This window comes from Microbacterium tenebrionis (assembly GCF_903645325.1).
GTDB lineage: Bacteria > Actinomycetota > Actinomycetes > Actinomycetales > Microbacteriaceae > Microbacterium > Microbacterium tenebrionis.
In genome coordinates, this window is record NZ_CAHJXQ010000006.1 from 56,002 (window position 1) to 107,966 (window position 51,965).

General features: G+C 68.3%; 65 protein-coding genes, 1 tRNA gene and 1 pseudogene (2 of these 67 only partly in view). 21 read left to right on the plus strand and 46 right to left on the minus strand.

Annotation, left to right across the window (positions count from 1 at the left end; genetic code table 11):
* From HWX58_RS10000 to HWX58_RS10020, 5 genes are all read left to right on the plus strand, one after another.
* Positions 1-763, plus strand: the 3' portion of a protein-coding gene (locus HWX58_RS10000) for a pseudouridine synthase (RefSeq protein WP_175987502.1). 47 nt of this gene lie to the left of the window's left edge; the window shows 763 of its 810 coding nt (coding positions 48-810); its start codon lies beyond the left edge, outside the window; the stop codon is at positions 761-763.
* A complete protein-coding gene (locus HWX58_RS10005) occupies positions 760-1,884 on the plus strand; it encodes a prephenate dehydrogenase (RefSeq protein WP_175987504.1) in 1,125 nt (374 codons plus the stop codon). Before HWX58_RS10000 ends, HWX58_RS10005 begins: the two co-directional genes overlap by 4 nt.
* Positions 1,877-2,659, plus strand: coding sequence for a (d)CMP kinase (cmk, locus tag HWX58_RS10010; protein ID WP_175987506.1), 783 nt, complete (start codon positions 1,877-1,879; stop codon positions 2,657-2,659). Before HWX58_RS10005 ends, cmk begins: the two co-directional genes overlap by 8 nt.
* Complete coding sequence (der, locus tag HWX58_RS10015) at positions 2,649-4,172, plus strand: ribosome biogenesis GTPase Der (protein WP_175987508.1); 1,524 nt, start codon at positions 2,649-2,651, stop codon at positions 4,170-4,172. Before cmk ends, der begins: the two co-directional genes overlap by 11 nt.
* A gap of 119 nt (positions 4,173-4,291) precedes the next feature.
* Positions 4,292-5,362, plus strand: a complete 1,071-nt coding sequence (locus HWX58_RS10020) for a Glu/Leu/Phe/Val dehydrogenase family protein (protein WP_175987510.1) — start codon at positions 4,292-4,294, stop codon at positions 5,360-5,362.
* Here HWX58_RS10020 and HWX58_RS10025 read toward each other — a convergent pair.
* Positions 5,359-5,916, minus strand: coding sequence for a phosphorylase family protein (locus HWX58_RS10025; protein ID WP_175987512.1), 558 nt, complete (start codon positions 5,914-5,916; stop codon positions 5,359-5,361). The genes HWX58_RS10020 and HWX58_RS10025 overlap by 4 nt on opposite strands.
* Positions 5,917-6,006: 90 nt before the next feature.
* On the opposite strand from HWX58_RS10025, the pseudogene HWX58_RS10030 reads away from it, so the two are divergent.
* A pseudogene (locus HWX58_RS10030) lies at positions 6,007-6,498 on the plus strand (NUDIX domain-containing protein); the annotation flags it as partial.
* A gap of 5 nt (positions 6,499-6,503) precedes the next feature.
* On the opposite strand, the gene HWX58_RS10035 reads toward HWX58_RS10030, so the two are convergent.
* The 3 genes from HWX58_RS10035 to HWX58_RS10045 all read right to left on the minus strand — a co-directional run bounded on the left by HWX58_RS10035 (position 6,504) and on the right by HWX58_RS10045 (position 8,152).
* The gene (locus HWX58_RS10035) at positions 6,504-6,863 is read right to left on the minus strand and encodes an RNA-binding S4 domain-containing protein (RefSeq protein ID WP_175987557.1); all 360 of its coding nucleotides are present in this window, start codon (positions 6,861-6,863) and stop codon (positions 6,504-6,506) included.
* A gap of 17 nt (positions 6,864-6,880) precedes the next feature.
* The gene (locus HWX58_RS10040) at positions 6,881-7,552 is read right to left on the minus strand and encodes a lysoplasmalogenase family protein (protein ID WP_175987516.1); all 672 of its coding nucleotides are present in this window, start codon (positions 7,550-7,552) and stop codon (positions 6,881-6,883) included.
* 126 nt (positions 7,553-7,678) lie between these two features.
* Positions 7,679-8,152, minus strand: coding sequence for a GNAT family N-acetyltransferase (locus HWX58_RS10045; protein ID WP_368356423.1), 474 nt, complete (start codon positions 8,150-8,152; stop codon positions 7,679-7,681).
* A gap of 198 nt (positions 8,153-8,350) precedes the next feature.
* Here HWX58_RS10045 and HWX58_RS10050 point away from each other — a divergent pair.
* Positions 8,351-8,424, plus strand: a tRNA-Pro gene (locus HWX58_RS10050).
* Positions 8,425-8,633: 209 nt separating this feature from the next.
* Here HWX58_RS10050 and HWX58_RS10055 read toward each other — a convergent pair.
* The 9 genes from HWX58_RS10055 to cmtR all read right to left on the minus strand — a co-directional run bounded on the left by HWX58_RS10055 (position 8,634) and on the right by cmtR (position 15,076).
* Positions 8,634-9,860: a tyrosine-type recombinase/integrase gene (locus tag HWX58_RS10055; protein WP_175987518.1), complete on the minus strand. Its 1,227-nt coding sequence runs from the start codon at positions 9,858-9,860 to the stop codon at positions 8,634-8,636.
* Positions 9,844-10,059, minus strand: a complete 216-nt coding sequence (locus tag HWX58_RS10060) for a helix-turn-helix transcriptional regulator (protein WP_020628096.1) — start codon at positions 10,057-10,059, stop codon at positions 9,844-9,846. Before HWX58_RS10060 ends, HWX58_RS10055 begins: the two co-directional genes overlap by 17 nt.
* Positions 10,056-10,628 (minus strand): hypothetical protein, encoded by a 573-nt coding sequence (locus tag HWX58_RS10065; RefSeq protein WP_175987559.1) that lies wholly within the window; start codon positions 10,626-10,628, stop codon positions 10,056-10,058. The genes HWX58_RS10060 and HWX58_RS10065 overlap by 4 nt, the downstream gene beginning before the upstream one ends.
* 15 nt (positions 10,629-10,643) lie before the next feature.
* Entirely contained in the window at positions 10,644-11,099 is a 456-nt protein-coding gene (locus HWX58_RS10070; RefSeq protein WP_020624341.1) for a single-stranded DNA-binding protein, read from the minus strand.
* Between the two features lie 53 nt (positions 11,100-11,152).
* On the minus strand, positions 11,153-12,949 hold the full coding sequence (locus HWX58_RS10075) for a type IV secretory system conjugative DNA transfer family protein (protein WP_175987520.1): 1,797 nt from the start codon (positions 12,947-12,949) through the stop codon (positions 11,153-11,155).
* Positions 12,946-13,503 (minus strand): hypothetical protein, encoded by a 558-nt coding sequence (locus HWX58_RS10080; RefSeq protein WP_051050192.1) that lies wholly within the window; start codon positions 13,501-13,503, stop codon positions 12,946-12,948. Before HWX58_RS10080 ends, HWX58_RS10075 begins: the two co-directional genes overlap by 4 nt.
* 240 nt (positions 13,504-13,743) lie before the next feature.
* Positions 13,744-14,052 (minus strand): hypothetical protein, encoded by a 309-nt coding sequence (locus tag HWX58_RS10085; protein ID WP_020624338.1) that lies wholly within the window; start codon positions 14,050-14,052, stop codon positions 13,744-13,746.
* Positions 14,049-14,720, minus strand: coding sequence for a cation diffusion facilitator family transporter (locus tag HWX58_RS10090; RefSeq protein ID WP_371204940.1), 672 nt, complete (start codon positions 14,718-14,720; stop codon positions 14,049-14,051). The genes HWX58_RS10085 and HWX58_RS10090 overlap by 4 nt, the downstream gene beginning before the upstream one ends.
* Positions 14,717-15,076, minus strand: a complete 360-nt coding sequence (cmtR, locus tag HWX58_RS10095; protein WP_043278786.1) for a Cd(II)/Pb(II)-sensing metalloregulatory transcriptional regulator CmtR — start codon at positions 15,074-15,076, stop codon at positions 14,717-14,719. The genes HWX58_RS10090 and cmtR overlap by 4 nt, the downstream gene beginning before the upstream one ends.
* 54 nt (positions 15,077-15,130) lie before the next feature.
* Between cmtR and HWX58_RS10100 the strand changes: the two genes are divergently transcribed.
* Positions 15,131-16,126, plus strand: coding sequence for an arsenic resistance protein (locus tag HWX58_RS10100; protein ID WP_175987522.1), 996 nt, complete (start codon positions 15,131-15,133; stop codon positions 16,124-16,126).
* A gap of 54 nt (positions 16,127-16,180) precedes the next feature.
* Here the strand turns inward: HWX58_RS10100 and HWX58_RS10105 are convergent, their stop codons facing one another.
* The 19 genes from HWX58_RS10105 to msrA (HWX58_RS10195) form a co-directional block, all read right to left on the minus strand.
* Positions 16,181-17,674: a putative type IV secretion/conjugal transfer ATPase gene (locus HWX58_RS10105; protein ID WP_070708981.1), complete on the minus strand. Its 1,494-nt coding sequence runs from the start codon at positions 17,672-17,674 to the stop codon at positions 16,181-16,183.
* Positions 17,671-18,507 (minus strand): hypothetical protein, encoded by an 837-nt coding sequence (locus HWX58_RS10110; protein WP_070708980.1) that lies wholly within the window; start codon positions 18,505-18,507, stop codon positions 17,671-17,673. The genes HWX58_RS10105 and HWX58_RS10110 overlap by 4 nt, the downstream gene beginning before the upstream one ends.
* Positions 18,508-18,559: 52 nt before the next feature.
* Positions 18,560-20,020, minus strand: a complete 1,461-nt coding sequence (locus HWX58_RS10115; RefSeq protein ID WP_020627606.1) for an SCO6880 family protein — start codon at positions 20,018-20,020, stop codon at positions 18,560-18,562.
* Positions 20,021-20,023: 3 nt separating this feature from the next.
* The gene (locus HWX58_RS10120; protein WP_043281858.1) at positions 20,024-21,517 is read right to left on the minus strand and encodes a TrbL/VirB6 family protein; all 1,494 of its coding nucleotides are present in this window, start codon (positions 21,515-21,517) and stop codon (positions 20,024-20,026) included.
* Between the two features lie 40 nt (positions 21,518-21,557).
* The gene (locus HWX58_RS10125) at positions 21,558-21,827 is read right to left on the minus strand and encodes a DUF6112 family protein (RefSeq protein WP_020627604.1); all 270 of its coding nucleotides are present in this window, start codon (positions 21,825-21,827) and stop codon (positions 21,558-21,560) included.
* Between the two features lie 81 nt (positions 21,828-21,908).
* Positions 21,909-22,175: a DUF6112 family protein gene (locus tag HWX58_RS10130; protein ID WP_043281856.1), complete on the minus strand. Its 267-nt coding sequence runs from the start codon at positions 22,173-22,175 to the stop codon at positions 21,909-21,911.
* Positions 22,175-23,350 (minus strand): M23 family metallopeptidase, encoded by a 1,176-nt coding sequence (locus HWX58_RS10135; RefSeq protein WP_020627602.1) that lies wholly within the window; start codon positions 23,348-23,350, stop codon positions 22,175-22,177. Before HWX58_RS10135 ends, HWX58_RS10130 begins: the two co-directional genes overlap by 1 nt.
* Before the next feature lie 14 nt (positions 23,351-23,364).
* Positions 23,365-24,063, minus strand: a complete 699-nt coding sequence (locus HWX58_RS10140; RefSeq protein ID WP_020627601.1) for a hypothetical protein — start codon at positions 24,061-24,063, stop codon at positions 23,365-23,367.
* Positions 24,064-24,139: 76 nt separating this feature from the next.
* The gene (locus HWX58_RS10145) at positions 24,140-25,213 is read right to left on the minus strand and encodes a ParB N-terminal domain-containing protein (protein ID WP_175987524.1); all 1,074 of its coding nucleotides are present in this window, start codon (positions 25,211-25,213) and stop codon (positions 24,140-24,142) included.
* Complete coding sequence (locus tag HWX58_RS10150; protein ID WP_043281843.1) at positions 25,210-26,070, minus strand: serine/threonine-protein kinase; 861 nt, start codon at positions 26,068-26,070, stop codon at positions 25,210-25,212. Before HWX58_RS10150 ends, HWX58_RS10145 begins: the two co-directional genes overlap by 4 nt.
* A gap of 80 nt (positions 26,071-26,150) precedes the next feature.
* Positions 26,151-26,582 (minus strand): hypothetical protein, encoded by a 432-nt coding sequence (locus HWX58_RS10155; protein WP_020627598.1) that lies wholly within the window; start codon positions 26,580-26,582, stop codon positions 26,151-26,153.
* Positions 26,579-27,235 carry a DUF2637 domain-containing protein gene (locus HWX58_RS10160; RefSeq protein WP_175987526.1) on the minus strand — a complete coding sequence of 219 codons (657 nt, stop codon included), beginning with the start codon at positions 27,233-27,235 and terminating at the stop codon, positions 26,579-26,581. Before HWX58_RS10160 ends, HWX58_RS10155 begins: the two co-directional genes overlap by 4 nt.
* Positions 27,232-28,146 carry a bifunctional DNA primase/polymerase gene (locus HWX58_RS10165; protein WP_020627596.1) on the minus strand — a complete coding sequence of 305 codons (915 nt, stop codon included), beginning with the start codon at positions 28,144-28,146 and terminating at the stop codon, positions 27,232-27,234. Before HWX58_RS10165 ends, HWX58_RS10160 begins: the two co-directional genes overlap by 4 nt.
* Positions 28,146-29,234, minus strand: coding sequence for an ImmA/IrrE family metallo-endopeptidase (locus HWX58_RS10170; protein ID WP_070708795.1), 1,089 nt, complete (start codon positions 29,232-29,234; stop codon positions 28,146-28,148). Before HWX58_RS10170 ends, HWX58_RS10165 begins: the two co-directional genes overlap by 1 nt.
* 240 nt (positions 29,235-29,474) lie before the next feature.
* The gene (locus HWX58_RS10175; protein ID WP_168167988.1) at positions 29,475-30,248 is read right to left on the minus strand and encodes an AraC family transcriptional regulator; all 774 of its coding nucleotides are present in this window, start codon (positions 30,246-30,248) and stop codon (positions 29,475-29,477) included.
* A 255-nt stretch (positions 30,249-30,503) separates the two neighbouring features.
* Entirely contained in the window at positions 30,504-30,992 is a 489-nt protein-coding gene (locus HWX58_RS10180) for a carboxymuconolactone decarboxylase family protein (protein WP_020627594.1), read from the minus strand.
* On the minus strand, positions 30,992-31,372 hold the full coding sequence (trxA, locus tag HWX58_RS10185) for a thioredoxin (protein ID WP_020627593.1): 381 nt from the start codon (positions 31,370-31,372) through the stop codon (positions 30,992-30,994). Before trxA ends, HWX58_RS10180 begins: the two co-directional genes overlap by 1 nt.
* A 28-nt stretch (positions 31,373-31,400) precedes the next feature.
* Positions 31,401-31,796: a GNAT family N-acetyltransferase gene (locus tag HWX58_RS10190; RefSeq protein WP_083325287.1), complete on the minus strand. Its 396-nt coding sequence runs from the start codon at positions 31,794-31,796 to the stop codon at positions 31,401-31,403.
* A gap of 24 nt (positions 31,797-31,820) precedes the next feature.
* Positions 31,821-32,321, minus strand: coding sequence for a peptide-methionine (S)-S-oxide reductase MsrA (gene msrA, locus HWX58_RS10195; RefSeq protein ID WP_043281847.1), 501 nt, complete (start codon positions 32,319-32,321; stop codon positions 31,821-31,823).
* Between the two features lie 253 nt (positions 32,322-32,574).
* Here msrA (HWX58_RS10195) and HWX58_RS10200 point away from each other — a divergent pair, with 253 nt between their 5' ends.
* From HWX58_RS10200 to HWX58_RS10215, 4 genes are read left to right on the plus strand one after another with little or no spacing between them, the layout of a single operon-like run.
* Positions 32,575-33,111, plus strand: coding sequence for a carboxymuconolactone decarboxylase family protein (locus HWX58_RS10200; protein WP_020627590.1), 537 nt, complete (start codon positions 32,575-32,577; stop codon positions 33,109-33,111).
* Entirely contained in the window at positions 33,108-33,566 is a 459-nt protein-coding gene (locus HWX58_RS10205) for a DUF5709 domain-containing protein (protein WP_020627589.1), read from the plus strand. Before HWX58_RS10200 ends, HWX58_RS10205 begins: the two co-directional genes overlap by 4 nt.
* A 45-nt stretch (positions 33,567-33,611) precedes the next feature.
* Positions 33,612-34,637, plus strand: a complete 1,026-nt coding sequence (locus tag HWX58_RS10210; protein ID WP_101966225.1) for a helix-turn-helix domain-containing protein — start codon at positions 33,612-33,614, stop codon at positions 34,635-34,637.
* Positions 34,634-34,987 carry a hypothetical protein gene (locus HWX58_RS10215; protein WP_070708719.1) on the plus strand — a complete coding sequence of 118 codons (354 nt, stop codon included), beginning with the start codon at positions 34,634-34,636 and terminating at the stop codon, positions 34,985-34,987. The genes HWX58_RS10210 and HWX58_RS10215 overlap by 4 nt, the downstream gene beginning before the upstream one ends.
* On the opposite strand, the gene HWX58_RS10220 is transcribed toward HWX58_RS10215, so the two are convergent.
* A complete protein-coding gene (locus HWX58_RS10220; protein WP_020621643.1) occupies positions 34,977-35,414 on the minus strand; it encodes a MarR family winged helix-turn-helix transcriptional regulator in 438 nt (145 codons plus the stop codon). The two genes, HWX58_RS10215 and HWX58_RS10220, sit on opposite strands and share 11 nt — an antisense overlap.
* A 77-nt stretch (positions 35,415-35,491) precedes the next feature.
* Here HWX58_RS10220 and HWX58_RS10225 point away from each other — a divergent pair, with 77 nt between their 5' ends.
* From HWX58_RS10225 to HWX58_RS10250, 6 genes are all read left to right on the plus strand, one after another.
* Positions 35,492-35,866 (plus strand): VOC family protein, encoded by a 375-nt coding sequence (locus HWX58_RS10225; RefSeq protein ID WP_175987528.1) that lies wholly within the window; start codon positions 35,492-35,494, stop codon positions 35,864-35,866.
* Positions 35,867-35,873: 7 nt separating this feature from the next.
* Positions 35,874-36,737 carry a DNA-3-methyladenine glycosylase family protein gene (locus HWX58_RS10230; protein ID WP_070708718.1) on the plus strand — a complete coding sequence of 288 codons (864 nt, stop codon included), beginning with the start codon at positions 35,874-35,876 and terminating at the stop codon, positions 36,735-36,737.
* A 3-nt stretch (positions 36,738-36,740) separates the two neighbouring features.
* Positions 36,741-38,189 carry a cysteine--tRNA ligase gene (cysS, locus tag HWX58_RS10235; RefSeq protein ID WP_070708717.1) on the plus strand — a complete coding sequence of 483 codons (1,449 nt, stop codon included), beginning with the start codon at positions 36,741-36,743 and terminating at the stop codon, positions 38,187-38,189.
* A 126-nt stretch (positions 38,190-38,315) separates the two neighbouring features.
* The gene (msrB, locus tag HWX58_RS10240) at positions 38,316-38,792 is read left to right on the plus strand and encodes a peptide-methionine (R)-S-oxide reductase MsrB (protein ID WP_020625393.1); all 477 of its coding nucleotides are present in this window, start codon (positions 38,316-38,318) and stop codon (positions 38,790-38,792) included.
* Positions 38,789-39,352, plus strand: coding sequence for a peptide-methionine (S)-S-oxide reductase MsrA (msrA, locus tag HWX58_RS10245; RefSeq protein ID WP_020625394.1), 564 nt, complete (start codon positions 38,789-38,791; stop codon positions 39,350-39,352). Before msrB ends, msrA (HWX58_RS10245) begins: the two co-directional genes overlap by 4 nt.
* Before the next feature lie 84 nt (positions 39,353-39,436).
* Positions 39,437-40,123 carry an RraA family protein gene (locus HWX58_RS10250; RefSeq protein WP_240739669.1) on the plus strand — a complete coding sequence of 229 codons (687 nt, stop codon included), beginning with the start codon at positions 39,437-39,439 and terminating at the stop codon, positions 40,121-40,123.
* 2 nt (positions 40,124-40,125) lie between these two features.
* Here the strand turns inward: HWX58_RS10250 and HWX58_RS10255 are convergent, their stop codons facing one another.
* The 4 genes from HWX58_RS10255 to istA form a co-directional block, all read right to left on the minus strand.
* A complete protein-coding gene (locus tag HWX58_RS10255) occupies positions 40,126-40,881 on the minus strand; it encodes a helix-turn-helix domain-containing protein (protein WP_175987530.1) in 756 nt (251 codons plus the stop codon).
* On the minus strand, positions 40,878-41,369 hold the full coding sequence (locus HWX58_RS10260; protein ID WP_020625383.1) for a hypothetical protein: 492 nt from the start codon (positions 41,367-41,369) through the stop codon (positions 40,878-40,880). The genes HWX58_RS10255 and HWX58_RS10260 overlap by 4 nt, the downstream gene beginning before the upstream one ends.
* Positions 41,370-41,616: 247 nt before the next feature.
* Entirely contained in the window at positions 41,617-42,411 is a 795-nt protein-coding gene (istB, locus tag HWX58_RS10265; protein ID WP_071644253.1) for an IS21-like element helper ATPase IstB, read from the minus strand.
* On the minus strand, positions 42,411-43,616 hold the full coding sequence (gene istA, locus HWX58_RS10270; RefSeq protein WP_071644251.1) for an IS21 family transposase: 1,206 nt from the start codon (positions 43,614-43,616) through the stop codon (positions 42,411-42,413). Before istA ends, istB begins: the two co-directional genes overlap by 1 nt.
* Before the next feature lie 285 nt (positions 43,617-43,901).
* Here istA and HWX58_RS10275 point away from each other — a divergent pair, with 285 nt between their 5' ends.
* Positions 43,902-44,540 carry a TetR/AcrR family transcriptional regulator gene (locus HWX58_RS10275; RefSeq protein ID WP_043279902.1) on the plus strand — a complete coding sequence of 213 codons (639 nt, stop codon included), beginning with the start codon at positions 43,902-43,904 and terminating at the stop codon, positions 44,538-44,540.
* Here HWX58_RS10275 and HWX58_RS10280 read toward each other — a convergent pair.
* Genes HWX58_RS10280 through HWX58_RS10290 form a run of 3 tightly spaced genes read right to left on the minus strand, consistent with a single transcriptional unit; the run spans position 44,510 to position 46,148 of the window.
* Complete coding sequence (locus tag HWX58_RS10280; protein ID WP_043279909.1) at positions 44,510-44,797, minus strand: DUF6510 family protein; 288 nt, start codon at positions 44,795-44,797, stop codon at positions 44,510-44,512. The genes HWX58_RS10275 and HWX58_RS10280 overlap by 31 nt on opposite strands.
* Positions 44,797-45,555, minus strand: coding sequence for a ferredoxin reductase (locus tag HWX58_RS10285; protein WP_043279907.1), 759 nt, complete (start codon positions 45,553-45,555; stop codon positions 44,797-44,799). The genes HWX58_RS10280 and HWX58_RS10285 overlap by 1 nt, the downstream gene beginning before the upstream one ends.
* On the minus strand, positions 45,555-46,148 hold the full coding sequence (locus tag HWX58_RS10290; protein ID WP_067115756.1) for a molybdopterin-dependent oxidoreductase: 594 nt from the start codon (positions 46,146-46,148) through the stop codon (positions 45,555-45,557). Before HWX58_RS10290 ends, HWX58_RS10285 begins: the two co-directional genes overlap by 1 nt.
* Before the next feature lie 214 nt (positions 46,149-46,362).
* Here HWX58_RS10290 and moaA point away from each other — a divergent pair, with 214 nt between their 5' ends.
* Together moaA and HWX58_RS10300 are read left to right on the plus strand one after the other, a co-directional pair.
* Positions 46,363-47,421, plus strand: a complete 1,059-nt coding sequence (gene moaA, locus HWX58_RS10295; protein WP_175987561.1) for a GTP 3',8-cyclase MoaA — start codon at positions 46,363-46,365, stop codon at positions 47,419-47,421.
* A 2-nt stretch (positions 47,422-47,423) separates the two neighbouring features.
* Entirely contained in the window at positions 47,424-47,660 is a 237-nt protein-coding gene (locus tag HWX58_RS10300) for a MoaD/ThiS family protein (protein WP_020625377.1), read from the plus strand.
* A gap of 122 nt (positions 47,661-47,782) precedes the next feature.
* Here the strand turns inward: HWX58_RS10300 and HWX58_RS10305 are convergent, their stop codons facing one another.
* The 6 genes from HWX58_RS10305 to HWX58_RS10330 form a co-directional block, all read right to left on the minus strand.
* A complete protein-coding gene (locus HWX58_RS10305) occupies positions 47,783-48,052 on the minus strand; it encodes a nucleoside/nucleotide kinase family protein (RefSeq protein WP_136940210.1) in 270 nt (89 codons plus the stop codon).
* Between the two features lie 367 nt (positions 48,053-48,419).
* Positions 48,420-48,923 carry a redoxin domain-containing protein gene (locus tag HWX58_RS10310; protein WP_175987532.1) on the minus strand — a complete coding sequence of 168 codons (504 nt, stop codon included), beginning with the start codon at positions 48,921-48,923 and terminating at the stop codon, positions 48,420-48,422.
* 184 nt (positions 48,924-49,107) lie between these two features.
* Positions 49,108-49,521 carry a molybdenum cofactor biosynthesis protein MoaE gene (locus tag HWX58_RS10315; protein ID WP_020628091.1) on the minus strand — a complete coding sequence of 138 codons (414 nt, stop codon included), beginning with the start codon at positions 49,519-49,521 and terminating at the stop codon, positions 49,108-49,110.
* Entirely contained in the window at positions 49,514-50,470 is a 957-nt protein-coding gene (gene moaCB, locus HWX58_RS10320) for a bifunctional molybdenum cofactor biosynthesis protein MoaC/MoaB (RefSeq protein WP_043282516.1), read from the minus strand. The genes HWX58_RS10315 and moaCB overlap by 8 nt, the downstream gene beginning before the upstream one ends.
* Positions 50,467-51,729 carry a molybdopterin molybdotransferase MoeA gene (locus tag HWX58_RS10325; RefSeq protein ID WP_308302087.1) on the minus strand — a complete coding sequence of 421 codons (1,263 nt, stop codon included), beginning with the start codon at positions 51,727-51,729 and terminating at the stop codon, positions 50,467-50,469. The genes moaCB and HWX58_RS10325 overlap by 4 nt, the downstream gene beginning before the upstream one ends.
* Positions 51,659-51,965, minus strand: the final stretch of a protein-coding gene (locus tag HWX58_RS10330; protein WP_070709080.1) for a ThiF family adenylyltransferase. It continues 785 nt past the right edge of the window; the window shows 307 of its 1,092 coding nt (coding positions 786-1,092); its start codon lies off the right edge, out of view; it ends in the stop codon at positions 51,659-51,661. Before HWX58_RS10330 ends, HWX58_RS10325 begins: the two co-directional genes overlap by 71 nt.

Below are 51,965 nucleotides of genomic sequence, written 5' to 3' on the forward strand. Positions count from 1 at the left end.
CGCCGCAGCCGGCGTGGCATCCCGCCGCGTCGTCGAGCAGTACATCGTCGAAGGGCGCATCAGCGTCAACGGCGAGGTCGTCACCGAACTCGGTCGGCGCATCGACCCCGAGACCGACCTCGTCGACGTCGACGGCACGGCCATTCAACTCGACGTCTCCAAGCGCTACGTGATGCTGAACAAGCCCACCGGAGTCGTCAGCACCATGAAGGACGAGAACGGCCGACCCGACCTCCGCCGTTTCACGAAGGAGTACGAGGAGCGGCTGTACAACGTCGGGCGGCTGGATGCCGAGACGAGCGGCCTGCTGATCCTCACGAACGACGGCGAACTCGCGCATGTGCTCGCGCATCCGTCCTTCGGGGTCACCAAGGTGTACATCGCCAAGGTCGAGGGCGCCGTCACGGCGCAGACGATCGCCAAGCTGACGAAGGGCTTCGACCTCGAGGACGGCTTCATCCAGGCGGACAAGGCGCGGCTCCTCGACACTTCGACGGGCTCAGTGACCGGGAAGGCGGCATCGAGCCTCGTCGAGCTCACCCTGCACTCCGGGCGCAACCGCATCGTGCGTCGCATGATGGCCGCGGTGGGGCATCCCGTCACCGAACTCGTGCGACGTCAGTTCGGTCCGCTGCACCTGGGAACCCTCCCGGCGGGGAAGAGCAGGGAACTGAGTAAAATCGAACGTGGTGCGCTGCTGACTCTCGCGCGCCACGATGCCCCTGCGGACGCCACGCCGGGAGACGCCCAGGAGACCGAGTGAGCGACAGCGCCAGAACCCATGGCAACGGCAATGCGCCGCGCCTCTCGGGGACCGTGCGCGTCGTCGGCGCCGGTCTCCTCGGCGCGAGCATCGGTCATGCACTGCGTGCGAAGGGCGTGGATGTCGTCCTCGCCGACACATCGCCCGCTCAGCTGCGGCTCGCCATCGATTACGGAGCCGGACGCGCGGCTCGCGACGACGACTCACCGTCGTTGATCGTCGTCTCGGTTCCGCCGGACGTGACCGCTGACGTCATCGAGGCGGAGCTCACGAGATACCCGGATGCTGTCGTCACGGACGTCGCGAGCGTGAAGCTCGAGCCGTTTCGTGCGCTCACCGAGCGCGGCCTCGATCTCACGCGCTACATCGGCTCGCATCCGCTCGCCGGCCGGGAGCGCGGGGGAGCGATCTCGGCGCGCGCCGACCTGTTCATCGGGCGCCCCTGGGTGGTCTGCCGCGACGAGGAGACGCGACCTGCCGACCTCGCCCTCGTCGAGGACCTCGCGCTCGACGTCGGCGCGATGCCGCTCGAGATGACCCCGCAGGAGCACGACCGCTCGGTCGCGCTCATGTCGCACGTCCCGCAGGTCGTCGCGAGCCTCCTCGCCGCACGCCTCGCGACGGCGGACGAGGACGCCCTCCGCCTTGCCGGCCAGGGCGTCCGCGACACCACGCGCATCGCGGCATCCGCGCCGGAGCTGTGGGTGCAGATCCTCGGCGCCAACGCCGAGCCGGTCGTCGACGTGCTCGATGCACTCGCAGCCGACCTGAAGACCGTGTCGGATGCGCTGCGCGAGCCCGGAGCGCCCGGGGCCAGGCGCGTGGTGGCCGAGGCGATCCGACAGGGCAACGACGGGGTCGAGCGGCTGCCGGGCAAGCACGGACAGAACCGCCGATTCGAGCAGCTCGTCGTCATGGTCGACGACACCCCCGGTCAGCTCGGACGCCTGTTCGGCGAGCTCGGCGAGCTCGGCGTGAACGTGGAGGACCTGCGCCTGGAGCATTCTCCCGGCGCGCAGTTCGGCCTCGCCGAGATCAGCGTGGCCCCGGCCGCACTGCTCGGAGCCGTGGACGGGCTGCAGCAGCGCGGATGGCGGATTGCAGGAGCGACCAATGAGTGACCCTTCGATCCCCACGCCCCACTCCAGCCAGCGCTCCGCGCTGCCCGGAGCCTCTGGGGCGCGTGGGCCCGGCGCAGGAACCGAGAACTTGCCCGGTGCGGGCAAGTTCATCGCGATCGACGGACCGGCGGGCTCGGGCAAGTCGAGCGTCTCGGCCGCCATCGCGCGCCAGCGCGGCTACGGGCTGCTCGACACGGGGGCGGTCTACCGGGCGCTGGCCTGGTACGTGCTCGAGCGCGGTGATGACACCGATGATCCGCAGGCCGTGCTGGCCGCAGCATCCGACTTCGATCTGCGTCTCGGGCTCGACCCCGACGACCGGACCGTCGCCGTCGGCGACACCGACATCACGGCCGCGATCCGCGAGCCGCGCGTGTCCGGCGCGGTCAGCGGCGTCGCGCGCGTGCCCGCCGTGCGCGAGCAGGTGAACATCTTCTTCCGGTCGCTCGTCGCGAACGCCTCGCATCCGGCGGTCGTCGTCGAGGGGCGCGACATCACGACCGTGGTGGCGCCCGACGCGCCCGTACGCATCCTCCTGACCGCGGCGCCCGAGGTGCGCGCGGCCAGACGAGCCGGTGAACTCGCCGGCGAGAACGCCGCAGAGGTCGCTGCTGCGCTGCACAAGCGCGACGCCTCCGACAGCGCCGTCGTCGACTTCCTGAACGCCGCAGAGGGCGTCGAGGTCGTCGACACCACCCACCTCGATTTCTCACAGACCATCGACGCCGTCCTCGCGGTGATCGACCGAAAGCAAGGAGCGGAACATGGCCGCTGAAGACGAATACGAAGGCGGCCCCGACCGTCTCGCTGAGAAGATGGACGAGCTCGACGAGCAGCTCGCCGAGCAGCGGGCCGAGGCCCTGCGCGCCGGACTCGCCGATTACGACCTGGACGAGGAGGATGCGGCGCTTCTCGCGGGCCTCAGCCTCGCCGAGGGCGGAGTCGAGTTCCTCCCCGCACTCCCGGTCGTCGCGATCGTCGGACGCCCGAACGTCGGCAAGTCCGCCCTCGTGAACCGCATCCTCGGCCGTCGTGAGGCCGTCGTCGAGGACACGCCCGGTGTCACCCGCGACCGCGTGACGTACAAGGCGGAGTGGAACGACCGTCGCTTCTCGCTCGTCGACACGGGCGGCTGGGAGCCGGACGCCAAGGGCATCGACCGCTCGGTCGCAGCTCAGGCCGAGGTCGCGATCGACCTCGCCGACCTCGTGCTGTTCGTCGTCGACGCCATGGTGGGCGCCACCTCCACCGACGAGCACGTCGTGAAGCTGCTGCGCAAGAGCGGCAAGCCGGTGTTCCTCGTCGCGAACAAGATCGACGACACGCGCCAGGAGCCCGAGGCCGCGGCGCTGTGGAACCTCGGTCTCGGCGAGCCGTACCCGACCTCGGCTGTCCACGGCCGCGGTGTCGCCGACCTTCTCGACGCCGTGCTCGAGAAGCTGCCCGAGGTTTCGGCGGTCGCCAAGCACGAGATCGGCGGGCCGCGGCGCGTCGCGATCCTCGGTCGCCCGAACGTCGGGAAGTCGTCGCTGCTGAACAAGGCCGCGGGGGAGGAGCGCGTGGTCGTCAACGACCTCGCCGGCACCACCCGCGACCCCGTGGACGAGGTGGTCGAACTCGGCGGCAAGCTGTGGCGACTGGTCGACACGGCCGGCATCCGACGCCGGGTGCATCTGCAGCAGGGTGCGGACTTCTATGCGTCACTGCGCACGTCCGCCGCGCTCGAGAAGGCGGAGGTCGCCGTCGTCGTGCTCGACGTCTCCGAGCCCCTCAGCGAGCAGGACGTGCGCATCATCGACCTGGTGCTCGAATCCGGACGCGCGCTCGTGCTCGCCTTCAACAAGTGGGACCGCCTCAGCGACATCGACCTCGAGAACCAGGACCGCCGCCGGTACCTGGAGCGCGAGATCGAACAGGACCTCGCGCACGTCGCGTGGGCTCCGCGCGTGAACATCTCGGCGAAGACCGGTCGGCACCTCGACAAGCTCGTGCCGGCACTCGAGACCGCGCTGGAGAACTGGGATCGCCGCATCCCGACCGGCAAGTTCAACGCGTTCATCTCCGAGCTGGTCGCAGAGCACCCGCACCCGCTGCGCGGAGGCAAGCAGCCGCGCATCCTCTTCGGCACGCAGGCGTCGACGCGTCCGCCGACGTTCGTGCTGTTCACGACCGGGTTCCTCGACCCCGGCTACCGCCGGTTCATCCAGCGCCGCCTGCGGGAGCTGTACGAGTTCGAGGGCACCCCGATCGTCATCAACATGCGCGTGCGGGAGCGCCGCCAGCGCTGACGTCAGCGGGCGCGGCGGCCTTGCCGAAAGGCGGGCCGGGTGGTGCAATGGAGGGTGGATGCCGCAACCTGACGGCGTCCGTTCATCGCTGCCCACAAGGCCTGCCGAAAGAGGATGCAATGTCGCACACCCTGCCCCTTCCCGCGTTCACTCACGAACGGGTGGAGGTGATCACCGGCCGGCGCAGCGGACTGTTCATCGCCGTCGCCCTGCACTCCTCTGTTCTCGGTTCGGCTCTCGGCGGTGCGCGGCTGTGGACGTACCCGCACTGGAGCGATGCTCTCGGTGATGCTCTGCGTCTGTCGGCGGCGATGACGTTGAAGAACGCGACGGCCGGGCTGGATGCCGGTGGCGGCAAGTCCGTGATCGGACTCGAGGAGGGGACGGTCCTCGACGCCGAGCGCCGCCGTGACGCGTTCCTCGATCTCGGCGACGCTGTCGAGTCCTTCGGCGGCCTGTACCGCACGGCGGAGGACGTCGGATCGACCATGGACGACATGGCTGTCGTGGGGGAGCGCACCGCGCACGTCGTGGGTCTTCCCGATGCTGCGGGCGGCTCGGGTGAGCCGGCCGGTCCCACGAGCCTGGGCGTCTACGAATCGTTGCGCGCGGTTCTCGAGCGCACCACGGGTACGGGCAATGTCGCGGGACGCCGCATCACGATCTCGGGCCTCGGCCAGGTCGGCGGGCGTCTGGCGATCCGTCTCTCGGCCGAGGGTGCGATCCTCACCGTCACCGACGTGAACCCCGCCCGTCGCCACCTCGCCGGTGAACTCGGTGCGACCTGGGCCGAGCCCGGAACCGAGCACCTCGCGTCGTCGGATGTCTTCGTCCCGGCCGGTATCGGCGGCCTCCTTACCGATGACGTCATCGACGCCCTGGACACCCGTGCCGTGTGCGGTCCGGCGAACAACCCGCTGGCGAACCACGCCGGCGCCGACCGGCTCGCCTCGCGCGGCATCCTGTACGCCCCCGACTTCGTCGTCAACGCCGGTGGCGTGATCTATCTGGACAACGAGGCCAAGCAGCGCGGCACCCGTGAGGAGATCATGGGCCAGGTCGCGCAGATCGGCGACACGGTGCGGCGCATCCTCGCCGACGCGGAGGAGCGGGGCATCACGCCGCTCGCCGCCGCGGAAGAGCTTGCTTCGGAGCGTCTGCGCGCCGGGGCACCGGCCCTCGCCGGCTAGACCCCGTACACCTCGCGGACGCGATCGCGGAGTTCGTGGGAGCAGGCTGTCACGGCCTGCTCCCACGTGAGGTTCGCGCCGTCCTGGGCGTTGTCGGACACGGCCTTCCAGATGCGGATCGGCACGCCGAACTGCTCGGCGACCCAGGCGTAGGCGAACGACTCCATGTCGACGAGGCGCCCGCCGAGGGAGAGGATGAGCTCGACGGCTTCGGCGTCGTCGATGAAGCTGTCGCCGGTCGCGATCGAGACGTCGCCCTCACCGAGCTGCATGCGCTGCGGCATCGAGACGTGCTCGCCGCGGACGCCTTCTTCGTTGATGACGTCGTGCTGGAACGCCCAGTGCACTTCGTGCACGCCGGACCCGATGGTCTCGTCGATCGCGCCGGCCGTGCCGACGACGAGGATCTCGTCGTACTGGGCGGCATCGAGAGCGCGGGTCAGCGCGTAGGTGGCCTTGAGCTTGCCGGGGCCGGTGACGAGGCGCTCGAACCCGGGGAGGTTCTCGGGGAAGGCGACGAGTTCTGATTCGAGGGCGGCGACGAGGAGTTTCACGGTTCCATTCTCCCAGAGCAGGGCGCTGCCACCGCGAAACCTTCCGCAACGCGCAGCCCCGACCGCCGTCTCCTGTGAAAGGCTGGAACCGTGACGATCGTTCCCCCACAACCCGGAGAGCCGCGGCGCCCGCTGGGCCCCCGCAATCCGGGTGACGCCTGGGTCGTCGCCGAGACGGGGGAGAAGTACTGGGGCCGCTTCGGTGCGGCAGGTCTCCTCGCCGTCGATGCCGAGCGCGGCATCCTCCTTCAGCACCGCGTGAGCTGGAGCCATTTCGGCGGCACGTGGGGACTGCCGGGCGGCGCGCTGCACGAGGGCGAGACGCCGATCGACGGTGCGATCCGCGAGGCCACCGAGGAGGCCGGAATCCCCGAGGGTGCCGTGCAGGTGCGGTTCACCAGCGTGCTCGATCTTCGGATCTGGTCGTACACGACCGTGGTCGCCGACGTCGTCGCGCCGTTCGAGCCGGTGATCAGCGACCCCGAGAGTGTCGCTCTCGAGTGGGTGCCGATCGACGAGGTCGACCAGCGGCCGCTGCATCCGGGGTTCGCGGATGCCTGGCCCCGTCTGCGTGAGCAGCTGAACGCCTAGTCCCGACCTCGCAGCCGATCGATCTCGCGGCGTTCGCGCTTGGTGGGGCGCCCGGCCCCGCGGTCGCGCACGCCGAGGGCGGCGACGGGTTCGCGCGCGGGTGTGCGGTCGTCATACGCGAGTGCCGCGACGGGGGCGCCGACGCGCTTCGTGAGCGTCTGGCGGACGATGAGGATGCGGTCGAATCCGCTGATTCTGATGCGCACCTCGTCACCCGGCTTGACCGTCTGCGCGGCTTTGACCTTGTCGCTGTTGACGCGTACATGCCCCGCGCGGCATGCGGTGGTCGCGGCGGAGCGCGTCTTGTACACGCGGATGGCCCACAGCCAGCTGTCGATGCGCACCGGCTTCGTCATCATCGGGTTCTGCGCGTTCATGCGGTGGCCTTCTTCCGCAGGGATACAAGGGCGCCGGCGACGAGAAGTCCCTGCCCGAGCGCGTAGGTGAGCATGACGAGCGGGCTCGTCCACGCAGGCATAGCGTCGGCCATGAACAGTCGGAAGGCGAGGATCGTATCGCTGGCGAGGAAGAACACCCCGCCGACGGCGATGAGCGGGTGGCAGCGGGCCGCGACCGCCGCAGTGCCGCCGAGGACGATTCCGTATGCGGCGACGGCGGGCAGCAGTGCTCCGGTGTGCGGGCCGAGGATGATGATCATGCCGATCCACCATGCCGCGTAGACGAGCGTCCACCACGGCAGCCGGCGTATACGCAGGATGCGTGCGAACAGCACGATGTAGGCGATGTGCGCGAGGCCGAAAAACAGGAGCATGAGCGGCAGCTCGGGGCCGCCAGGGAAGAATTCGCCGGCGCCGTCGCCGAGCCAGGAGAGCGCGATGGCGGCGAGCAGCAGCAGGATCGCGAGAGACGGCTGCAGACGTGCGGAGACCAGCACCGGGATCGCGAGCAGCGGCATCAGCCACAGCTTCGTCGGACTCGCGATCTCACTGCCGACCGCGAGCGCCCGCACATGCACGAGCGACATCGCCGCGAAGGGGACGAATGCCGTGAGGAGGATCGTTCGAGGCAGGATGCGGCGCGGCATCCACCCATCGTAGAGCGGGTCGTCAGGCGACGGTGAGGCTGGCGATCGGGCGTTCGGGCTTGGGGCCGGGGATCGCGGTGAAGCCGGCGGCCAAGAACGTCGACAGAGCGCCGTGGAACAGATCGTTCACGTGCGGCTTGGTCTTGCTCGTGTCGATCGGGTAGCCCTCACGCGGGCACCGGAGTCCTTCGCGAATGCGACGGCCGCGTCGAGTAAGGCGGCGTTCAATCCCTGGCCACGATGCTCCTTGCGGACGACGAAGCAGCTGACACCCCACACACCCTCGTCGTCGAGGGGCTCGTACGTTGTCGCGACGATGTTGCGGGTGCGCCCGAGGCGCCGCTGCGCGGGCCGCGGACCCACGCGGATCCAGCCGGCGGCCTCGCCGTCGACGTAGGCGACGATCCCGGGCGGGCGGTCGGATGCCACCTCCTGCTGGAACAGCGCCGTGCGCTGGGCGAGGTCGGTGGCCTCCCACTCCTTGTTGGTGAGGACCGGCCAGACGCATTGACAGCCGCGACCGTCGCCGCCGCCGCTCAGAGCATGCTGGATGTCGTCCCACACGGCAGGGCTTGCGAGTTCGGTGGTGATCGTGGGCATGTGCGGGAGGTTACGCCGAGCCTCCGACACGGGCAAGCATCCTGGTTCGCGAAGGCTTCGTCGTGCGGCTAAGATAGGGGAGTTGCCTGCGCGCGAGCGCACGACAACGGGCTGTGGCGCAGCTTGGTAGCGCACTTGACTGGGGGTCAAGGGGTTTACCCCGCTCTGATCGGCCCGAACAACTGAAAATCGATGCCACGGGATGTGGCGCAGCTTGGTAGCGCACCTGACTGGGGGTCAGGGGGTCGCAGGTTCAAATCCTGTCATCCCGACAGAAAAGCCCCGATGAGAAGCCATTTTCATCGGGGCTTCGTCATGTCTGACGACGGGTTTTTGTTGGTCCCCCTCTGGTCCCCTCGCCAAGGCATCGATGCCGCATCACAGACGTCGGAGGGCATATCTGGCTCTCTGGAAAACGCCGCCTGTGGATAAGGGGACCAAAAGGGGACCAGAGCCCCCGGTCGTGGCTTCCGGCTCCCCGTCACAGTGGCCTCGAGGCCTCACGCCGGCTCGGTCTGCTGGCCTTGGCGGATCGGGCGAGGAAGGCGTTGGCCTGCTCTGCGGCGGATGCGAGGTGGCGGTCGTCGGGGTGCAGGTATCCGCGTGTGGTCTCGACGGAGGCGTGGCCGAGGATGTCCTGGAGGACGTGCAGCGGGATGCCTGCGTCTGCCATCCAGGTGGCTCCGGTGTGCCGGAGGCCGTGCCGGGTGAGGTCGGGCAGGCCGAGATCGCTGACGATCTGGTCCCAGTTCGTGGCGTCCCGCACGGTCGCGGTCGTGAGAGCGCCGCCCTTCGGGCCGATCAGCAGCCGGTCCTCGGGCTCCTTGCCTTCCGCGAGCCGCTCGAGGATCGGGCGGAGCGGGTCGAGGATCGGGACGCGGCGTTCTCTCCGGCCTTTCGTCTGTTTCGTGATGAGCCCGCCTTTGCCGGGGTAGGTCTGCCGTGCGATCATCACGATGTTCTTGTCGAACCGGACGTCACCGGCCTGAAGGCCCGAGACCTCGGATGAGCGCGCTGCGAGGAGGGCGGCGAGCATGACGAAGTCGGAGTAGGACTGGTGAATGTTCCCGCAGGCTTCAGCGAGCGTCGTCAGCGTTGCCATGTCGGGGATCGCATGCGCGCGCGGGGAAGCATCCTCCGCAGGCTGGAGACGGAAGGCATTGCGGTTCAGGCTGCGCTTGGCACGGTTCTTCGCGGGGTTGATCGGGATGAGCCCGTCGCGCACCGCTTCATCGAGGACCCGCACGAGCGGGGCGATGGAGTTCTTGATCGTTGACGCCCCGTGCCGTTTCTCCCAGGCATCGATGGTGCGGTCGATGATCCCGGCGGTGATCTGCGCGACCGGCAGGTGCCCGAGGGCAGGTAGCACCCGGAGCTTGAGACCGTACCCGTAGGTCTCCCCGGTGGAGGTGGGGTCGAGGCCGCGCGCCCATCGGTCGCCGATCGTGGTGACGAACTCGGTGAGCGTCATGGACACGTCCATGCCCTTGGCCGATGACTGCCGCAGCGAGTCGAAGAACTCGTGCGCCGCAGCCTCGTCATCGACGATCTCGGAGCGGATGATGCGGCGTTTGCTGATCGGGTCCGTCCAGCGGGCACGGGCGCGGATGCCGTAGGAGCGACGTTCCAGGTCGGTGGAGATCTTCACGCCGACCGGAGGCGCCGGCTTTGGCTGCGCGTGCGGGAGCGGCTCACCCTTCCGGGGCATGGCTGTCCTCCAGCCCAGCCAGCCAGGCGTCGACCGCGTCGATGCGGTACCGGGCGATCCCGCCCAGCCGCAGGAACGGCGGCCCCTGACCAGCCGAACGCCACCTCGACAAAGTCGACTCGGACACCTTGAGATAGGCGGCGATCTCCCGACTGTCCATTAGAGGCGAGACCACGATCGTGCCGCCGGTATCGCTCATGCGACTTCTCCGGTGTTCGGGTCGAGTCCGGCATAGAAGTCGTCCTCGGCCTGGCGGCGCGCGGCGACATCGTCGAGGACGAACTGCACGAAGTCCTGATCCCGGTGAGCGATGATCGTGTCCTCGACCGGGCCTGCCGGGTCCTCGCCGGGCCAGGTGGTCTGCCGGGTCGGGCGGTCTCGGTCGAGACGGGTTCCGGAAGCGGCGACCCAGTCGCGGAGCCGCTGGCGGGCGTCGGCGAAGTCGCGATGCCAGCCCAGCGGCGCGGAGCCGTTCTGCTCCGGGTCGTAGGCGGACAGCCAATGCAGGTGCAGAGCGCTCAGCTCCCACAACAGCTCCGGGTGGCGGTGCCAGAACGGCGGAACTACCGAAGCAGGCAGCCCGTAGGTGCGGCGGAGCCAGTCGCCCCAGCGGTTCAGCTCCAGCCACTCGGCCTCCGCTTCCTCGCTGGTCAGGAGGTTCCAGTTGATCGGGTGCGGAGGCTCCGGGATCAGCGGCCCGTCGAACTCCGCGGCCTCCCCGTCCAGGTCCGGTTCGTCGGTCTCGGGGGCGGTGTCGTTCTGGTTCATCACGGTCACCGCCGTTCAGAGCCCGAGCGCCGGTGCGGCGCCGCGTGATTCGCGGCGGGCGCCGACATCGACGGTCTGCCCCGCGGTCTCCTGCGTGACGGCGGGCTGGCGGCGGGTGCGGTCGACCTCGTAGCTCGTGCGGGCGAGGTCGTGGCCGAGCTTCTTCGCGACGAACTCCTCGGACTTGACCACCTCGCCTTCCGGCGTGGCGCGGTCGTACTCGCGGGTGTAGCCCTCGGCGACGAACTTGTCTCCCTTGGCGAGCCGGTCGTGGGCGCGCTCGGCGGTCTTCTTGAACGCCACGAGGTCGTGGAAGGTCGTCTCGGTCTGCGTGAACGACCCGTCCGGCTCCTTGCGATAGTGCTCCTGCCCGATCTTGGCGTAGAACCGGGCATCGCCCCGCTCCGTGTAGGTGAGCTGCGGGTCGGAGGCGATGAACCCCGAGACGGATTCCTGCGTGTGGAGAGCCATTGGACTGCCCCTCTTTCTGACATCGGCGGCGACCCCACGGTGGGGCCGCTCTGTCAGGCAGGTGCGCCCGGCGGCTCCTCCGAGCGGTGCTGCAGCGTCGCCTCGATGTCGGCCCGGTCGTCGCGCAGCTGTTTCGCGTCGGGCCGGTCGGTCCAGGTCCGCAATCGGGTGACGATGGGTGGTGCGGAGCGCAGCAGCACCAGTGCAGTCCCGAACGGGAGGGTGCGGATCGTGTCGGGCGGCATGATCGGCACGCGGCGGATGGAGCGCTGTGCGGAGCGGGAGCCGTGGTCTCCGACCGTGGTGGAGTCGGTCACTTCGTCGCGCTCGCCGATGAGCGTGGTCAGGTCGTGCAGGTCCTTGGAGTTCGACGCTCCGCCGAGGACGATCTTGACGATAGAGGCGTCCCAGATCGCGCCGGCCGCGTTCTCCGACCACTTCTCCCGCGCCTGCGCGAGGCTTTGGAGTACGGGCATGGTCGTGATCCCGGTTCCGCCGCCCTCTGCCATGAGCGTCGGCAGCGAGGGCAAGGGTGCGAGGTTGCCGACCTCATCGAGTGCGAGCAGCAGTGGCGGGGCGAGGCGGGCGCCGGGGCTCGTGGCGGCGAGGCGGCGGGCGGCTTCCACGACGTCTTCCACGAACGCCGCCACCAACGCAGCGGAGTTGTTGGCGCCGGCTCCGGTGGCGAGCAGATAGAGGGTTCCTCGGTCGCGGAGGAACGCTTCGGGGTCGAAGTCCTCGTCCTCGCGCGGCGAGACGGCGTCGAGCACGCGCGGGTCTGCCAGCGCGGCGAGGGCGAGGGAGACGCCTTGCCAGATGGAGTCGCGCGTGCGGGGGTCGGAGTCGATCATCGCCTGCAACGAGTCCGCCCACCCAGTCGCCGCTCGCGGGTTCGCGGTGAGGATCGCCACTGCGTCCGCGGCGGCGGAGGGGTCGAGGGTCCAACGGAACAGCTCCGAGGGCGGCCGGTGATCGAGGGCGGCGGCATGGAGGAGCGCCTGGAGCGCGGTCCTCGTCTTGCCCTCCCAGAACCCGCCTCCCTCGACCCCGCCGGCCGAGAGACCGGTGCCGGCGGCAAGGCCGGTCGCGCGGATCATCGCCGTCAAAGGGTCCTCACACCCGCGGATGGGTGACCACCTGAGCCCGGCGGGTAGGCCTTCGGCGAGGTGCTGGGGGTCGAACACCGCGACAGGGCCGATCTTCTGCCGGGCGCGGAGCGTCGCGGTCAGGTTGTCCGGCCGCGTCGATGTGGTGACGACCGCGCCAGGGGCGTCCAAGATGGCGTTGATGACGATGTGGGCGCCCTTCCCGGAGCGGGGCGGGCCGATCAGCAGGATGCTGTCTTCGACGGACGCCCAGACGCTCGTGCCATGTGAGGCGCCGATCCGGTAGCCGACATCCTTCGGCTGCGGCTGGTGGAGCGAGGGCCGCAGGTGACCGGCCCGGCGCAGCAGCGCCGCCTCCGAGGCGGCCTTAGCGACCTCGTTGCGGGTGGCGATCCCGGCGATGCGGTACGGGTCGGTATTCACTTGACGGCCGTGCTCGCGGAAGAACCGCCACGTCCACCAGCCGGCCACTCCGGCGCCGAGGACCAGCAGACCGGCGGTGATCCAGTACGCCACGGCGCTCAGGCCCGGTGCGCCGAGCGCGGTCGCTGGGTCACCGGGGCCCAGCAGCACGCCCAGTCCGGCTTCGACTCCGCCAGTGGGCTGGTTGACGCCGGTGATCCAGGCGGCGACGGACCCGGCGCCGCGGAGGATGGCGGCGAGGACCGCCGTGCCGATGAGGATGCCGATGCCGAGGTTGCTCAGCTCGTCCCCGAGCGCTCCCGTGGGCCGGGGCGTGCTCATTCGGGGTGGCCGATCGTGAGGGTGCCGGAGACGCGGCCGAGCAGGATGACCTCGCGGGTCGGGGTCCCGGCGAGCTGGTGGGCTTCGACGAGGCCGCGCATGGTGCCGTCCGGGGCGGCATCGCCGTGGGCGATGACGACGGCGATCGCGACGTCCTCGCCGGGAACGAACCCTTCCCCGTGCAGCGCGACGAGTTCCGCCGCCGGTCGGCGGGCCGGTTCTTCCGATGCCGGCTCTGGATCGGGTTCGGTGCGGCGGCGCCTGCTCGGGGTGATGATGTCGGTGAACACGGTTCCGTCCGCTTCGCGCACCTCGACCCGCACCGGGGAGCGGCGCAGGTCGGTGAGCTGGTCGAGGACGCGGGCGAAGTCCTCCCGCCGCCACGGCGGCGCGAACGGCTCCGGCTCGAACGGCGCCCCGTCGACAGTGACGGTCATGCGGCCGTCCTCGGCGATGGTGATGGCGACGAGCGGGAGCACGACCGGCACGGGCTCGGCACTCCCGCTTCGGGATGCGGGTTCGCCCCAGGATCGCTTGTAGCGGGGCCGGAGCATCAGGAATCCTGCCGATCGTTCGGGATTCCTGAAGGCACGTCGAGATTCCCGAACTCGTGCGCATCTGTCCCAACCGCCGTGAGTTCGTTCGCGGTGTAAGTCGGTCGCAGTCTCATATCCATCAGGTACGCGGGCGAGTACGGCCAGTGCTCCGCGGCTGACGAACGTTCAGGATTAGTGCGAGGAGTTCACGATTCGTGAAGGAATCGCAGGAATGGTGAACGCTCGGCTCGGGCTGGACTATCCGACGTTGAGGGCGGCGAGTTGCTGCGGGGAGCCGGTCACCACGAGCCGCAGGTCCGAGTGCTGCTCCTCGATGCGCCAGTCGACGAAGGAGCAGCAGGAGCTTTCGGCCTCGACCAGCCCGCGAAGGCGGGCGATGGAGTCCTCGACCTTGGCGTAGTGGATGGTCAGCCGCGTGTCGGTGCGTTCCGTTTCGAGTGCGTAGTCCTCGTCGAATGCTCGCCACTTCTCGATCTGCGCCTTGCCGGCGGTGGGGGTCAGCGTGCAGGCGATGGGCAGGCCGTTGAGCGGGCCGATGTGGGTCACGGGGTGACCTCCTCGTGGTCGTCGTGGTCGAGGTCTTCGAGCACCTCGAAGGGGGATTCGATGTCGCCGCGCCAAGCCTCGATACCCTCACGGATCGCCAGGCCCGCCACCACGAGCGCGGCGATGGAGTCGGCCCACGCCCACCCGAACAGGCCGTTGAGGACGAGCCCGATGAGGACGGTGCCGGAGAGGTAGATGCACAGCAGAAGCTGCTTCGCATCGGCCTGCACGCTCTTGGAGCGCAGCTCCCGGCCGGTGCGAAACTCGAACCAGGCCAGGACGGGCATCACGATCAGGCTGGCGATCGCGATCCCGATACCGACCGGACTGTGATCCGGGTCGCGGACGCCGGTGAGGGCGAGGATCGCATCGACGGCGACGTACACGGCCAGGGCGAAGAACGCGCCCCCGATCACCCGGACGGTGGCCTTCTCCCACCGTTCGGGGTCTCTGCGAGTGAACTGCCAGGCGATCGCGGCGGCAGAGGCGACCTCGATCACCGAGTCCAGACCGAACCCGATCAGCGCCGCAGACGACGCAACCGCGCCGGCCGAGAGCGCAATGACAGCCTCGATGACGTTCCAGGTGATCGTGAAGAAGACGATGAACCGCACCCGCCGGTGCAGCTGGGCGCGGCGCTCGTCGGTCAGGGCCGGCGCGCTCATCATGCGGTGGCCTCGGTGTCGCAGCAGCCGGGCACGCTGCAGGCCGGGTCCAGGCACGGCGCGCTCTCGTCGACGGCGAGCGTCACATCCACCAGCGCGACGAGCGCCGCCGTCAGGTGTGGGTCGGCGATCTCGTACCGAGTCTGCCGACCCTCGGGCTCGGCAACCACGATCCCGCAACCACGCAGACACGACAGGTGGTTCGACACGTTTGTACGGGTCAGGTCCAGGTCGCGGGCGAGCTTCGCCGGATACCCCGGCTGCTCCAGCAGCGACAGCAGGATGCGCGAGCGGGTCGGGTCGGCCATCGCCCGGCCGAGCCGGTTCATCACGTCCACCCGAGAAGCAAGAGTCAGCACACACTGACTATACAGCGATCAGTGACCTATTGGAAGGCTGGAAGGATAAGACTCATGCGGACGGCGGTCGAGTGGATGGAGCGGTGGCAGGTGCCCCTCTACCTCGCCGCGTTCGTCCTCGGCGCGGGCATCGGGCTGCTGATCCCGGCGATTGCGCACCCGGCGGAGTTGGCGATCAACCCCGTGCTCGGGCTGTTGCTCTACGCGACCTTCCTCGGGGTGCCGTTCGCGAAGATCGGGCAGGCGTTCCGCGACTGGCGCTTCCTCGTCACCGTCTTGACGGTGAACTTCGTCGCCGTCCCGATCGTCGTCTACGTCCTTTCGCGGATCGTCGCCCACGATCAGGTGCTCCTGATCGGCGTGTTGTTCGTCCTCCTCACGCCATGCGTGGACTACGTCATCGTGTTCACCGGCATCGCCGGTGGAGCCAAGGATCGGCTGCTCGCGGCCGCACCACTGCTGATGCTCGCGCAGATGCTCCTGCTGCCGCTCTACCTCTGGCTGTTCGTCGGAGCCGAGTTCGTCGCCACGGTCGACTTCGCCCCGTTCATCGAGGCGTTCCTGCTGCTTATCGCGCTGCCTCTCGTTGCCGCGGGGTTCACCCAGCTTGCCGCCGCCGGCACCCGCTGGGGCGTAGCGATCCAGGGCACCGTGCTGGGGGCGATGGTGCCGCTCATGATGCTCAGCCTCGCTGTCGTGATGGCCTCCCAGATCGCCGGCGTCGGACGACAGCTCGGCGCGCTCCTGCTCGCCATCCCCGTCTACATCCTGTTCGCCGCGGTCATGGTCCCGATCGGTGCCGCCGCCGGGAAGGTTGCCCGGATCGACGTCCCCGGTCGCCGCGCGATCGTGTTCAGCGGCGCGACCCGCAACTCCCTCGTCGTCCTCCCGCTCGTCCTCGCCCTACCCGCCGCGTTCGACCTTGCTCCGCTCGTCGTTGTCACACAGACCCTCGTCGAGCTCATCGTCATGGTCGTGTTCGTGCGGCTCATCCCGCGACTGCTCCCCGACGACATCGACACCGCGAACTCACGACCTCAGATACTCTGAAATGGCCCCTCGGCCCGTGGGTTCCCGCCTCAACTGCCTTCAGGATTCGTGATCTTACGTGGGTTCGCTGGTCATGCGGCCGGTGGTGTCGAACGCGGCGAGCTCGGCGGGATGGAGCTGATGCTGCACGACGAAGGAGCGGTCCTTGATCCGCCAGAGCCCCTGACCGGTCCCCAGGCCGGGGAGCAGCTTCTGCTCGGTGCCGGTGAGCCCGAGCGCGAGGGCGGTGGAGCCGAGCTGGTCCGGCTCCTGCCGGTACACGATCCGGGTCTCCGCATTCGCCAGCAGCGACGAGGCGAGGGCGCGCATCGCGGTCCCGGCATCGCCGACGTTGTCGAGGTCGGAGAGCTTGTGGAAGATGAGCATGTTCGCGATTCCGAAGTGCCGCGCCAGCCTCCACTGGGCGTCCATGCGGCGAAGCAGCGCCGGGTACTGCATGAGCCGCCACGCCTCGTCGTAGACCACCCATCGCTGCCCGCCCGCCGGGTCGGACAGAGCGGACTCCATCCATGCGGACGAGCAGGTCATCAGCACCGAGATCAGCGTGCTGTTCTCCGCGACCCGCGATAGGTCGAGCGACACCATCGGCAGCGACGGGTCGAACCTGACCGTGGAGGGGCCGTCGAACAGGCCTTGGAGGTCTCCGGCGACAAGCCGACGGAGCGCGTGGCCGACGAGACGACCGTCTTCCGCGAGCCGACCGTCCTCATCGTCCCCCGTGTTGGGGGTGAGGATGCGGTCGACGACCATCGGCAGGATCGGCACCTCGGCGCTGCGGACGGCGTCTCGGAGGGCGAGGTCGATGGCGGTGTGCTCCAACGGCGACAGCGCCCGGTCCAGCACGGTCTCTGCGAGGGCGCCGATGAGGTCGCGGCGGCGGGAGGCGACCTGCATCGCCCACTCCGTATCCGACACGGCAGATGGCCGGTGGCCCTCATCGAGCGGGTTCAGACGATTGCGAAGGCCGTGGCCGAGGATGATCGCCCGTCCGCCGACCGCCTCCGCGACAGCCGTGTGTTCGCCCTTAGGGTCGCCGGGGACGTAGACCCTGCGTCCGAACGGCAGGCTGCGCGTGTACAGCGACTTCGCCAGGGAAGACTTGCCGGAGCCGACGATCCCGGCGAGCACGACGTTCGGCGCCGTGATGAGGCCGCGCTGATAGAGCACCCAGGGGTCGTAGACGAACGATCCGCCGCTGTAGAGGTCCTGGCCGACGAAGACGCCCTGGCTGCCGAGGCCGGCCTCGGCCAGGAAGGGGTACTGGCCGGCGAGCGTCGCGGAGGTGTCTTGGTGCTTGGGGAGCCGGAACCGGCCCGGCGTCCGCAACGCCGCGGGCCCCGCCTCGCCGGAGGCGGGCAGGTAGCTCGTGTTGCGGCGTTCAGCCTGCTCCGCCTCCCACTTCGCCCGAGCTTGTGCCTTGCGATGCTGGCGGGCATCGGTCTCGACCTTCGCCGCCGCCTGCCGGCGGGCCTTGCGTGCCCGGCGCCGCTCGCCTTCGGGACCGACGAGCACGGCGGTGTGCAGGCGGCTGTCGTCCTGCCCGGTCACAGCGCCAGCCCCCGTCCGTGTGCGGAGGCGGCGCCGGGGCGGCGGGTGAACCAGTCGGCCCCGTCTCGCCCCCGGCTGACCGCGGGGCCGACTGCACGCGTGGACTTGTGCGCGGCGCGTTCCGCTTCCCGCCTCGACTCCGATGCGGGTGCGGAGGCCGGGGTGTCGATGCCGAGGAGCGCCGGGTCGGGCACGGTGTCGTGCTTGCGCAGCAGCGAGACGTGCCCGAGGAAGGGGTTGTAGGTGAGCGTGTAGACGTCGTGGGTGGCCACCTTGTCGAGCACACCTGCCGGGGGCTCGTCGTAGACGTATCCGTTCTCGAGCGCGGCCTGGGTGGTCTCCGCTCCGTAGTCGTGCCCGGCCAGGTGCTCGATCGCTGCATCCGTCCCGTCGCGGTCGATCAGCTCCAGCACCTCATCGGCCTCGGCGCCTTCCAGGAACACGACGCTGACCCACCGCCTCGCCGGGCCGTCCTCGACGGCAGGTGCGGGGTGCCAGGCGATGCGACCGGAGTGCTGGGAGGCGGCGTCCAGCCGCCACTCCACGGTGTCCAGCAGGGTGCCGGCCTGGTGCAGCTCATCGGCAGCTGCGAGGGCCGAGGTTGCGCCGGCGGCCTGGTTCCCGGCGTCGTCGTGCGCCCTGGCGCGGGCGCTGATGTGGGCGGCTGCGAGCTGGTCGAGCACTTGCCGCAGCGACCTGACGCCGGCGAGCAGATCTCCGATCACCGGGTGGGTGTCGGCGGGGCTCTCGAACGTGCGGGTCGCGTGGGCCAGGCCCCGCAGCGCGGCGGACGCCTCAGCGGCGTCCGCGAGCGGGTCATCGAAGGTCGGCATGATCGGGGCTCCTCACAGGAAGGCGTGACGGTTGGTGAGCAGGTGCGCCGGGTCAGACCGGCCGGCACAACGGCAGCGCGGCAGCGGTGAATGCCTGCGCCTGCTGACCGACGAGCCGCCTGGTCTCGCAGGACGCTTGGATCGCCGCCTGCTCGACCGCGGCCACCGCCGCGTCGAGCTCGTCCACGGTCGGCGCAGAGACGGAGACGAGGCCGGAGACGCGCAGGACGCCGTGCCCGGCAGTCAGGTCCGCCTCCTGCTGGAGCACGTCGTCCAGCTCGGCGCTGCTGGCCGCGTCGTCGATCTGCCCGATCTTGCGCCGCTGGGCGGCATCGGAGATGAGCTCGGTCTTCTTCTTCCGCAGGTCCCGCGCGGCCTGGTCGGCGCGCACCGGGGTGTAGTGCAGGGCGAGGGTGCGCAGGATGCCGTTGGACAGCACGAGCGGCGCGAGGAAGCCGGGATACACCTGCGAGCGAGGCCACTCGGTGATCCACAGCACCGCATGGTGCGCGGAGTCCGACCGCAGCCGGTCCCAGGTCTCGGTAACCGCGACCGGACCTGCGGTCGCCAGGTCACGGCCCAGGTCCCCGTGGCGCTCCAGCGCCGGGGCGGCGGCGGGGTCGTAAGCCGAGCGCAGGACGACGGCGACCTCGCCCGGCGTCAGCCACCCGGTGCTACTGAGCTCCGCGGCGCGCAACGCCGTCGTCAGCGTGCTCATCTCCTGCCGCAGCACCGCAGCCGCGCCGCGTATCCCGCCACCGCTCGTTCTGATCTGCCGGGCGGCGGCCTTCATGTCGAGCGCGAGCGAGATGGTCGTCGCGTGGCGCTCTCCGGCGGGGCCGGCACGCTCGATGAGCTCGGCGTACGTGGTCGCGGCCCAGGAGCCGTCGTCGGTGCCGTGCGTGCGCCACCACTCCGCCAGCCCCGTCCCGGAATCCGGCAGAGTGCGCTCGGACACCTGGATGCGGGCGATCCGCCCGGACCTGCAGGCGGCGGCCAGTACGCGGCCCCAGCCGGAGACGCGACGCTGCTGCTCACCCGGATCAAGGAGCACGAACGCGGGGTGGGAGACGCCGAGGATCGCGGTGAGGGTCTGCGCGTGCGGGTCGTGGACCATCGCCGCGCCGGTCTCGGGGTCTTCCCACTCCCGCAGCGGTGCCGCATCCCCGGGCAGGGCGAGGGTCCCGGCGGGGCGGGGCTTGATGACGCGGCGCCGGTAGATGAGCTGCCCGAGATAGGTCCGGGCGGCCCAGCGGGCGAGGATCGGCACCCACTCGATCACCTTCCGGCCCCCGGCAGGGATCACCGCGAGCAGGGCGCAGGTCCCCCAGACGGGTGCGGTCCAGGCCAAGCCCATCCCGTCGGCGGTGTAGAGGGAGAAGACGACCGTGAGCACCGCGATACCGAGGACGATGAGCTGCGGCAGGGACAGACCGAGCATGATGCCGCGCCTGGCGAGCCGCGAGAACTGCACCGGCGCCAGCGGGTAGTCGCTAGGCGAGTTCGTGACCATCGGTTACTCCTTCCCGGCCGGTGCGGACGACGGCGGAGGCGGCGGGTCCTGCCGGCGCTGGCGCGCGGGCGAAGACTCTCCAGGCCCGGGAGAGGGCGGCGTGGCCGGAGGCGGTGTCGACGGTGCGGGACGCGGCGGGGCGCCCTGCGACGGCGGCGGGGATGCCTGCTCGGCCGCCGCGCCGGCCTGACTGTCCGCCGCGCCGCCCGCCGCTCTGCCTGCCTTCGGACCGGCGGTCGCTGCGGCCTTGACCACGGCGGCTCCGACGACCACCGCGGCACCGACCGGCCCCGCGGCCGCACCGGCACCAGCCGCGCCAGCGCCGGCAGCTCCGGCGCCCGCTCCAGCTCCAGCTCCAGCTCCAGCCCCTGCTCCTGCTCCGGCTGATGCGGCGGCGCCGGTGCCCGCCGTGCCGGCTCCCGCGCTGGCCGGGGCCGCAGCCGACGCACCGGGAGGAGGTGGGGGCGGTGTCGAGCCTCCGCCCGCGCCGCCTCCACCACTCGGCGGCTTGCTGCCCGGGTCGGTGCCGCCGTCGAGGACCTTCTTGGCCGTGTCGGCCTGCGGGGCGGACGGCACCGGCACGGGCCGGTTCAGCGCGGACTTCGCCTCCTGCTCGGACGACATCGCGTGGTACATGTCGAAGCCCACGAACGACAGGAACTTGTAGGTGATGTACGGGGCGAACGCGGCGATGAACATCAGCACGACGCCCGCGATCGGGTCGGAGATGGAGGCCAGGTCGGCCTCGATCGGGGCCGAGACCTGCCCGATCGCGACGAGGAAGATCACGACGAGGACGAGCTTGGAGAAGATCAGGGCGATCACGAACGCCGCCCACTTGGCGAACCAGCCCTTCGTCGCATCCCACGTCGCCCCGGCCAGGGCGACCGGGCCGAACACGACCGCCACCAGCAGCAGCGCCTTGCGGATCAGCAGGGAGAACCACACAATCGCCGCCGCCGATATGGCTAGGCCGGCGAAGAAGATCGTGAGGATCGCCCCGACGCCAGGGCCGCCGATGTTGATGGCGCCGAGGGCGACGGCGAGGAGCCCGATCTGGGTCCCCATCCCTTCCATCGTGTTCCCGGTGGCCTGCACGATCCCGACCGCGAGCTGATCGGTCACCTCCAACAGCAGCGCCGTCAGCGTGATGACGAGAAACGAGCCGAGGACGGACTTGGCGAGGCCGAGCGCGGCACGGGACAAGGCGGTCGGGTCGCGGTGGACCAGGCCGGTGATGAGCTGGAGGCAGAAGAAGATCAGCATCACGAACACGGCGACGCCGAAGAGGACGTTGTAGACGCCGACGTACTCGGCGCTCGTGACGTCGACGAGGGTCGTGGTGTCGAACACCCACCACACGGCCTCGAACAGCCACGCCGCCGCCCCCGCCATCGCCTGAGCCAGCCAGTCGAACGGGGCCGCGATCAGGGAGGCGGTGCCCTCGCCCACGGCGTCACAGACGGAGGAGATGACCGGGACGTCGCAGACGCTCACCGCGCCCACCCCCGCCGTCGGAAGTCATGTCGGGTCGTCATTAGACGGCCTGCCCGACGCCCCAGAAGAAGTTCACCAGCGTCACCGCCGCGCCGCAGATGATCGCCGCCCCGCAGCTCACGAGGACGCCGACCTTGCCGCGGCTGGCGAGGTGGGGGTTGCTGCTGTTCGATCCGAGACCCCAGACGATCGCGGAGACGATCAGGGCGAGGACGGAGAGGATCAGGCCCACCGTCATGACGGCGCCGACGATGATGCGCAGCTGCTCGATGCCCGGAAGGCCCGAGCTGTTGGGGTCGATGTCGATCACGGTTGTGCTCCCTTGACTGGTCGAGACGGGGTTCTCGACGGTCAGGTGCGCACTCGCTCCCAGCCGCACAGGCAAGGACGGTCAGAGCCGGGTGCCGACGTCCAGCAGGAAGTTGAGCCAGGCAACGCCGGCACCGGATAGCGCGGCGGCGCCGACCGCGACAAGCAGGCCGGTGCGGGCCTTGGTCGCTGCCTGGTAGTTGCCGGAGGCTCCGCTGATCGCCCAGATGATGGCGCAGACGATGAGCATGAGCACCGCGGTGACGAGCACGAACATCAGCAGCGCGCCGACGATGGAGCGCAGGTCTGCGGCGCCGCCCACGCCGCCGAAGTCGGGGAACACGTCCATCACGCGCCCCCGGCAGTGCACAGGGCGGGGGCGGCATCGCCGCCCGCAATCCCTCCGGCACCGTGTTCGGTGAGCCAGGCGTCGGAGTCCACCGGGTCCGCTCCGGCGCCGCCGGGGTGGATCTGCAGGTGGAGGTGCGGGCCGGTCGAGTGGCCGGAGGAGCCGACGTCTCCGATGTGCTGGCCCGCGGTCACGGTGTCGCCGTCGGCGACGTGGATGCCGTGCTGCCACATGTGCACATACATCGACGCGACCCGCTGCCCGCCGACGGTGTGCTCGATGACGATGATCCCGCCGCCTGCGTCGGTGTAGTTCGCGCGCACCACGACGCCATCGGCGACGGCGTAGATCGGGGTGCCGTCGGGGGCGGCGAAGTCCGAGCCTGCGTGGAAGCGTCGTTCCCCGGTGATCGGGTCGTTGCGCCACCCGAACGGGCTCGTCCGCACCCAGGTTCCCTCGGGAAGCGGGAACACGATCCTGGTCGTCTCGGGCACGACCGGTGTCTCATCCCCGCCGCCGTTGCCGGAGGGCGCGGGGCGGGTGAGGGCGTCGAGGATCGCCTGCGCGACTGGCTGGTAGTTCTGATACCTGTCCGGGTAGGCGCTGACCTCGACGGCCTGGGCGGCCTCGCCGGGGTCGAGCTGCTGCCAGCCGGGGATGTCGAGCAGCCCCCGCGGGGACGGGTAGTTCGGGCCGGACTCGCCGCCGTAGAACGCCCTGGCCTGGTAAGCCGAGTCCATGAGCTCGGCGACCGTGCCCCAGCCGCTGGCGGGGCGCATCTGGAACAGGCCGAGCGAGTCATGATCAGAACCGTTGCCGTCGTTCGGATAGTTCGCCGACTCGGGGTAGGCGCTGGTGTTGGCGAGCATCCGCAGGGTGGATTCGGTGAGGGCGGCCATGAGCGCGATGAGCACACCGTCGCGGCCGACGCCGGCGGTCTGCCCGCCGACCGTGATGATCGTCGCCGCGTGCGTGAGCTGTTGCCGGTTCAGCGTGACCGTCTCCCCGTTTCGGGTCGTCGTGGTCAGCGAGTCCGGGATCGGGCCGACCGCGAGTGAGCCGGGCGTGCAGACGGCGGCGGTCGCGGAGGTGCCGCCGAGCGCGGCGACGCCCAGCAGGGCCGTGGAGGGCCCGATGAGCAGCAGGGTGAGGGCGAGGACGGCGAGCTTCTTCATCACGACGCTCCCGGCTAGTGCAGCGGGTTGTCGAGCTCGGACAGCCGCAGCACCTCGCACGAACCTGATGCCGCGCCGTGGCCGGGCGTGGGCGGGTTGCAGACGAGGAACACGGTGAACGCGACCGGGCGGGACGCCTCCACCGGCGTCGTGCCCCAGGTGCCGTCGCGGTGCCTCGTGCCCTCGAAGGTGTAGGCGATCGCCCCGGCCGGGATCTGGCCGGGCGCGGCCTGGTCGACGGCGGTCTCCCACGCCTCCGGGATGAACACCTCGTCGATGGTGAGCCACTGGCGCGTCGCATACTGTCGCAGCTGCGCCCACGCCTCCACAGAAGGCAGGTAGGCGCGCACGTCGCCCACGAACGCATCCGCCTCGGAACCGTGGGCGGCATCCGCGAGCACCTGCGCATAGTCCGAGGGCGTGTGCCCGGTCGTGGTGTCCCAGGTGAACAGGGCGGTCGCGACCGCGCGGGCGAACGCTTCCGGGCCGAGGTTCTGCCGGAGCGACTCCAGCTCACCGCCCGGCATCGGGCCGGGCGTCACAGGCGCAGCCGTGGTAGACGGGCGTTCGCTCGACGCCGGGTCGGCCGCGGCGGGGCCGTGGACGAGTCCGTAGATGCCGACGCCGACGAGGATCAGCAGGGCGAGGCCTGCGGCGGTGGCGGCGATCAGCAGGCGACGACGGCGACGGTCATCGGGGGCGGCGGGGTCCATGAACAGGGGTCCTTCCCGGACGGCAACAGGGATGCGTGGTTGCCAGGAAGGTGCGCACCACCGCCCCCCGCCCTGTTCAGGCGGTCTGCTCGGCCCGGTCCTCCCGGGCGGCACGGGCGGCATCGGCGAACGTGACGGTGCCGGCGATCGTCTCCTCGAACCGGGCCCATTGCTCGGTGGTGAGTGCCGGGCCGACATCGGCGGGGGCGTAGTGCTCCCACCACGAGGCCATGTCGTCCCACGTCGCGGTGAACACGCTCAGCGGGAACGGCACCGGGACACCCGGCTCCACCGCCGTCAGCGCGGGCCGCTTCGCCTTCCTGCCGGTCTTGGCGGCCTTGACGCGGGCGAGCGCGGCCTGCGCCAACTGCTCCAGCTCCGCAGCCTTCGCCTCCCGCTCCGCCGCCCGCACCGCATCCGCTTCGGTGCGGGCCTGCTCGCGCAGCTCGGCGGGCTGGGCAGGGTCGGCGGCGAGCTGGTCGAGCTCCGCCAGCGACAGCTCCGCGTTCACGCGCAGATGCGAGGGATAGACGCTGCCGCCGGTCTTGATCTGCTCGACCTCCTGCGCGGCGCGCGCCCGCACCGCCTCGGGCTGGGACTCGTCCGCGGCGAGGTCTTCCAGCCGGCCGATGCGCTCCAACGTCGTGTAGGAGGCGCGGCCAGTGACCATCCGAGCAGCCTGCGCACGGGTCTTGCCCTGCTCGATCTGCGGTGGTGCCAAATTGGCACCACCGTCTTCTGCGTCGTCGGCGGACGCCTGGAACCGGGTGGCCTCCTGTCGGCGCGCGGCGTCCTCGGCCAGCAGGGCCTTCAGCTCGCGGTAGAGGGCGGCGGCTTCGAGCTGGGTGAGGGGCTTGTGGAGCTGGTTGTCGTCCTGCTCCGCGAGGAGCTGCCCGAGCCGGTCGGAGACGCCGGAGCGTACCCACACGTTGACGGTTTTGATGCCGAGCAGCTTGATCGCCGCGAGCCGTCGGGCTCCGCAGATCAGGTGCCCGTCGAGGGTGACCGTGATCGGCTGCAGCAGCCCGTGGCGGCGTATCGACTCGACCAGCGGGATCAGGTCGCCGTGGTCGTGCCTGTGCCGCGCGCCGACGACGATCGAATCGACGGCGCGCTCCAGCTCGATTCGGCCTTCCAGCGGCGTGCTCATCGCCCGCCGCTCCCGGCATCGAATCTGGGTGCGGCGAGCCCGGCGGTGATCACGAGATCGTCGTCTGTGAGGAGTGCGCGCAGCGGCTGGCCGATCAGCAGGCGGCGGAGCATTCCGCGGCCGGCGTTCGTGTGCGCGAGTGCCGGGTCGGGAACGCCGAGCACGGCCCGCAGCAGCGCCGTCCAGGATGCGCCGGGGAGGTCGAGGAGGGCGCGGGCTTGCCGGTCTCGGCGCAGCACCTCGAACGCCGACGCCCGCGAGGACGCCTCCGTGAGCCGGGCAGTGACGTACTCGACCGCGGCCCGCGCGGTCTCTGGCTCCCACCCGACCCGGGTGAGGAACGCGATGGTGTCCTCGATGGCGGCGGTCACGTTCACCGCTCGCTCGGGCGCCGGGTCCTCGTCGTCGGGCTCGTCGTCGGTGAATGGGTCGAACCGGAACGCGGGGTGGTAGTCGGGCAGCGGGTTCTCCCGATCGCTGAACCGCTCCGCATCGTGGAACACCGAGTAGCGGGGACGGCGGGCCTGGTGAACGGAGCACAGCAGCCCGTTGCCGCGCTCCTCCGCGGTGCACGTCACCTGCACCGCCCGCGTGATCACCGCCCACGGGTCCTCCGCCCGGCGGGTCGCGGCACCGCGCATCGCCTCGAATGCCGCGGACGCCGCCTCCCACGGGTCCAGTCCGTGTTTGCGGGCCAGCGCCGCGTACTTGCTCGCCGCGTGCTCCATGAGCGCAGCGGCCTCGGGGTCATGGCGCCACGCTCCGCGCCCCGCCTCGTGGAGGCGGGTGAGCAGGGCGCGCAGCGCTTCCGAATCGTCGAATCGTTCCCGCCGTTTGCGGGCCGTGGCAGTCTCCATGACGGCACCTCCTGACAGGCAGGTGCGCACACGGCCCCCAGCGGCTTGGTTTCGCGCCGTCGCGCCGGGGGCGAACATGGTTACCCGAGCCCGATCCCGGAGCGAGACACCCAGGAGTAGTGCTCCCCGGACCCGCGGCCGAACGCCGTCACGGGCGGCAGCTTCCGGGCACGCTCGCTCACGAACCGGACACCAGTGCGCGCCCCGGTGCGCGCTGCCCGGTACGCCTGGCCGGGAACCCGGCGGGAGCGGCGGGCGAGCTCAGCCTGGAAGTCGATACCCCGTCCCGCAACCCTGGCCGAGCGGGAGACCATCAGGTCGGTCGGGCGCACCCACTCCACGCCCGGCCGTTGCTTCTTCGCCGCCTCCGTGGTGTCTTTGGTCAGCGACGGGTCGCGGTGCCGGGCGAGCGCCGAGGTCTCGCCCTCCCGCGGCGTCTCGTCGCGCTCCGGCCAGTCCGGGGCGCGTTCGACGCGCTCGTGCAGGGCGGTCGTGTGCTGGTCGTCGTTCATGGCGTCTCCTTCTCCTCAGGCCTCGTCAGTGCGGGCGGGGCCGTGAACCAGCGACCCACGGTGGAGGGGTGCACGCCCAGGCGCCGGGCGATGGCCTTGTTCGACCAGCCCTCCTCCTCGCGCAGGCGCGCTGCGAGCTCCCGGCTCGCCTGGCGCACCGGTCCGACCGCCAGCGGCGCTGGCGCAGCATCAGGCACGCGCTCATCAGGCGCAGGCTCCTCGGCGGGCTCGATGCTCGCGGGAAGGGGGCGGGGGAGGATCACGGTGAGGTGCGTGATCGCCAGCAGCACCATCGGCGGTACCGCCGCCACACACGCGGCGAGCACGCTGGGCACGTCGGCGTCGGCCGCGACGACGGCGTGGATCGCGTTCGCCGTCACCGACACCAGCGCACCGGCCGCGAGCAGCAGCCACGGGTACCAAGCCGACCGCTGGCTCGCGAGGGCGACGACAGCGACCGTCGCGACGACGATGATCCCGTCGACGATGAGCGGCCACGCCCAGGCCTGCCCGGCATCCACGCCCGAGCGGCGAGCGAGGTCCGCGAGGGCGGTGAACGAGAGCCAGAACGCGCCGGCCGCGATGAACACCGTCCCGGCCAAGGCCGTCACGACCGCGACCCCGCCGCCCCGCGTCCGTACCGCGGTACTCATAAGAGCACCTGCCCCGTGAGCCGCACCGGCCGTTGCGGCGCATCGCCCTGCCCGACGACGGATGCGGGCCGGGCGTGCGCGACGCGGTACGCAGAACGGATCGTGGTCTCGACCTCTCGCGGCGCAAGGCCGACTCGTTCGCCGGCCGGGGCAAGCGCGTCGACCATCTCCGGCAGCGACATGCCTGCCTCCGCGAGACGGCACGATGCCCAGAACAGGCCGCGGTTGCGCTCGCCCTCGGCGCGCATCCCGACCCACGCGGCCAGCCGTGTGGCATCTTCCGACCGGATCGGGCCGCGTACCTGGTGCGGGGCAGGCTCCGGGCGCGGGTCGAGGAAGTCCCGCAGCCGAGCCGCATCGACCGGTGCGGGCGCACGGTCGGCACCGGCGACGAACTCGTAGGAGCCGGCGCCTGTCACGGCCGAGGGCGGGACGATGATGTAGCCGCCGTCGCCGCGGAAGTCCACATGCGCCTTCGCCGCCTGCCACGACCGCTGCGGCCGGTCCGGGTCGGATGGGAAGTAGAAGTGCGCCCCGCCCGACGCCGACCTGACCGCGGCCAGCCATCCCGGCACCAGGCCGGCACGGCGGGAGCGCTCGAACGCCGCGAACCCGTCACCGCCGGGCTTGCGATCCACATCGACGACCACGACCCCGGAGACAGCGCCGGTCGGGATGCCAATGTTCGCGGACGGCCACCGCCGCCACCACGCCGCCACCTGACGGGCATCGATGGTTGCCGCGTGGAACCCGCCGGGCTGCGCTTCCGGGTTCTCCTCATCGGGCTTCAACAGCGGGTTCTTCGCGCCCGGCACGCACGGCAACACAGGCACCCCAGCAGCCGCGAGCAGCGCGGCGGCCTGTGGCAATGGAAGGGTCGACACCGAGGAGAGGACGCTGGCGACGCTCATCACAGGCTCCTCACCGCGACGTCCGCAGGACGCGACGAACGCGCCGACTCGCCCGGCACCGACTGGGGTGCGATCCGCTTAGAGCCAGCCACACGCGAAGTCCCAGTCGACTCACGGGACAGGCCGGGCGGGTCGCCCGTGCCGACCTGAACGGTGGGTAGCGCGTCGAGAATCGTCACGGCGACCTTGCGGACACGCTCGCCGGTGGCCTGCACAACCTCGGCCGGGTCCTTGTCCTTGACCGTGCCCGCCCAGCCCGAAACATACGGGATCGTGTAGGCGGTGGTGTCCATGCCATGCGCGGCGCCGATCATCAGCGCCACGGACTCGGCCTCGACCTCGCCGACGCCTCGATGCCCGGTCGCATCCGGGCTGTCGGGGCCGTGCAGCATCACATGCGCGAGCTCGTGCGCGAGGGTCTTCACCTGCGCGGCGTCGTCCATGTTCGTCCGCACCGCGACCGTGCGCGCCTGGAAGTCGGTCAGGCCGTTCGCGCCGTGGATCATCCCCTCGTGCTCGACCCGCAGCACCGCGAAGCCCTCGGCCGCCACCAGTGCCGATAGCCCTTCCCATAAGCCGTCCGGTGCCTGGCCTTCCATCAGCGTCGGCGCCGGGCGTTCAGGGATCGGCGGGCCGTCGGTCATCGAGACGTCCCAGACACGCACCGGAATCGCGCGGACCATCTTCGACCGGACCGTTTCTCCGGGCTTCGGCTTCTCGTACCTGTCCAGGCGGCGCCATGATCCGGGGTTCTGCGGTGTCGAGGACGCGAACCGCGCCATCAGCGGGGCGAAGATCTGCATCGACCCGCCTGCCAGCGGAGAGCGACCCAGCGCCTTCCATTGCTTGTAACCGGCCACGAAGGTCGGCTCTGGCGCGCTTGTGCGACCTGCCTCGTAGAGATCGAGATGTTGAGCCCAGATCAGCAGCGTGTTGTTGAACGACTTCGCCCGGAACCGGGCCGCGAACTCCAGCGCACGCTTCCAGTCCTCACCCGAGACGAGCTGATCGACTGCAGCCGTTAGCCGCTCATGGAGCTGTTGGAGCCGCGCATCCCGCGCTGCTCGCGCCTCCTCGTCCGTCGCCATCAATGACCTCCTCCCGGCGAGGCCAACGGCACAAGCCGTTGACCCTTGCGACCATGAGGTGCGCCGGGCGGATCAGGAAGAAGAGAGACGGACAACGGACTGGGCCTGTGGCCGTCAGGCTCCGCGATGAACCCGACGTATTTGACGTGTTCTACACGGCAGTCCAAGACCTGTCGACGTCGCCGGCGAAACGTGGGACACGCGTCGAGTGGAGCGGTTCATACGACGAGTCCGCAGAGGTTACCGGCTGGTGTCGTTGACAGCGATAGCGTGGCTTTGTCGATCCTCAGGAACCGTATGTGGTGTGCGCCGGTACTGTGTCGGCGTGATGCCGTAGCGACGGAGAAACCAGTGGGATGCTACGCGCGGATCGCTCCACCCGACTTCGCTTGCGGCACGCATTACGGAAATGTCGGTTTCTTCGATGAGCCGCGCGAATTCGGTGAGCCGGAGTTCAGTGAGTAGACGCATTGGTGCGGCGCCGGCGTACTGTACGAACATGCGGGTGAGGTGGGTCCGTGAGAGGGAGAGTTCGCGTGAGAGCGCTCCAACGGTCCACGGCTCTGCGATGCGCCCGCGAAGCAACCGGATTGCCTGACCGACGTAGCCAATAGATCCGGTGTCGGTCAGTCGTCCATTGATGGGTGTCCACGGTGTCGTGAGGGTGTCCGGCGCTTCGTCCAGAAAAGTCGGCAGTATCAGCCTCATCCATCGTGCGAGAAGCTCGAGAGTGTGAGTCGCGACGACTTCGGGCGAGTGGGTCCCGCTGCGCAGTACGCTCATCTGTCGCCATATCGGCTCGACATGCCGCAGCACAGCGATACCTGGCGCAAGGACGATTGCGCGGCCGTCCCACTCGAGGGGGTGTACTCCTGCGATCACTCGTTCTGCGTCAGGGAGGAACCATGCCATCTGGGTGCGCCAGAACTGCTCGTCGGCGTAGATGGCCCAGATGCGTACGGACGGGGATGGGCGCACGCGGCACCATTTGCCGGTGCCGAGGGCAAGAGACATGCCAGGACGCAGGACGTGCATGCTCTCAGCAGTCTCTAGGGCGCAGGAGCCCTCAACGACGTTGAGTATCTTCGCGTGCCGGAACACGGTACGGCTTGACGGGACCGTACGCACCATCTCTATGGCCGCGATATCTCCTGGCGCTTGAACCGCTGCGTAGGGGGGCGTGAACCTGATCGGTTGAGTGGCCGGCAAGTCGTGCGCGGCCTCGAACGCGTCCTCTGGCGTAGCGGCCACGCTGCGCACGGCACACCGTCAGCTCAGCTTGCCTTCCGAGTCGCGTGGTCGCACGCGATGTTCGCTGAGGATCGAGATCCGATTGAACATGTTGATGGCCGCGGCGACCCACTCCGCGGCCGCGAACTCCGCCTCGGAGAGGGTGCTTCGGGCCTGCGCGAGCTCGACATTCACGGCGGCGTCGAGGGGGAGCCGGGTGGCTGCTTCAGCGATCGCGAGCAAGGCGCGCTCTCGATCGCTGAACAGTGGCGACTCGCGCCAGGCGGCCAAGATGTCGAGTAGTTGCTGATTGACGCCTGCGCGCCTTGCCTGCCGCGAATGCAGATCGAGGCAGAAGACGCATCCGTTCAACTGCGACGCCCGAACCTTGATCAACTCGCTCTCGGCGGGAGTGAGTCCGCGTTGCGATGCGGCTTCAGACACAGCGGTCGCGAACGCAGACGCGGCTTCCCATGCTTCTGGGACGGCCTTGTCCATGTAGGGGCGTGCTCCATGCAAGGTGGACATCAGCGATCATCCTTGGCCGAGCCGCCATCGGAGTCGAGGTCCTTCCTGACCTCGTCCATGTCGAGTCCTCTGACGTTCTCTACCACTTCGGCTAGGGCAGTGGGCGGTAGGGCGCCGGCCTGGCTGAAGACGAGCAACCCCTGGCGGAAGGCGAGCAGAGTGGGAATCGCGGTGATTTGGGCCGCCGCAGTGATGCGCTGCTCCGACTCCGTGTCGAGCTTCGCGTGGACGATGTCGGGATTGTCTTGCGACGACTTCTCGAAGACCGGCGCAAACTGATGGCATGGTGCGCACCAGTCCGCCCAGAAGTCGACGAGAACGATGTCGTTCTGATTGATCGTGACCTCGAAGTTGTCCTCGGTCAGTTCGACGGTTGCCATGTGGGTTCTCCTCTTGTGCGTATGACGATCAGTGGTGGTGTCCGTGGGGGTTGCCAGGGAACCGCGTGTCGACGACATCCGCATACTCCGGATGAGCGCGGATGTACGCGGCGGCGAAGGGGCACGAGACCGTCGCGGTCTTCTTGTCCTCGCGGAGACTGTTGAGGACGCCTCCAAGGAGTCGCGCCGCGACTCCCTTTCCGCGGAACTCGGGGAACACGGACGTCGCGAGCAGAAGCACCCGGTCGCCGGTTCTGCTGTAGAGCAGGCCGGCGGCGAGCTTGCCGTTCACGGTCGCTTCGTACAGCTCGGACTCGACGTTCTCAGTGATGACGAAGTCTTCGACTGCGTCCGAGGATGCAGCCGGGAGGTCAGTGTCGGCGTCGGTCGCGGTCAAGCCGATCATTCCGTCGGGATGTTTCATGTGTCTCCTATCGCGAGATCTCGGTCAGCGGCCCGGTAGTACCCAGTCGGGTCGGATGAAATGGCACGAGTATCCATTGGGGTGCTTCTGCAGGTAGTCCTGGTGTTCGGGTTCGGCCTCCCAGAACGGGCCGGCTTCGCCCACCTCTGTCACGACTTTTCCTGGCCAGCGGCCGGAAGCGTTGATCGCTTCGATCACGTGGAAGGCGACCTTCCTCTGTCCCTCGGTCGTCGTGAAGATCGCTGATCGGTAACTGCGCCCGATGTCGTTTCCCTGACGGTTCCGAGTGGTGGGATCGTGAATCTGAAAGAAGAACTCCAGCAGTATCTGGAATCGGATGATCGAGGGGTCATAGATCACTTCGAGGGCTTCTGCGTGATCCCCGTGATCCCGGTAGGTTGCGTTGGGGGTGTCGTCGTCGCCGGAGTATCCGACGCGGGTGCTCACGACGCCCGGGAGTGAGCGGAAGAGCTCCTGGGCTCCCCAGAAGCAGCCGCTGGCGAGGATCACTCTCGAGGTCGGCATCGTCTTCTCTCTCTTCACGGCGGGCAGCACGCCCCTTCGGGTCACGATACGGAGCCGGGTGCTGTCCAGGTGGCCTGGCTGTGCAGCGTAATGTCCGCGACCTGCGGCGTTCGGAAGCGGAGCGGGCGGTTGCAGGGAGAAGACAGCTCTCTGCAGGGGCAGGCCACACAGGGCAGAGAAGCGGATCTACCGTCGGAGGAGGCGTCGGAACTCCGGCAAGCCAGCGAACCGTGCCCTACGGTGAGGAGAGATCGTGATATCAGAGCAGATCGATTTCGAGAATGTGCGCTTTGACCCGGATCTCTCTGACTTCCACGAACTTGCGAAGCAGATGGCTGCGGGGTTCGGGTACACGGCGAAGTTGTCGATCGGTGATCGCCTCGCTGCCCTTCTCCGATTGCGGGTTGCTCAGATCAATCCGTGCTCGTACTGCCTGATCCTGCACACGCGTATCGCCGTGGAAGTAGGAATCGGCGCGGCGATGGTGGCGCACCTGGCGAGTTGGCGGCAGAGCACGATGTTCTCCGGTTCCGAAGCACTCGCACTGGCGTACTGCGAAGCGCTGACACGTTACGAGCACGAGCACTTCGATGAGATGCATCAAGGGCTGACGGTGTTCTTCGATGAGCGTGAGATCGCGGAGATCGCAGCCGTCGTCATCAACATGAACGTGTGGACGAGGCTGAAGCTCGCACAAGGCTCCGTGCCGGTGGTATCGCCCGGTGGTGAAGAGTCTGCTCGCGACGCCGAGAGACCAGGCGTCAGGGGAAAGAAAGGGAACCCATCATGACTGACGGATCGTTCAGTGGGCAGGACATCGAGTTCGATCTGCTTCCGCCGGATGAGAGCCTGGACTCGGATCTTCTCGGCGAAGACTCCGATGACGACGGCCCGGGATACTCTCCACCGGAGCGGCGGTCATCCGAACTGTCGTGGGGATTCACTGCACGCGAAGCACGTGCCCGGGAGCCGCTGGCGGCTCGCTTGGCGCGTGAGGTGCCGGAGTACGAACCCGAAGAGCCGATGGGCGACGGGATCGGCGACATCATCGGCACGGACGGCGAGATCCTTGACGACCAGGTCGGATCGGTACGCGCTGGACGGCTGATCTGGACCGAACCCGGCAACCCAGACCCATCCTCCGACTTCTGGGCCTCCGACATCGGCATCGACAACGGTGCCGCCTCCGCCGAAGAAGCGGCTATCCATGTCGTCATCGACGAGGGCGACTATGACCGGCAATAGTCTGGAATCAGACCGGGGAAGCCCGGAAGACCGGCGGAGGCTGTAATGATGCAGCAGACATGGGACTCGCGCAGCATCGATCCACGTGACCGCGTGGAGACGATCCGCACGATGCTCTGCGAGAACCTCGTCCAGACGGACCTGACTCTCGACCCGCAGGGCCGCGAGGCGCATGTGAACGTGTCCTACCAAGACATCGGGCAGCTGAGAGCGTTGTCCGTCAAGACGGTGCCCTCGCTGGCTGCCCTCGCTATGCGTCCCCAGCGGATGATCATGTCGGACGACGACGAGTCATTGTTCGTGGTCTTCCAGCGCGGCAACCGGTCGATGCTGCGCCGTGGCGATGACCAGACCGTGATGACCCCGGGCAGCATCGTCGTTTACCCGAGCACGAGCCCCTACGTCCACGCCTTCGACGAAGGAGTCATCGGGGACTTCTTCCGACTGCCGTTGGGTGTGGTGGGGTTGACGGCGGATCAGGTCGCTGAGGTCTCGGGTGTGGACCTGCAGGAGCGGACCTCGCTGGCGGCGCTGCTGCGGTCCGTGCTCGGGGGCGTGATGGACTCCGAACTCAGCCTTCGCGACGAGGTGGACGTGTTCGCGCCCGTCGCCGACCTGCTGAAAGTCACCCTGCTCAGCGCCCTCACTCCCGACCGCGCCACGACCCGGTATCCGCTGGCCGAGCAGATCGTCACCTACGTGCTCGACAACCTCACCGACCCCGGTCTCGGAGCCGCCCGGATCGCGAAGGACCTGCACGTGTCCGAGCGTCTGCTCTACGCAGAGATGTCCCGCGCGGACATCAGGCTCGCGCAGCTGATCCAGTCCCAGCGCCTGCGTCGCGTCCGCGACGCCCTGACCGCACCGGCCACCATCGACGTCCCCATCGGCATCCTCGCCCAACAGCACGGGTTCGTCTCCGCCAGCCACTTCAGCCGCATCTTCCGCGAAGAATTCGGCACCACACCCCGCCAATGGCGCAACAACACCACACCTCGCCCCGATGAGATCCAGGACGAGAGTCGACTGGATCTCCCGCAGCAGATCAGACCAGAGGAGACGTACGGATGAACGAGCCGCTGTCTGATCTCGCCGTCGTTGACGCGGAGGAAGTTCGAGCATCGGATATCCCTCGCGCGCTGACGGCCGCATCGATCCTGTACGAGGACGGGGCGACGCAGGCATTCGCCGAGAACGGCAAGACCGTGTATGTCGAGAACGGAAGACCCACGTTGGGGGAGTGGTACGTGGATGCAGAGGGGCAGTTCTGCTCCTTCTGGCCGCCGGACTACCGAGCGTGCTACGAACTGCGCTGGCTCGTCGAAGATGAGCGGATCACTGGTCTGCGCTTCCGCCGCGGCTCCTACACAGCCGTCGGCCGGTACCAGCTCCCCGGGCCTGACAATGCTGTCAAGGAATGAGCAGGGCGTCTCGGCAACGGGCCAGAAGCTCGTAAAGACGGGCGCGCTCCACCAGCTCGACCTCCATCGTCATGCGTTGAACAACCGAGGACACTTCCTCATGCGCGCGTTCGAGGAGGAGCTCTGCGGCGTCGTTCAGCACCACGCTCCGTTCTCGCCGGGGTCCAGGATCACTCGAGCGGGTCACCAGCCCCCGCTTCTCCAGTCCCTGGAGCAGCACGTTCATCGACTGACGGGACACGAACGCGCGTCGGGCGAGCTCGGAGCTCGTGATACCTGGCGTGTCCTGCAAGGCGGTCAAGCACGCGTACTGCGGCACACTCAGCGCGAGCGGGCGAAGCCGATCGTCCATTCGCTGGTTCAGGAGCGACTGCGTCTCCTTGATCAACACCCCCAACGACTCCGGGCTCCGGTCCAATGCATCCATGTCAATAGTTTGACACACACTCCACTGAGTGTCAGGATATTGACACTGGCGTTATTGAACAGAACAGGAGCTTGCTCATGGCAGCAACAACCACCGGCCCGGACTTCATCTCTTTCCAGGTGCGGGACCGCGCCGTCTCCGCGGAGTTCTACGACAAGCTCGTCGGACTCACACGGCTCCCAGACTCGAACCCGGCAGCGACCGTCTTCTCCGCAGAAGGAACCGCGTTCGCCGTCCGCGACCCGTTCCCGGGCGTGGATCTCGACGCGATCCCTCAGCTCGGCGCCGGCATCGGCGTCTGGTTCCGCAACGATGACGCGGAACGCGTGCACGCACGACTCGTCGACGCGGGAGTGGCGATCGTGCAGGAACCGGTCGAGGGGCCGTTCGGCCTGCAGTTCTCGTTCCGAGACCCCGACGGCTACGTCGTCACCATCCACGCCCGCGCCTAACACCACCATGGCGCAGCACACCCTCTCGGTCCCAGTGCTCGGGCCGTGGTCGTTGCGCACCAGCAAGCGGTTCTGGGAAGAGTTCACCCCTACCGCGATCGAGTCCGGCGGCGACCCGGACGTCCTCTCCGCACGCTTTGTGAGCGAGCACGACTGGACGTCCGTATCCGCCCACGTCACCCAGAGCGGGGAGAGCGCCCAGATCGGTCTGTCCGGCCCGGGCGATCTGACCGCAGCCGCCGAGCAGGTGCGGCGCTTCCTCTCTCTCGATGTGGACGCGCGGGAATGGCCGGCCGTCGGCGATCGCGACCCGATCGTCGCCACCGCCCAAAGGGCGCTCCCCGGATATCGCCCGTGCGGCTTCCATTCCCCGTACGAAGCCGCAGCCTGGTGCGTCTTGTCGCAGCGCACCCGCGTCCCGGTCGCTGCCCGACTCCGCCGCGACCTTATCGTCGCGCACGGCAACGACGGGGTGTTTCCCGCGCCCGATGCGCTCATCCGCGCCATCGACGCCGAAGAACTAGACCTACCCGGTCGGAAGCCAGAGTATCTCCGAGCTGTCGCAGAGGCCGCACTCACCGGGCTGCTCAACGGTCCTCGGCTCCGAACGATGCCCGAAGAATCGGCTCGCCGCGACCTGCTCACGGTGACAGGCATCGGCCCGTTCGCCACGGACCTCATCCTTATCCGCGGCGCCAACGCCCAGGACATCCTTCCGCGCGCGGAACGCCGCCTCTACGCCGAGATCTCCTACCAGTACGGGCCCGACTCGGTGCTCGAGGAGGTCGCGGAACGCTGGCGCCCCTTCCGCTCCTGGGCCGCCGTCCACCTCCGTGCGCTCCGAGAGCAGCGCACCCGTGAGATGGGCTGATCGATGACGTTACGGCTCTTCGATAGTGGAACGTCATCGCTACGCACGTTCGCGCCCCTGCGACCGGGCCACGTCGGCATCTATCTGTGCGGTCCGACTGTTCAGGCTCCGCCGCACGTCGGTCATCTCCGATCCGCAGTGGTCTTCGACCAGCTGCGACGATGGCTCCAGATCGGCCACGAGCTCGACGTGACCCTGGTGCGAAACATCACCGACCTGGACGACAAGATTCTTGCCGCGAGCCAGACGGCGGGCGTTCCATGGTGGGCGTGGGCGGCTCGTCATGAGAGGGCGTTCGCCGACGCTTATCGCAAGATCGGTATCTTGCCGCCGACGATCGAGCCGCGCGCGACAGGGCACACCGCCGAGATGCTTACCTTCATCGACCGGCTGATCGCCCGGGGCCACGCGTACCGAGCGGGAGGGGAAGCGGGGGACGTCTACTTCGACGTCTCATCATGGCCCGGCTACGGGTCTTTGACCTCACAGGAGCACGGCACTCTCCGCGGAGACGAACATACCGATCAGGCAACAGAGAAACGTGACCCTCGCGACTTCGCGCTCTGGAAGTCGGCTCCCCCGGACGCGGGGGCCAGCGAGGAGATCGTTGCTCCTGCGGCATGGGCTTCGCCTTACGGGCCGGGACGCCCCGGATGGCATCTGAGCTGTTCGACAATGATTCTCCGCTACCTGGGAGAGAGCTTCGACATCCACGGTGGCGGGCTCGACCTGCGCTTTCCTCATCATGAGAACGAACAGGCGCAGTCCCGTGCCGCCGGATACGGATTCGCGCGCTACTGGATGCACAACGGCTGGGTCACGTCCGGCGGCGACAAGATCAGCAAATCCCTCGGCAACGCGACACCCCTCGACGAGCTACTGCAGCACATGCGTCCTCTCGACCTGCGCTACTACCTCGGATCGGCCCACTATCGGTCGAACCTGGAACTGACCGACTCCGCCCTGCGATCCGCCGCGGCGGCGATGCGCAGGATCGAAGACTTCATCACCCGGAGCGCCAACCACTCGAGGCGCGCGGCGGACGCGGACATGCTGCCGGTCGCATTCCGAAACGCCTTGGATGACGACCTCAACATCCCCATGGCACTCGCGGTCCTCCATGACGAAGTCAGGCGGGGCAACACCGCCCTCGCCCAGCACGACGCGCGGACCGGTGCCGACACGCTGGATGCGGTGCTCGCCATGACTGACGTCCTCGGCATCAACCCGCGCGACAGCCCGTGGGACGAATCAACGGCCACACCCCCGCGCGCCGAGCGCGCACTGGAGGCCCTGATCGCACAGGCGCTCGACCAGCGAGCCCAGGCACGTGCGGCCGGAGACTTCCGCACTGCAGACCGTATCCGTGACGAACTCGACGCCGCCGGGATCGTGCTCAACGACAGCCAGTCAGGTACGACATGGGGCTTCACCGAAGGCCATACCTCATAGCCCGGAACAACAACAGGAGGATTCTTGAAGTCACAGCCCACTCCCAGGCTCACGGGACCAAACCGCGTCACCCCGGCGTTATCAACAGTGACGCCGCAGCCAGCGGCGCCGAACAAGGAGGACATCGTGTCGCACGACTACAGCAAGACTTCTGAGGCCCTGAGCCGCCTCAACGACCAGCAGTACCGCGTCACCCAGAAGGACGGCACCGAGCCGGCCTTCCGCAACGAGTACTGGGACAACCACGAGGACGGCCTGTACGTGGACGTCGTCTCCGGACAGCCGCTGTTCTCATCCACCGACAAGTACGACAGCGGAACCGGATGGCCCAGCTTCACCAAGCCGGTCGTCGCTGACGCCGTTCACACGAAGACGGACCGATCCCTCTGGATGCCCCGCACCGAGGTCCGCTCTACCGGGGCGGACAGCCACCTCGGGCACGTCTTCGACGACGGCCCCGCGAACGCCGGCGGCCTGCGCTACTGCATGAACTCCGCCGCGCTGCGGTTCATCCCCGTCTCCGACCTGGAGGCCGAGGGGTATGGAGAGTTCCGCTCACTGTTCGAGACCACCACCACGACCACGAAGGAGCACGCATCATGACCAGTGGAATTCACGACACCGGAGAGGTCACCCGCACACCCGGCACCGAGACGGCCGTCCTGGCCGGCGGCTGCTTCTGGGGCGTGGACGAGCTCATCCGCAAGCAGCCGGGCGTGATCAGCACCCGCGCCGGATACACCGGCGGGCAGAACGATCACGCCACCTACCGCAACCACCCCGGCCACGCCGAGGCCGTGGAGATCGTCTTCGACCCATCGAAGACGACGTACCGGGACATCCTGGCGTTCTTCTTCCAGATCCACGACCCGTCGACCCTGAACCGTCAGGGCAACGACATCGGCACCAGCTACCGGTCGGCGATCTTCCCGCTCACCCCCGAGCAGGAGCAGGTCGCCAAGGAGACGATCGCCGACGTCGATGCCTCCGGTCTGTGGCCAGGATCGGCTGTCACCACGATCGAGCCCGCCGGCCCGTTCTGGGAGGCCGAGCCTGAGCACCAGGACTACCTCCAGCGGTATCCGAACGGCTACAACTGCCACTACCCTCGTGCCGGCTGGGTCCTGCCCCGCCGCATCCAGGCGACCGAGGCTTCCGTCTGACCATGTCCACGTGGGGGCGTGCCACCGCTGAGCCGGTGGCACGCCCCCGCGTCATCAGTGACGGAGGAATGATGCGGAACGACCGTGAACGAAGATGAAGACAACGCGGTGGAGCGACGTCGCGCAGCGTCAGCCGCAGTCCTCACATGCGCAGACCTGACCGATGCGCTCGGCCGGAAGCACCGTCACCGCGCCCATATCACCGGGCTCGTCAGCCCGGCACCCGAACGCATCCTGTTCGGGCGCGTCGCGACGATCTCCTTCTTCCCGACCTGCCACGCCATACTTGACCCGGAGGAATACACCTTCGGACGGCTGTTCCACCAGGCCGTCGACGGATCACCAGCCAATCCCGGCAACACGGTCCTCGTGATGGCCAGCAACGGCCACAGCTCGACGTCTCTCGCCGGTGGAACGAAGCTCTCCCGTGCGACCAACGTCGGCCTCGCCGGCGTCCTAACTGACGGACGCCTTCGCGACTTCGACGAACTGGCCGCGGAACCGTTCGCCGCATGGTGCTCGGGAGAGGCCGTCGCCTGGGGTGGAGCAGTGGTCACGCCGTTTCAGGCAAATATTCCCGTCGTCATCGAAGGAGTGGGCATCTATCCGGGCCAGTACATCTTCTGCGACTCATCGGGAGCCGTCGTCATCCCCGACAGCGACATCGACGAAGTGCTTGAGACCGCCCATCAGGTCCGTGCCGACGACAGCGCGTCCCGTGACCTGATCGCGCGGGAAGGTCGCAACGAAGGCTTGACGCGCGAGCGGTGACCTCACGGTCCCGGTGGTGTGGTGTTGTTGCGCCATTGGCGGGGGGTGGTGCCGAATTCTTCGCGGAAGATGCGGCTGAAGTGGCTGGCGGAGACGAATCCGTGCTGTTGGGCGAGGATGCCGATGGGGACGTCGATGGTGGCCGGTGCGGTCAGGGCGTCGCGGACGCGACGCAGGCGCTGGGACTGGATCAGCTGCGCGAGCCTGATGTCCGCGCGGGACATCTCTGCGTAGAGCAGACGCTCGGACACGTGCAGGTCCTTCGCGATCCGGGCGGCTCCGAGACCGGGGTCGGTGAGGTTGTCGAGCACGTAGGTGACGATCTGCTCGGCCAGCGGATACCGGGTCGTGGCGCGGTCGGGAGTGAGGGCGCTGAGCAGGGTGACTTTCAGCAGGTCGGCGACGGGCGCGAACACGTCCACCTCGTCGCGAAGGCTGAGTTTGGAGTCCATCACGCCCCCGAGCACGGACCGCAGCAGCGCCGCCAGCGAGGTCCGCTCCTGCAGGTCCACACCCGAGACCTCAGCGACCTGATCCGCCGTCAACCCCACCACACCCAACGGCACCTCGACAATCATGCGATCGGCATCCTCGGTGGGCATCGCGCTCTCCACCGTCGAGCGGGGGACAACGACGATGCTCCCGGGGGTCAGCTCGGTGTCCCGCCCCTGCAACGACAGGACCGAGGCGTTCCGACGCTGGTAGATGACTAACAGGTAGTCCTCGCTGCGACCACGGGGAGAGCTGACCGTCGTCACAGGACTGCTTCCTCGATCAGCTCATAGATGTTCGCCCGGCGGAGGTCGCTGGCGTGAAAGACGAGCCCGTCGCCCCGGTGCGGTGGCTGCTCCGCGACATGCCGCACGCACGCGGCGGCGAGATCTCGCTCGGTCGGCGACATCACCACGACTCCAATCACGGTCGTGTCCGCGCCGACGAGATTGGTGGCGCTCCTGCTCACCTCACCGACTACGCCCGTCGCCAACCTGTGTACTCGGGCCCGAGACATCGTGCCGGCACCGTCGAACGCCACCACCACCGTTCCGGGCCGAACGATGTGCAGCGCGGCGGTCACCTCATGCTCGATACGCGAGGCCAACGCCCGTCGAGCCCGGATGCCCAGGCCCCTACGAAACCGATAGGCCGCCACGACCAGGCGCTCGTCCTCAGCCACCCGCTCCGCAAGAGGCGAGGGAACGAGCATCAGAAACTCTTGCGCGTCACCGAGCTTGACCGGCAGGTCCACCGAACGCCCCTCTCCTGCGGAGCGCGCAACGTTCTCGACGGGCGCGCGTGGGCAGCCGCACCGAGCCCTCGGCTCGGACTTTCTCGCGCACACGGAAGATCCGTGAGCCGCGTGGCTTCCCGCACATCATGACCACTAGCCTACGACGACAGAAAAGGACTCGCCAGACCAAAGTATGAGCGGGATGTCGGCGGCGCTCGAAAACTGAACGGTTTCGGCGTTCGAATTGTGAACGGTTGCTGGCAGTTTAGTCAGCTGGGTCGGTGATGTCGGTGCGGGTGCTGGGGAGGCTGTCGATGCCGCGGCCTCGGAGCCGGTAGCTGGCGCCTTTGAGGGTGATTACCTCGGCGTGGTGAACGATGCGGTCGATCATCGCGGCGGCGACGACTTGGTCGCCGAACACTGTGCCCCAGCCGGAGAACGGCAGGTTCGAGGTGAGCACGAGCGAGGCGTGCTCGTAGCGGGATGACACGAGCTGGAAGAACAGGTTCGCGGAGTCCTGCTCGAACGGGAGGTAGCCGACCTCGTCGACGATGATCAGCCCGTAACGGCGCAGCCGGGCCAGTTCCTGCGGCAGGCGGCCTTGCCGGTGGGCGTCGGACAGGCGGGTGACCCATTCGGTGGCGGTGGCGAACAGAACCCGCTGGCCTTGATGGGCGGCGATGACGCCCAACGCGGTGGCCAAATGCGTCTTCCCGGTGCCGGGAGGCCCGAGAAGAACCACGTTGCGGGCCTCGAGGAGGAACGCCCCTGAGGCCAGGCTCGCGACCTGCTGTCGGACGGCGGACTGCTGGTCCCAGTCGAAGTCCTCGATGGTCTTGACCGCGGGAAACCCGGCCGCGCGGATCCGCAGGCGGGCGCCGGAAGCGTTGCGGGCGCTCACTTCGCGTTCGAGCACCGCGGCGAGGTAATCCTCAAAAGACCAGCCCGCGGCCCTCGCCTGCTCCGCGAGCCGGCCTGCGGCTTCGAGGATGCGCGGCGCCTTCAGTGAGCCGGCAAGATAGGTGAGCTGCTTGACCGTCTCGGTCTGGGTGGTCGCCATCAGAACCCGCCTCCGATGCCGAAGGCTCGGTCATAGTCGGCAAGATCACGGACGAGATCATCACCCGCGGCGACCGAGCGCGGGGCGCGGAACTGCTCTCGCAGCACCTTCGCGGTCTCTAAGTGAGCCGGGTCGGTGATCGTCATCCCGCGCGCCCAAACCCGCGTGTGCTCGGCGACCAGGCGGCCATCGGCCCTGACCCTGACCCGGTCCAGATCAGCTGCGACATCGACCAGCCGGCCCACCGCGCGGGGGTCGACGGAGTAGTCGTTCGTGTCGACGCGGACGTAGTAGTCCCGCCCCAACCGGACCCTGTTCCGCCAGCCCAGGTGCAACGGGACCGGCGGCAGCGGCAGCATCGCAGCCCGGTCCGCGTTGATGCGCTGCTCCGGCGACGCCTTCAAGGTGCGGACCGTGCGCGCGTTGGCGATCTGCAACCAGTCGGTGAACTGCTCGTTGAAGTCTCCCGGAGAGGCGAACGAGCGGCCCGGCATGAACGAGGTCTCGAACCAGCCATTGCGCCGCTCGACGATCCCCTTGGACTCCGGATCCCGGGGAGGCAACAGCACCAGCTTCGCCGCCAACGTTCCCATGAACGACGCAACACCTTCCGCCCGCCGTGGTCCGCGCCCGATCCCGGGCTCGTTGTCCCAGATGAACCTCCGCGGGACTGCGCCGATCTGCTGCAACAGCTCCCAGGACCCCAGCAGCAGATCCTCCGTCTTGCGGGTCGGGATCATCCGCCCGACGGTGAACCTGGAGTGCGCGGGCGTGATCACCAGCACCGGCAACAGCTTCACTGTCCCGTCCTCGAGCGGGATCTTCCTCGGCGGGAACCAGAGATCACACTGCGCCGCATCGCCCGGTTCCCAGATCAACCGGTCCGCGGGATCGATGCGCCGCTGCTCGGGCCGCAACCGTTTCACGTTGTCCCGGAACCAGCGGATCGAGCCCGTCCAGCCCACCCGCTCGGCCAGCACCGTCGCCGGCATCTCGGGCGTCTCCCGCAGCAGTTCCTTCACCCGCGCTTCGAACGGCGTGAACGACGTCACCGCCGCCGTCCGCTCATACTTCGGCGGGGAATCCGACGCCAACGCGGCATACACCGTCGTCCGCGAGATCCCCAACCTCGTCGCGATCTGCGCCTTCGCCACACCCTCCCCGGCAAGCCGGCGAATCAGTGCCCAGTCCTCCAAAGTGATCACACTCCAATCGTCGAGTGTTCACTTTTCAAGCGCCGCAACTGTCCAGTTTTCGAGCGCCGCCGACACGGGACGTCGATTGACGAGAGGTGTCGCAGGTCTGAAAAGCAGGACGCTTGGATCGCCATAGGTGTTTCGGATCGACTTGGATAAGGACTCCGAGGTCCATTATTGTGAAGGTGTGAGATGCGAGCGTCCCGCTCCGCTGGACTTCACTGGGCCGGCCGGGCTGGCATCGCGTGACGGACGACTTCGAGTCCTGCGGACGGAGGAGACTACCCTGGAGGCGTGACTGCCGACGGAACGAGTGCGCGCCGGTTGACGCCGAAAGGGGCGGCAACGAGGGCGCGTATCGTCGACGCAGCGAACCAGTTGATGTATGAGCGAGGCGTTGCGGCGACGACCCTCGCCGACGTCCGAGCCGCCAGCGCGACATCGAAGTCTCAGGTTTATCAGCACTTCGCCGACAAGGACGCACTCGTGAAGGAAGTCATCGAGACCCGGGCGGAGGACGTCCTGACGCAGCAGCGCCGGCGCCTTCGACGCGTGGAATCCCTACGCGGGTTCGAGCTGTGGCGGGATGAACTCGTCGAACGCAACGCGCTACGCGACGGCGCGTACGGGTGCCCGCTCGGGTCTCTGGCGAACGAGATCGCAGACCACAATGAGGATGCCCGCCGGGCGATCGCTGCCCACTTCGATGATTGGCTGGAGATGCTGATCGATGCCGTGGAGAGGCTGAAGACACGCAGCGTGTTGCGCAGCGATGCGGACTCGCGAGCGCTTGCCATTGGGCTGCTATCGGCACTGCAGGGAGGTTATCTTCTGGCGAAGGCGAGTCGAGATGTTTATCCGATGCGTGCCGCTCTCGACATGGCTATCGCACAGCTCAGGGCCTACGCGACTGAGACCGACTCCTCAGCCTGATCCCGCCTCATCGCGAACGCGGTCATCCCCGCGAAGCTGAGGAAGAGGCGTTCACCGGCGTCGATGATCGTCGCCAGCACGTGGCTGCACGTCTTGCAGCGTACGACCAGCCCCGGGGCGTCCGGATACACGATTGCCTCGCCAAGGGGCGCGACGCGCCCGCAGCCTCCGCACCGTCCTTCGATCATCGTTGCATCGGGCACGAGAAAATCCGCGAGAGTCCCGGCGAGGATGTTCCCGTCGAGGTGGCTGGTCATCATAGGCCTCCGAATCGTTCGGTGAGGATGTCTTGCGGCGCATGGCCGAGCTTCACGAGCCACGGCGCGACGGCTTCGACGAAGCCTGTCGAACCGCACACGAAAATGCGTGGGCGGTCTTCCGGAGGGAGCGTCCGCGCCGCGATAGTCGACTCTGTGAGCCGTCCGACCGGATCTTGCCACCCAGCTGGCGCTCGTCGCGTGTACACGAGGTCGATCGCGAACGACCCGTCCGACAGCTCGAGGAACTCCTGGTGGAAGTAGACGTCCTCCGGGGTGCGCACCGAGTACAGCAGCCGGAACGGAACGGGATCGGATGCGGCCGCATGAGACGCCGCCATCGCGTAGAGGGGCACGACACCTGACCCGCCGGCGATGAGCTGCACGGGGCGCTGGCTCTGTCCCGGGCGCCAGAGGAAGAACGATCCCAGCGGTCCGTGGACCTCGAGCTGGTCACCGACGCGCAGTTCACGGACGAGGAACGGAGACACCTCGCCATCGGGCAGCTCATCGACCGCAAGGACGATCGTTCCGCCCGTCTCGGAGGATGCGATCGAATACGAACGTGTCGCCTGGTAGCCGTCCGGAGCGGTCAGTCGCAGATCGAGATGGCTGCCCGCCTCGCTCCCCGGCCACCCCGGGACATCGAGCACCAGCCGAACCGCAGTCGGCGTCTCTGGACGCACCTCCGAAACCGTGGCGACGAACCACGACGGCCTCACGCGGGGGCGAAGCGGAGCGAGCCGGGTCTGCTCCATCACCAGTAGCGTTCTTCCTTCCACGGATCACCGTAGATGTGATAGCCGCTCTGCTCCCAGAACCCAGGGTCGTTCGTCGGCATCATCGTCAATGCCCGGACCCACTTCGCGCTCTTCCAGAAGTACAGATGCGGGATCAGGAGACGTGCCGGCCCGCCGTGTTCTGCGTCGAGCGGTGCGCCTTCGGCCTCGGTCGCGATCCAGGCCTTGCCATCCAGGAGATCCTCAAGCGGCACATTCGTGGTGTAGCCGCCGTAGGAGTGCGCCATGACGTAGTCATGGGATGTCTCGACGTTCTCGAACAGCTTGTCCAGGCTCACCCCGCGCCAGGCCATGTCGAGCTTGGACCAGTGCGTGACGCAGTGGATGTCGACCGTGATGTCCTCGGCACCGAGCGCCAGGAACTGCTCCCAGTTCCAGTGATGCTCGGTACCGGTTTCATCGAGGATGGCGAAATCCCACGTCTCGGTATCGACATAGGGGGTGGGACCGGCGGTGAGCACCGGCCAGTTGTCGAACAGCGTCTGTCCCGGAGGGAGCTGATCATCGGGTCCACGCCGGCGTCCCGCGAATCCGCGAGTAGTGAACGACATACATCGCCCCTTCCGTCTTCTCTGGCTGTACACCACCGACGATATTGCGGGAGCTCTCTCGCTGATCGCCTGGTCCTGCGCGGAACTTGCCCATGACTGCAGGTGATGAGTCCCCGGCGTGAAAACGGGCCACTGTGCCGACCACACTGTGGAACAGGACGCCCCACCGGGCGACCTCGCCCCCCCCGCAAGCATCGAGAAGAAGTCTGTGACCATGTGCCCTGCTGCGCTCGGCATGCCGACCGTTCGCCATCGCGCGCGCTCGACGGTCGGCCGACCCGAGACACCGTTTCTCGTGGACAGGTTCGGGCGCATCGCGCGAGACCTGCGCGTATCGATCACAAGCGCCTGCTCACTGCGTTGCACATACTGCATGCCGGCGGAAGGCCTGCCCATCGTCCCTCGCGGGGAGTTGCTGACTCCGGAAGAGATCGCGCGTCTGGTCACCATAGCCGTCCACGATCTCGGAGTCCGTGAGGTGCGCTTTACCGGCGGCGAGCCGCTTACGCGACCTGATCTGGTCGAGATCGTGCGCCAGACGACGACAGCCGTGCCCGGCCTGCCGGTGTCGATGACGACCAATGGGATCGGCCTCGACCGCAAGGCGCCGCAGCTTGTGGAGGCTGGACTGACGCGGATCAACGTGTCGCTGGACACGATCGACCGCGAGCATTTCGCCGCTGTCACCCGACGCGATCGCCTGCCTGCCGTGCTCAGGGGGATCGAGGCGGCACAGCACGCAGGGCTCAGCCCGATCAAGATCAACGCGGTGGCGCTGCGCGAGACCCTCGCGGATGCGCCCGACCTGCTGGCGTGGGCGCTTGCCAACGGCGTGCGGTTGCGGTTCATCGAACAGATGCCGCTGGATGCAGATCAGACATGGCGCAGAGACCACCTCGTCTCCGCCGAAGAACTTCTGTCTGTGCTCGGACGCCGATACCGGCTGACCCCGGCCGGGCGTGAAGACCCGTCCGCTCCCGCAGAGGAGTGGCTCGTCGACGGAGGCCCGGCCACCGTCGGCATCATCGGGTCCGTCACACGCAGCTTCTGCGACGCGTGCGACCGAACCAGGCTGACAGCCGAAGGCTCGGTACATTCCTGTCTGTTCGGAGACGACGAGACAGACCTGCGCACGATGCTGCGAAGTGGAGCAGACGATGCCGCTATCGCCGACGCCTGGCGGGCGACGATGTGGGACAAACAGGCTGGGCACGGGATGGAAGAGAAGAGCTTTCGTCGACCGGCCCGTTCCATGGGAGCGATCGGAGGCTGACGATGTCACGCATACTCGTCCGATACTTCGCAGCCGCCGCTGAAGCGGCTGGCTGCGAAGAAGAGCACGTCGAGGCGACGACCCTCGGAGAGGCGAAGGACGCGCTCCTCACAGCTCACCCGGCACTCGAGCCGGTGATCGCAAAGGGGACATTCCTCGTCGACGGCATCGCCTCACGCGATCCCGCGCGACCGGTCTCCGCGCAGGTGGACGTGCTGCCCCCGTTCTCCGGCGGCTGAGCCAAACCACAAGCGGCTGAGGTCCGATCCACCGCGGGGGTCCACGTGTCGTGAACTGCATTCGTCTCCTGCGCTGCCATCCTCTTACGTGAGACGACCGCGGTGCTGCCCAGATCCTTGTCTCAGCAGGAATCGAAGTACAAGCGTTGGGGATGCATGCTGTCGCTCACCTCGTACACGGCATCGGATGATTCGCGTGGAATGTCCTCGCGCATGTAGCGGAGATGCCGTTCATGGGTGTCTGGGTGCGCCGGCTCACCGCCGTCGAGGAAGACGGTGAAGTGCCACGCCGAGCGCAGGCTAGAGCGCAGCAGTGACCAACCGTCGACAATCAGCATCCTGTCCTCAGGCGCGGCAGCGAGCTCGCTCTCAGGTCCGTTGTGGCGGAACATGCGCAGTATGGTTCGGACGGCGTCATCGTCCGTGAACGGGGCCGCGCTGAGACGAGTCGCGTGACGTCCCACTGCACGCAGCGCTGCCGCCAGGGCGTCGGCGAAGTGCATGCGGGCTGCAGCGTCCACGCCGTCGATGGCGACGAGTATCCGGCCGCGTGGGTTTCTGCTGAGGACCTCCTGAGCGAGCTCCTCCCAGACGGCTGTCCCAGTGGCACCTGAGGCGTTCGGAGACGAGGTCAACGTCGCTTCTCCGGCGGAACGATCAAGAGAGGATGTGTCTGCATCCTGTTCTGGTTGCGCACATCCTTGCCGACTGCTCTCGCAGCGGTCTGCATCCGCGCTCTCGAGATGGCATCGATGGTTTTCATCGGTCTGCCCGCTTCCGATTCGCATCCGCATGCTGAGGCAACTCCCGGATGAGTTCGAGGACATCGTCGGGAACGAGTTGTCCCAACGTTCCGCAGGAGTACACGCTGATCACGACCGTCCCATCGGGATCCAGCACGAATCCGGTCGTCTGCAACTGCGGCGGGTCCACGGTGACGAACGCTCCGGTCGCGGCCGCGATCTGCCCCACATCGGTGCTGTGTCCGATCGGAAAAGTCAGCCCATAGCGCGCCACGAGCTCCGCGGTTATCGGCTCCTCGTCCGCAGTCACCGCGACGACAGCGATACCCGCGGCGGACAAGCGTCGTAGGCCGCGCTGGAACGCACGCAGCTGCTCCACGCAAGGCCGGCAGCCTGCCCCGCGAGAGAAGAGAACCACGCCGTACTGCCCGGCGAATACGGCCGGGATCGTTCGGCGTGTGCCTTCCACCTCGACCAGCTCGAGGGCGGGGAACGCATCACCACCACGCAGCAACGACATCAGAGGCTCGCAAGAACGGTCCGAGCGGCCGCATCGGTGGGTGCGACGCGGGCGGCTTCTGACGGGGGAAGTCGGTTGCCATGAAAGTTGTGTGCTTCAGTCTCAATGCCAGTCATCTGGCGCCTCTTTCCTCGGTGATTGCACCATCGTTCACCCGGCGGGTTCGCTAGGTCGTGCGGTGTATCTACAACCCCACCCACTCCGATCTGCCGTCGGTGAAGTGCTGGTGCTTCCAGATCGGAACCTCTGCCTTGATCGCGTCGACGAGGTTCCCGCAGACGGCGAACGCCTCTGCCCGGTGCGGGGCGGCGACGACCGTGACCAGTGCGACGTCGCCGATCTCGAGGTGACCGATGCGGTGAGCGGCGACGACATCGCAGTCCGTGGTTTGAGCGATCCTCGTGCACACGTCGATGAGGATTCGTTCCGCGTCGGGGTGCGCCTCGTAGTCGAGAGAGCCGACGTCCTCTCCGTGATCATGGTCGCGCACGATGCCTTCGAAGGTGACCACCGCCCCGTTCTTCCTACTGCGTATCCGTGTTTCCAGCTGCGTCTTGTCCAGCGGAGCAGCGGTGACGAAACCGATCGGGTCAGGCATGTCCGCCGCCGGCCAGCTGGTCGTGCAGGTGTGGCAAGAGCGGCTCCAGTGCGATGAGGCCGTCTTCCACGCCGCGTGGCGATCCAGGCAGGTTGATGACGATCGTGCGTCCGGCGATCCCTGCAAGCGCCCTGCTGAGCGAGGCTGTCGGCGTCGCCGCGCGGCCCGCTGCACGGATGGCCTCGGCGATGCCGGGAAGTGCTCTCTCGATCACCGCGCTCGTCGCCTCGGGGGTGCGGTCCTCGGGATGCACCCCGGTGCCGCCGGTCGTGACGATCAATACCGGCTCGCTGGTGAGAGCATCCGTGAGCGCCTGATAGATATCCGCGTCAGCGACAACGACGGGCTCGTCTGGCTGATACCCGTGGTCGCGAAGCCAGCCTGCGATTGCCGGACCGGTGAGATCCTCGCGCGTACCGGCCGCGGTGCTCGTTGAGGAGACGATCACGACCGCCTGTCCGTGGTCTGCGGGCACGGATGCGCCTGCAACCCAGTGCCCGCGCTTTCCTCCGGTCTTCTCGATGAGGTGGATGTCTCCGAGCACGGCGGCCGGATCGACGGACTTGATCATGTCGTGCAGAGCGAGACCGGCGATGGCGACGGCGGTGAGGGCTTCCATCTCGGCCCCAGTCTTCGCCGTCGCTGCGACCGTGGCCCGGATCTCCACCGATGAGGTGCTGAGCTCGAAGTCCACGGTGACGGACTCCAGGGGCAATGTGTGCGCGAGGGGTACAAGTTCGCTGGTGCGCTTGGCGCCCTGGATGCCCGCGACCCGCGCTGTCGGGAGCGCGTCTGCTTTGCGCAGCTGGTTGGCGGCGAGCAGTTCCAGCACCGCCGGTGTCGTGTCGAGGCGGCCGGTCGCGATCGCCGTGCGCCGAGTGATCGCCTTCCCGCCGATGTCGATCATCCGCGATCGGCCGTGATCGTCGAGGTGCGGCAGTTCGTTCATAGATTCCAGGTCTCCACGCGTGTCCCGATGTCGAGGGTGACGGCATCGATCGGGACATCGATGAGCATGTCGGATGCCGCCATGGCGGCGACAAGGTGCGAGGAAGGGCCGCCAACCGGTGCCACCCGGCCTCCAGGCAACCCCACACCACGGCGGAACTGCCGTTTCCCGGCGACAGAGGTGAGGGGCTCGGCCAGGGTCCGCGGCTCGGGCTGTCGCGCGTGCAGTCCTGCTGCCTCACGGAGGACCGGCTCGATGAAGAGCATGAACGACAGCTGCGCGGACACGGGATTGCCTGGGAAGCACACCATGGGAACGCCTTTGTAGATGGCAGTGGCTTGGGGGCCGCCCGGCTGCATCGCGAGAGTATCGACGTGCGCCCCGAGCGGCTCCAGAAGCTCCCTCACGACTTCGTAGTTGCCTGCCGAGATGCCCCCGCTGGTGAGCAAGATCTCGGCTCCCGCCGCACACGACGCGTCGAGAGCGCGCGCGAACGCGGCCGTGTCATCGACGACACGATGCTCATCGACCAAGAGGGCGTCGGCGGTTCGTACCGCTGCGGCGAGTGCGGGGCCGTTGGCGTCGTAGATCTGGCCGGGAGCCAGAAGCTCACCGGGAGCGGCCAGCTCGCTTCCGGTCGAGATCACTGCGACACGTACCTGTGAGCGAACGGGGACGGACGCCACTCCCGCAGCTGCGAGCGCCGCCAGGTGGCGAGGAGCGAGCCGGAATCCATCAGACAACAGAGGCTCACCGACCGCGAGGTCAGAGCCGGCTTCACGCACGAACTCTCCGACGTCCGGCTTCCGCGTGAACGTCACTGTCGTTCCCTGGACGGTGGCGTGTTCGACAGGGACGACCGCATCGGCGTCGTCGGGGATCGGCGCACCGGTCATGACCCGGACGGTATGGCCAGGGCGAAGCGGCCCAGGTGTGCCAGGAGCAGCGGGGATCGCACCGCGCAGCGGCAGACTGCTTGGCGTCCGCGCGAGGTCAACCGTACGGACGGCGAAGCCGTCCATCTGTGAGTTCCGGAACGGGGGCAGATCTATCGGAGTCCGTATGGGGTGGGCAAGCACCCGATCTAGCGCGTCAGACAGGGCGACCTGCTCGACGGGGCGCTGGCTCACGGCGTTCAGGAGGGTGCGGACTCGGGCCGTGTGCTCAGCGACCGATGTGCGGGGCATGTCAGTACCTGCTCGCCGTGGGGTCGATGCGGACAGCCCAGGCATCGATGCCTCCGGTGAGGTGCCGCACATCGGAGAATCCGAGTTGGAGGAGCTGATCGAGCGCTTGGCGTGAGCGTGTGCCGCGGTGGCAGTACAGCACGATGGGGTGACCGGTGTCGAGTTCTGGTGCCCGGCGAGGGAGTTCGGTCAAGGGGATCAGCACGTTTCCCGGGATCGCTGCGATGTCGGCCTCCCACGGTTCGCGTACGTCGATCAGCAGCGGCGGGAAGGAAGCTGTGAGCAGGTCGCGCAGTTCCTCGGGCGAG

What these genes read in the sequence shown, in the direction of transcription:
- cmk (WP_175987506.1), top strand. Translation starts at nt 1,877, where the DNA reads ATGAGTGACCCTTCGATCCCCACGCCCCACTCCAGCCAGCGCTCCGCG.
- der (WP_175987508.1), top strand. Translation starts at nt 2,649, where the DNA reads ATGGCCGCTGAAGACGAATACGAAGGCGGCCCCGACCGTCTCGCTGAG.
- HWX58_RS10020 (WP_175987510.1), top strand. Translation starts at nt 4,292, where the DNA reads ATGTCGCACACCCTGCCCCTTCCCGCGTTCACTCACGAACGGGTGGAG.
- HWX58_RS10035 (WP_175987557.1), bottom strand. Translation starts at nt 6,863, where the DNA reads ATGACGAAGCCGGTGCGCATCGACAGCTGGCTGTGGGCCATCCGCGTG.
- HWX58_RS10040 (WP_175987516.1), bottom strand. Translation starts at nt 7,552, where the DNA reads ATGCCGCGCCGCATCCTGCCTCGAACGATCCTCCTCACGGCATTCGTC.
- HWX58_RS10045 (WP_368356423.1), bottom strand. Translation starts at nt 8,152, where the DNA reads ATGCCCACGATCACCACCGAACTCGCAAGCCCTGCCGTGTGGGACGAC.
- HWX58_RS10055 (WP_175987518.1), bottom strand. Translation starts at nt 9,860, where the DNA reads ATGCCCCGGAAGGGTGAGCCGCTCCCGCACGCGCAGCCAAAGCCGGCG.
- HWX58_RS10060 (WP_020628096.1), bottom strand. Translation starts at nt 10,059, where the DNA reads ATGAGCGATACCGGCGGCACGATCGTGGTCTCGCCTCTAATGGACAGT.
- HWX58_RS10065 (WP_175987559.1), bottom strand. Translation starts at nt 10,628, where the DNA reads ATGAACCAGAACGACACCGCCCCCGAGACCGACGAACCGGACCTGGAC.
- HWX58_RS10070 (WP_020624341.1), bottom strand. Translation starts at nt 11,099, where the DNA reads ATGGCTCTCCACACGCAGGAATCCGTCTCGGGGTTCATCGCCTCCGAC.
- HWX58_RS10075 (WP_175987520.1), bottom strand. Translation starts at nt 12,949, where the DNA reads ATGAGCACGCCCCGGCCCACGGGAGCGCTCGGGGACGAGCTGAGCAAC.
- HWX58_RS10080 (WP_051050192.1), bottom strand. Translation starts at nt 13,503, where the DNA reads ATGCTCCGGCCCCGCTACAAGCGATCCTGGGGCGAACCCGCATCCCGA.
- HWX58_RS10090 (WP_371204940.1), bottom strand. Translation starts at nt 14,720, where the DNA reads ATGATGAGCGCGCCGGCCCTGACCGACGAGCGCCGCGCCCAGCTGCAC.
- HWX58_RS10100 (WP_175987522.1), top strand. Translation starts at nt 15,131, where the DNA reads ATGCGGACGGCGGTCGAGTGGATGGAGCGGTGGCAGGTGCCCCTCTAC.
- HWX58_RS10110 (WP_070708980.1), bottom strand. Translation starts at nt 18,507, where the DNA reads ATGCCGACCTTCGATGACCCGCTCGCGGACGCCGCTGAGGCGTCCGCC.
- HWX58_RS10115 (WP_020627606.1), bottom strand. Translation starts at nt 20,020, where the DNA reads ATGGTCACGAACTCGCCTAGCGACTACCCGCTGGCGCCGGTGCAGTTC.
- HWX58_RS10130 (WP_043281856.1), bottom strand. Translation starts at nt 22,175, where the DNA reads ATGGACGTGTTCCCCGACTTCGGCGGCGTGGGCGGCGCCGCAGACCTG.
- HWX58_RS10135 (WP_020627602.1), bottom strand. Translation starts at nt 23,350, where the DNA reads ATGAAGAAGCTCGCCGTCCTCGCCCTCACCCTGCTGCTCATCGGGCCC.
- HWX58_RS10140 (WP_020627601.1), bottom strand. Translation starts at nt 24,063, where the DNA reads ATGGACCCCGCCGCCCCCGATGACCGTCGCCGTCGTCGCCTGCTGATC.
- HWX58_RS10145 (WP_175987524.1), bottom strand. Translation starts at nt 25,213, where the DNA reads ATGAGCACGCCGCTGGAAGGCCGAATCGAGCTGGAGCGCGCCGTCGAT.
- HWX58_RS10150 (WP_043281843.1), bottom strand. Translation starts at nt 26,070, where the DNA reads ATGGAGACTGCCACGGCCCGCAAACGGCGGGAACGATTCGACGATTCG.
- HWX58_RS10155 (WP_020627598.1), bottom strand. Translation starts at nt 26,582, where the DNA reads ATGAACGACGACCAGCACACGACCGCCCTGCACGAGCGCGTCGAACGC.
- HWX58_RS10160 (WP_175987526.1), bottom strand. Translation starts at nt 27,235, where the DNA reads ATGAGTACCGCGGTACGGACGCGGGGCGGCGGGGTCGCGGTCGTGACG.
- HWX58_RS10165 (WP_020627596.1), bottom strand. Translation starts at nt 28,146, where the DNA reads ATGAGCGTCGCCAGCGTCCTCTCCTCGGTGTCGACCCTTCCATTGCCA.
- HWX58_RS10170 (WP_070708795.1), bottom strand. Translation starts at nt 29,234, where the DNA reads ATGGCGACGGACGAGGAGGCGCGAGCAGCGCGGGATGCGCGGCTCCAA.
- HWX58_RS10175 (WP_168167988.1), bottom strand. Translation starts at nt 30,248, where the DNA reads ATGTCTCTTGCCCTCGGCACCGGCAAATGGTGCCGCGTGCGCCCATCC.
- HWX58_RS10180 (WP_020627594.1), bottom strand. Translation starts at nt 30,992, where the DNA reads ATGTCCACCTTGCATGGAGCACGCCCCTACATGGACAAGGCCGTCCCA.
- trxA (WP_020627593.1), bottom strand. Translation starts at nt 31,372, where the DNA reads ATGGCAACCGTCGAACTGACCGAGGACAACTTCGAGGTCACGATCAAT.
- HWX58_RS10190 (WP_083325287.1), bottom strand. Translation starts at nt 31,796, where the DNA reads ATGAAACATCCCGACGGAATGATCGGCTTGACCGCGACCGACGCCGAC.
- msrA (WP_043281847.1), bottom strand. Translation starts at nt 32,321, where the DNA reads ATGCCGACCTCGAGAGTGATCCTCGCCAGCGGCTGCTTCTGGGGAGCC.
- HWX58_RS10205 (WP_020627589.1), top strand. Translation starts at nt 33,108, where the DNA reads ATGACTGACGGATCGTTCAGTGGGCAGGACATCGAGTTCGATCTGCTT.
- HWX58_RS10210 (WP_101966225.1), top strand. Translation starts at nt 33,612, where the DNA reads ATGATGCAGCAGACATGGGACTCGCGCAGCATCGATCCACGTGACCGC.
- HWX58_RS10215 (WP_070708719.1), top strand. Translation starts at nt 34,634, where the DNA reads ATGAACGAGCCGCTGTCTGATCTCGCCGTCGTTGACGCGGAGGAAGTT.
- HWX58_RS10220 (WP_020621643.1), bottom strand. Translation starts at nt 35,414, where the DNA reads ATGGATGCATTGGACCGGAGCCCGGAGTCGTTGGGGGTGTTGATCAAG.
- HWX58_RS10225 (WP_175987528.1), top strand. Translation starts at nt 35,492, where the DNA reads ATGGCAGCAACAACCACCGGCCCGGACTTCATCTCTTTCCAGGTGCGG.
- HWX58_RS10230 (WP_070708718.1), top strand. Translation starts at nt 35,874, where the DNA reads ATGGCGCAGCACACCCTCTCGGTCCCAGTGCTCGGGCCGTGGTCGTTG.
- cysS (WP_070708717.1), top strand. Translation starts at nt 36,741, where the DNA reads ATGACGTTACGGCTCTTCGATAGTGGAACGTCATCGCTACGCACGTTC.
- msrA (WP_020625394.1), top strand. Translation starts at nt 38,789, where the DNA reads ATGACCAGTGGAATTCACGACACCGGAGAGGTCACCCGCACACCCGGC.
- istB (WP_071644253.1), bottom strand. Translation starts at nt 42,411, where the DNA reads ATGGCGACCACCCAGACCGAGACGGTCAAGCAGCTCACCTATCTTGCC.
- HWX58_RS10280 (WP_043279909.1), bottom strand. Translation starts at nt 44,797, where the DNA reads ATGACCAGCCACCTCGACGGGAACATCCTCGCCGGGACTCTCGCGGAT.
- HWX58_RS10285 (WP_043279907.1), bottom strand. Translation starts at nt 45,555, where the DNA reads ATGGAGCAGACCCGGCTCGCTCCGCTTCGCCCCCGCGTGAGGCCGTCG.
- HWX58_RS10290 (WP_067115756.1), bottom strand. Translation starts at nt 46,148, where the DNA reads ATGTCGTTCACTACTCGCGGATTCGCGGGACGCCGGCGTGGACCCGAT.
- moaA (WP_175987561.1), top strand. Translation starts at nt 46,363, where the DNA reads ATGTGCCCTGCTGCGCTCGGCATGCCGACCGTTCGCCATCGCGCGCGC.
- HWX58_RS10300 (WP_020625377.1), top strand. Translation starts at nt 47,424, where the DNA reads ATGTCACGCATACTCGTCCGATACTTCGCAGCCGCCGCTGAAGCGGCT.
- HWX58_RS10305 (WP_136940210.1), bottom strand. Translation starts at nt 48,052, where the DNA reads ATGTTCCGCCACAACGGACCTGAGAGCGAGCTCGCTGCCGCGCCTGAG.
- HWX58_RS10310 (WP_175987532.1), bottom strand. Translation starts at nt 48,923, where the DNA reads ATGTCGTTGCTGCGTGGTGGTGATGCGTTCCCCGCCCTCGAGCTGGTC.
- HWX58_RS10315 (WP_020628091.1), bottom strand. Translation starts at nt 49,521, where the DNA reads ATGCCTGACCCGATCGGTTTCGTCACCGCTGCTCCGCTGGACAAGACG.
- moaCB (WP_043282516.1), bottom strand. Translation starts at nt 50,470, where the DNA reads ATGAACGAACTGCCGCACCTCGACGATCACGGCCGATCGCGGATGATC.
- HWX58_RS10325 (WP_308302087.1), bottom strand. Translation starts at nt 51,729, where the DNA reads ATGTGCGGCACCTCACCGGAGGCATCGATGCCTGGGCTGTCCGCATCG.